Source organism: Ornithinimicrobium ciconiae (assembly GCF_007197575.1).
GTDB lineage: Bacteria > Actinomycetota > Actinomycetes > Actinomycetales > Dermatophilaceae > Ornithinicoccus > Ornithinicoccus ciconiae.
In genome coordinates this window covers 2688091-2744724 of sequence record NZ_CP041616.1, presented here as the reverse complement: position 1 = coordinate 2744724, position 56634 = coordinate 2688091, and the positions used below count along the sequence as shown (strand labels likewise).

The following is a 56634-nucleotide window of genomic DNA, read 5'->3' as shown; positions in this document are numbered from 1 at the left end:
CCGCGGCGTCGTGACCTATGTGCGGGTCGTGGACGGCAACCTCAGCCCACGGGAAAAGATCGCGATGATGTCGACGCGCGCGGCCCACGAGCTGCTTGAGATCGGTGTGAGCTCCCCGGAGCCGGTCCCGTCCAAGGGCCTGGGGGTCGGCGAGGTCGGCTATCTGATCACCGGCGTGAAGGATGTGCGCCAGTCACGGGTCGGTGACACGGTCACCACGGCCCTCAAGCCGGCCACCGCGGCGCTCGGCGGTTACAAGGACCCCAAGCCGATGGTCTTCTCCGGCCTCTATCCGATCGACGGCTCGGACTATCCGGTGCTGCGCGATGCCCTCGACAAGCTCAAGCTCAACGACGCGGCGCTGGTCTACGAGCCGGAGACGTCAGCCGCTCTCGGCTTCGGCTTCCGCGTCGGCTTCCTCGGCATGCTGCACCTTGAGATCGTCCGTGAGCGCCTGGAGCGCGAGCACGACCTGGACCTGATCTCCACCCTGCCCAACGTGGTCTATCAGGTCGGGATGGATGACGGCACCGAGATCGAGGTGACCAACCCCAGCGAGTTCCCCGGGGGCAAGGTCGCCACGATCACCGAGCCGGTGGTGCGCGCCACGATCCTGGCTCCCAGTGAGTTCATCGGCAGCATCATGGAGCTGTGCCAGTCACGCCGCGGCACCCTGCGTGGGATGGACTACCTGTCCCCGGAGCGGGTCGAGATGCGCTACACCCTCCCGCTGGCCGAGATCGTCTTCGACTTCTTCGACGCCCTGAAGTCCCGCACCAAGGGCTATGCCTCCCTGGACTACGAGCCCGACGGGGAGCAGGAGGCCGACCTGGTCAAGGTCGACATCCTGCTGCAGGGCGATGCCGTCGACGCGTTCAGTTCGATCGTGCACCGCGACAAGTCCTATGCCTATGGCGTGATGATGGCCGGCAAGCTCAAGGAACTCATCCCGCGCCAGCAGTTCGAGGTGCCGATCCAGGCCGCCATCGGTGCCCGGATCATCGCCCGGGAAAACATCCGCGCGATCCGCAAGGACGTGCTCGCCAAGTGCTATGGCGGTGACATCAGCCGCAAGCGCAAGCTGCTGGAGAAGCAGAAGGAAGGCAAGAAGCGGATGAAGATGGTCGGCTCGGTGGAGGTGCCCCAGGAGGCCTTCATTGCAGCGCTGTCGCAGGACGGCGGGGCGGCCGAGAAGGCCAAGAAGTGAGCTCTGTCGACCACCCCTATCGCACCCGGATCCGCTCGTTCACCCGCCGTGGTGGTCGGATGCCCCCACGGCACCAGGTGGCCTATGACGCGCTGGCCCCGACCTACGTGATCGACGTCCCCCGGGACGGTGGCTCGACAACGGTCGACCCGGCATACTCCCTGGACGTCGCGGACGTCTTTGGGCGGCAGGCGCCGCTGATCGTGGAGGTTGGCCCCGGCTCCGGTGACGCCCTGATTGCGGGGGCAAAGGCTTTGCCGGACACCGACTTTTTGGCTCTTGAGGTGTGGCAACCGGGGATCGGTCAGTGTCTGTCCCGGTTGGTCGAGGACCCGCTGCCCAACCTCCGTTTCGTCGAGGCCGACGCCGAGGTCGCGCTGGCCACGATGCTGCCCGCTGGGTCGGTCGCCGAGGTCTGGACCTATTTTCCTGACCCGTGGCCCAAGCGACGGCAGCAGCACCGCAGGATCGTGCGCCCCGAGTTCGCCGACACAGTGTGCCGGGTGCTCGCCCCGGGCGGGATGTGGCGGCTGGCGACCGACATCGAGGGGTATGCCGCTCATATGCGGGCGTTGCTCGACCATCACGACAGTCTGGAGTTCGTCTCGACCGATCGGGCGCCGCTGCGACCGGTCACCCGGTTTGAGCGCCGGGGCGTCGCGGTGGGCAGGGACATCGCGGACCTGAACTACCGGCGCCGAGCCTGACCGTCCCGCGCCTGATCGCGCTGGTCCGACAGCCTCGGTCCGGCCTGCTCGAGCGTGAGCCCCTGCGTCGGTCCCCGCGACCGGCGGAGCCGTCTGAGGTAGCCCCGACCTGCGCCGACGTGCCATCTGAGGTAGAAGCGCCGGGCGGGTTAGGGAGTTCCCCCGATGTGCGGGTCTACCTCAGCAGCCGACTCTGGATATACCGGGTTCATCCGGACCCGAACTCACAGAATCGGAGCACGAGATGTTTTCTGTTACTCCCCAGTCCCTGACCAACGAGGCGGACTACCGCCGCGAGGAGCTGCGCCGCTCCTGGGGCACCTCAACCCGGCGCCATCACAAGGCGGTCAAGCCCGCGACCCCGGGCTCTGGGCGCGTCGCCCTTGCGCGCTGACCCCCGGGGCCAGCGATGATGGAGTGCGTGGCCACATCCCAGACCAAGACCCCGCTCGTTGGGCGGGCTCGCGAGATAGATCACCTGACGGCAGCAGCCGGCATCGGGACCGACCCGGTGTCGGCTGCTGTGGTGTTGGGAGGCGACGCGGGCGTCGGCAAGACCCGCCTGCTCTCTGAGTTGGGGCAGCGGGCCACTGACGCGGGCTGGACCGTCCTGGTCGGGCACTGTCTCGACTTCGGCGACAGCGGCCTGCCCTACCTGCCGTTCAGCGAGATCTTTGGTCGGTTGGCCACGGCCGTCCCGGAGCGCGCCAGTGCGCTGGCCGACGCTCGCCCCGCGATCACTCGGCTGCAGCCAGGGCGTCGGTTGCGCAGCGGGAGTATGCCGGGGGGCCAGACAGCAGGCGTGGGAGCGGACGGTGCGGGGACCGGTGGGGACGCTGGCGCCACAGGAGTCGAGGGCCGTGGGGGCGGGGGGAGCAGTCGAGCCTGGGGGTTCGGGGGCCCGGGCGGCGATGACGGCATGGCGCGGGGCGAGCTCTTTGAGGCCGTGCACGGTGCGCTGCAGGACCTGGGGGAGCAGGGGCCGCTGCTGGTGGTGATCGAGGATGCTCACTGGGCCGACCGATCGACCCGCGACATGATCTCCTTCTTGTTCGGGCGCGGGTTCGGCACGCCGGTCAGCCTGGTCGTCTCCTTCCGCAGCGATGACTTGCACCGGCGCCACCCGCTGCGAGGGGTGGTGACCGAGTGGGGCCGGATCCCCGGGGTGGACCGGCTGCACCTGGGGGCACTGCAGGACGCGGACGTGCGCCGCCTCGTGCACACCCTCCACGACGCCCAGGCTCCCGGGACCGAGCTGGACGAGACCCGGGTCCACGAGATCGTGCGCCGGGCCGAGGGCAACGCCTTCTTTGCCGAGGAACTTCTCGAGGCCAGCGAGCTCGGCCGCGACGCGCTGCCGGCCGACCTGGCTGACCTGCTCCTGCTGCGTCTGGACCGGTTGGACGAGTCTGCTCAGGCCATGGTCCGCACGGCCTCGGCCGCGGGGCGCCGGGTGAGTCATGAGCTGCTCGCCGCCGTCGTGGACCTGACGGACGCCGAGCTCGACGCAGCGCTGCGCACGGCGGTGGAGACCAACGTCCTGGTGCCCGACGGGGGGTCCTACGCCTTCCGTCACGCACTGCTGGCCGAGGCGGTCTATGACGACCTGCTGCCCGGTGAGCGCACCCGCCTGCACCGCGCCTATGTGCGGGCCATCTCCGGCGGAGCCCGCGGCGCCTCCGCCGAGCTGGCTCGGCACGCCCGGGCGGCCCACGACCTGACGACGGCCGTCACCGCGAGCGTGGAGGCCGGGGACGATGCGATGCAGGTCGGTGGGCCTGACGAGGCCGCCGAGCACTACCAGTTGGCACTGCAGCTGCTGGAGGACCCCGCGGTCGCGACCGGGACGGAGGTCAACCGGATCCGGCTGACGCTGGGGGCGGGTGAGGCCCTCATCGATGCTGGTCACGCGGGACGGGCCTTCGCCCTGCTCCGGTCCGCCCTCGACGCTCCGCAGGCGCCTGCGGCAGGCGATGACCGGGCCCGGCTCCTCCTCGGGCAGGCACGAGCCGGACTGCTCAGCGAGACCGAGCCGGGCATCTCGCTGGCGGCCACGACAGAGGCGCTGAGCCTGATCTCGCCGGACTCGCCACGGCTGCGGGCCACCGCCCTGGCGGTGCACGCGCGTGCCCACATCGACGTCGACCGCTTCCAGGACGCGGTCCGGGTTGCCCAGGGGGCACTGGACCTGGCCGACCAGCTCGACCTGCCGGGCACCGCCGTGGACGCCTCGACCACCCTGGCCAGACTGCAGGAGTTCCTCGGCGACCCGGAGGCCTCGGTGGAGGCGCTGACCGACGTGGTCGCCCGAGCCAGGGAGCGGGGAGAGCCGGCGGCCCTGGTGCGGGGACTCCACCAGCTCGGTGGCGCCCTGATGGAGCTCGGTGAGCTCGAACGCGCGCGGCAGGCCTACTCCGACAGTGCCGATCTGGCACGCTCGACAGGACGGGTCTGGGCACCCTATGGCTTCGATGCCCGGCTGCTGTCCGGCATCACGGCCTACATGGTGGGGGACTGGGTCGCCGCCGAGTCCGTGGCCGACTCTGCGGACCCGCATCCACCGCCGGCGCCAGGGGCGCTGCTGGAGTCACTCCGGCTGATCGTTGCTGCCGGCCGCGGTGATCCCGCAGCCGAGAGCCTCGTGGACCGGTCCCGCGGGACGTGGTCCGAGGATGGCTGGAACGCGATCCTCGCCGGGGGAGCTGCCATCGACGTCTACGGTGACGACGGGCGGCTGGACCGCGCCGAACAGACCTATGACGAGGTCATCGCCGTGGTCTCCAGGGTCTGGGCGGTGCCCTGGTTCTTTGGGCAGGTGCGGCTGGCGGGTCTGCTGCTCGGGCAGATGGCGCAGAATATCGCCTCCGTGCCGCACGCCGACCGCGCCGACCTGGTGCAGCGGGCGATCGCGATCAGCGACATCGGGGAGCAGACGTTGGAGGCGCGGGCCCAGACGAGCCGCCCGATGGGACCGGAGGGTCGGGCCTGGAGTCTGCGCGTGGCTGCCGAGCTGCTGCGGGTCAAGTGGCTGACCGGTATCGACCCGGCAGGCGAGGCAGAGCTGCGCACGGCGTGGGAGCAGACCGTGGAGGCGTTCGCCTCGTTGGGGCACCCCTTCGAGGAGGCCCGCTCCCGGAGTCGACTCGCCGCGGTGCTGCGAGCACAGGGAGACACCGCCGGGGCGCGGGAGCAGACCGTGCTCGCGCGTGAGACAGCCACCCGGCTCGGGGCGCTGCCGCTGCTGGCTGAGCTGGCGCTCGTGGACCCCAGTGCCGGGAGCACCCGCGTTGGGGGCCGATCGTCTGAGGCCGGCGCCGCTGGAAACGGCGCGGGCCGCAGCGCCGAGTCCGGTCCCGCTGCTCCAGAGCTCACCCCGCGCGAGCGGGAGGTCCTGGTCCTGGTGGCCCAGGGCCGCACCAATGGCCAGATCGGCAAGCAGCTGTTCATCGCGACCAAGACGGTGAGCGTTCACGTGTCCAACATCCTGGCGAAGCTGGGTGCGGCCGGCCGGACCGAGGCCGCAGCGCTGGCCCGCGACCGGGGCCTGCTCTAGCCGCCACCCCGCACCCGGCGTGAAGCACCCACGCAACTGCATGGATCCTTCACGTCGGGTGGGGCCCGTCGGGTGAGTGATCGGTGCAACTGCATGGATCCTTCACGTGCGGACCCGCCCGGCTCAGACCTCCCAGCGGAAGGTGCGGGCCGCGATCACGAACATGCCCACCGTCCAGGCGGCCATGACGACCAGCTGGACCCACGGCATACCCGTGCCGAACCAGGCCTCGTTCATCGCCTGGGACGCGGCGCCCACCGGGCTGTAGGTCGCGACGCGCTCGACAGCGTCGGGCATCATCGGGCCGGGGGTCCACATGCCGGCGAGGAAGAGCATCGGGAAGTAGATGAGCGTGCCGATACTCGAGGCCGTGGCGCCCTTGGGTGCGAGGCCGCCGATGACCACGCCGATGCTGAAGCAGGCGGCGGTGGCCAGCACAAAGGTGACCAGTGCCAGGACCGGATTGCCCGGCAGCGGAATGTCGAAGGCCAACACGGCCACCGCCAGCGCCAGGGCGGCACCGACGACGACGCCGGCCAGTTGCACCGCGCCCTGCGCCGCCAGCACACCCTGTGGGCGCATGGGTGTCGTGGACATGCGGCGCAGCACCCCGGTCTCGCGATAGCTGGCGAGATAGGACGGGACCGTGATCAGGCCAGCGGTGGCTGCCGCGATGCAGAGACTCAGCGGGGCGAACAGGTCGATCGCGCGCAGTCCCAGCCACGGCTCGGGCGCCTCGGTGATGGTGTCGCGGATGCCGGGATAGGCCAGGCCCAGCCCGACGAGCAGGACGGTCGGAAAGGCGACGGTGAAGAAGACGCTGCCGGGGTCGCGCAGGAACAGTCGCAGCTCGGTGGCGATCAGGGTGGACAGGCCGCGGGTGCCGGTGTGGCTGCGCGGGGTGAGGGTCGCGGTGCTCATGATGAGACTTTCTCGGACGGATGGCCCACGAGGGCGACGAAGGCGTCCTCCAGGCTCGGGGTGATGGTCTGCACCTCGGCGGGCACGATGCCGCGCGAGTGCAGCGCGATGATGACGTCGGGCAGCACGGTCGCCCCTCCAGTGACCTCCAGCTGGGTCCCGGAGTCCGTCTGCCGCTGACCCGCGGACACTGTCGTGGTGGCGTCGGCGCTGGTCAGGTGGGTGACGCTTGGCAGGGCGCGCAGCATCGCGACGTCCTTCAGGGGCTCCTGCAGCGTCAGCCGGAAGGTGACTCCGGTGCGGCCCTGGCGAGCCAGCCCGCTGGGTGTGCCCTGGGCGATGACCCGGCCGTCGTCGATGACGATCACCCGGTCGCACAGGCGCTGGGCCTCGTCCATGAAGTGCGTGACGAGCAGGATCGTGACCCCGCTGTCACGCACGGCCTCAATCAGGTCCCAGGTCTCTCGGCGGGCCTGCGGGTCCAGCCCGGTCGTCAGCTCGTCAAGGATCGCGATCTGCGGGTTGCCCACCAGGGCCAGGGCGATCGAGAGGCGCTGCTTCTGCCCACCGGACAGGTTCTCGTATGCCGTGTCCCGCGTGTCCTGCAGGCCCAACAGGGTGATCAGCTCCTCGGGGTCTTTCGGCGCCGTGTAGAACGAGGCATAGAGGCGCAGTGCCTCCCTGACCCGCAGCTTGGCGGGCAGTCGGGACTCCTGGAGCTGGACCCCGAGGACCTCGCGGACCGGGGCCGGATCTGACTGCGGGTCCAGGCCGAGGACCGACACCGAGCCCGCGTCGGCGGTGCGCAGCCCCGCCAGGGCCTCCACGGTGGTGGTCTTGCCGGCGCCGTTCTGGCCGAGGATGCCCAGGATCTCGCCGCGGCCAACCTCGAACGAGACGTCCGCGACGGCGACCTTGTCGCCATAGGTCTTGCGCAGTCCGCTGACCCGGACCACCGGTTCGGTGGCAGGGGAGGAGGTGGCAGGGGAGGAGGTGGTGGCGGGCTGCAGGCTGGCAGGTGAGGAGGTGGCGGGTGAGGAGGTGGCGGGCCTCGGCATACGGGTGGGGGGAGTGGTGCTCACGATCAGTCCTTGCTGTCGATGGGGACGTCGCGGACCAGGAGGTGGAACGCTCCGGCAGCGACGATGAGGGTGACGAGGGCCACGACCGTGCCCCAGGGGGCGATGTCGGCCGTCCAGCTCCACGGGCTCCACTGCACGCCCTTGCCGAGCCCCAACAGTCCGACGGCACCGAGCGGGAGCAGGCAGAGCGGGAGCGCGAGGGTGCCGATCCATCCGCCGAGGCGGTAGTAGGTGACCCCGATCAGGGATCCGCTGAGCAGGCCGGCCACGAAGAGCAATGCCAGACCCAGCGCATAGACCAGGACGCCACCGTCGAAGATCGGGATGCCCGAGCCGTCGTTGCCGCCGTGCACCCAGCCGAGGGCGTCATAGATCTCGCGCTCGACCAGCAGAGCAGTGGTGGCGATGGTGGCGTTGAGGACCCCGACGATGACATTGACCGCCAGGGCGGCCTTGGTGAAGGAGCGCCGGGTCATCCCGTTGGCCACGTGGATCGGCAGGTAGGTGACCGAGAGGATGATGGCGATGCTGAACGGGAACCACAGGGCACCGTGGTGGGTGAACGCCACCCCGGAAGCAGTCACCTGGTCAACGTTCTGGCCGACCACGAACATGATGATCGCCACGGCCGGCAGCGCGATGGCCCAGAACCAGAGCGTGAGCATGTAGACGTAGCCCGAAAGCAGGTAAGTGAGTGCGCTCAGCCACTGCGGAGTGCTCCGGCTGGTGCTGCGGGCGGCGGTGATGCTGGTCATGACCCCTCCTGGGTCTGCATGTCGGTCAGGTGGATGAACAGGTCCTGCAGCGGGACAGCGCCGACCTGCAGCCCGGCCTGCTCAGCAGCGGAGAGGGCCCCCTCGTCCAGGTCGCCGAAGACGGTGACCTGTCGCGTCGGGCCCAGGTTCCTGGTGCCGACGACCTGCAGGCCGCTCAGGTGCTGGTTCACCGTGCTTGCCGGACCGGTGAGAGTGGCTCCGCGAGAGTGCAGCTCGTCGGCCTCGCCGGTGAGCAGCAGCCGCCCCTCGTGCAGGATCGTCACCGTCTCGAGCATGTGCTCGATCTCGCTGATCAGGTGGCTGGAGAGCACGATTGTGCGGGGGTGCTCCGCGAAGTCCTTGAGCAACTCGTCGTAGAACCGCTGCCGGGACGGCGCGTCCATCCCCAGGTGCACCTCGTCGAACATGGTCAGGGGCGCGCGGGTGGCCAGCCCGACGATGGCGCCGAAGGCCGAGGCCTGGCCCCGGGAGAGCGCCTGCGGCTTCTTCTTCGGCGGGAGCCGGAAGGCCTCCATCAGCGACTCGGCATACGGTCGGTCGAAGTGCGGGCGGGCACCGGACAGGAAGGTCAGGTTGGTGGTGAGTTTCTCGTCGGTGAGCAGGTCGCCGCTCTCCCGGATGAGGCAGACGTTCTCCATCACGGACTCGTTCTCGAAGGGGTCCTGCCCATTGATCCGGACCGTCCCCTTTGTGGCGTGACGCAACGACGCGAGGACGGACATAAGGGTCGTCTTGCCCGCGCCGTTGCGACCCAGCAGACCGTGGATCCGATCCTGGGTCAGGTCCAGCGAGATGCCGGCCAGAGCTGGGGTCTTGTCATAGTTCAGGCTGAGTTGCTCGGCATGGACTGCATAGCCGGTCATCGCCCCTCCTCCGTGATGCGGTCGGTCGTCGAAATGGTGTCGTCGGTGTGGGTTGTCAGGTATGCCGTGAGGTCCGCGGTGCTGAGCCCGAGGAGTCGCGCCTCGCGGATCACCGGGTCGAGGCGCTCGCTGAAGAACGCCTTGCGCCGCTCCGCCCGGAGCCGGTCCGGGGCGCCGGGGGAGACGAACATGCCGACGCCCCGCCTCTTGTAGAGAACCTCCTCGTCCACCAGTTGCGCAAACGCTTTTGCGGCGGTGGCCGGGTTGATGCGGTATGTCGTGGCGTACTGCGTGGTCGACATGACCTGGTCATCCTCCTTGAGGGCGCCGGAGAGGATCTCGCCACGGATCGCCTCGGCGATCTGGTGGTAGATCGGCTCCCTGCCGTCAAACATGTGGGCTCCTCACTGGTTCATTACTCGACTAGTGAACCATAGAAGCAATGAGGGCTGCAAACTGTTTTAGGCGGAGCGGCTGGAGGCGAAGAGGCCGCGGGGCGTGCGGGTGCGAAGAGGCCGTGGGGCGGGGGGCGAAGGGCCGCGGGGCGTGCGGGGGCGAAGAGGCCGCGGGGCGCGGGGGTGCGGCCGACCCGCGCCGGGCTCAGTCTCCGATCGCGAAGCGCGCGCGCTTGACCAGCAACGGGTCGGGCGGGAGGACGACGCTGTCGTCCTTGCCCTCATAGTCGAACTGTCCGAGGAAGGCCCGCATCGCGTTGAGTCGGGAGCGCTTCTTGTCGTTACTCTTGATGGTGGTCCACGGCGCGTGATCGGAGTCGGTGCGCCGGAACATTTCTTCCTTGGCCTCGGTGTAGGCCTCCCACTTGTCGAGGGACTCCAGGTCCATCGGCGAGAGCTTCCAGCGACGCACCGGGTCGAGTTGGCGGATGGCGAAGCGGGTGCGCTGCTCGGACTGAGTCACGGAGAACCAGAACTTGGTCAGGTCGGTCCCGCTGTCGGTGATCATCTCCTCGAACGCCGGAGCCTGCTTCATGAAGAGCTCGTACTCCTGGCCCGTGCAGAAGTCCATGACCCGCTCCACCCCTGCGCGGTTGTACCAGGAGCGGTCGAACAGAACGATCTCCCCAGCAGTGGGCAGGTGCTTGACATAGCGCTGGAAGTACCACTGGCCCAGCTCCTTCTCGCTGGGTTTGCTGAGCGCGACCACGCGCGCCCCGCGCGGGTTCAGGTGCTCGATGAAGCGCTTGATGGAGCCACCCTTGCCAGCCGCGTCCCGCCCCTCAAAGATGATGACGGCCCGCCGACCGGTGTCCTTGAGCCAGTACTGGAACTTGAGCAGCTCCACCTGCAGCAGCCACTTCTCGACCTCGTAGTAGCTGCGGGAGAGTCGGGTGTCGTAGGGGTAGTCCTCACGCCAGGTGTCGACCGCGCGCCCGTCCGGGGTGATCAGGTCGGGGTCGGAGCCGTGATCGTCGCGCACCGTGTAGCCCTCGGCGCGAAGCTTGTCGATGTATTCCCGCAGCTGCTGTTGCACCGTCGCAGACTAGGGGATTTGGGTGAACGGTGGGCGAACACGTTTGTCGACTCACCGCCGGTGACCTCCCTGCCGGATCCGACTGGGGCTGGTCGATGTCGTCGCGGGGCGGTCGGACTGAGACACTGGGGGTATGCCGTCAGTCCTGCCCGTGGGCGACCCCGTGCCCGCGGATGGTCGGCTGCCACAGGATGCAACGGCCGCACTGGGAGAACTGCCGTTCGGTATCTACGTGCACGTCCCGTTCTGTCGCGTCCGGTGCGGATACTGCGACTTCAACACCTACACCGTCCCCGAGCTGGGCGGGCACGGCGCGACCATCGACACCTATGCGGAGGCGGCGCTGGCCGAGCTGGAGCTGGCCCAGCGCGTCCTTGCTGACGCCGACCAGGAGGTGCCGTCCGTGCAGACCGTCTTCGTCGGCGGCGGCACCCCGACGATGCTCCCGCCGCACGACCTGGTGAAGGTGCTGGACGGCATACGGCACCGGTGGGGGCTGGCACCCGGGGCCGAGGTGACGACCGAGGCCAACCCGGACACGATCACCCCCGAGGTGGCGGAGACGCTGGCTGCGGGCGGCTTCACCCGGGTGAGCCTGGGGATGCAGTCGTCGGTGCCGCACGTGCTGGCGACGCTGGAGCGGACCCATGACCCGGCCAATGTCGACACGGCCGTCGCGGCGGTGCGTGCAGCGGGGATGCAGGTCAGCCTGGACCTCATCTATGGCACGCCCGGAGAGTCGCTGCAGGACTGGCGGACCAGCCTGGAGACCGTGATCGGACTCGAGCCGGATCACGTGTCGGCCTACGCGCTGGTCGTCGAGGAGGGCACCAAGCTGGCCGCCCAGGTGCGTCGGGGGCAGGTCACGATGCCCGATGACGACGACGAGGCTGACAAGTACGAGATGGCCGAGGAGATCCTGTCCGGTGCTGGCTATGGCTGGTATGAGATCAGCAACTGGGCTCGGGCAGAACAGAACCGGTGCCTGCACAACGTCAACTACTGGCGGGGCGCGAACTGGTGGGGGATCGGCCCCGGTGCGCACAGCCATGTCGGCGGGGTGCGCTGGTGGAACGTCAAACACCCTGCGCCGTATGCCGATCGCCTCGCCTCGGGTGTCTCCCCGGGAGCAGGGCGCGAGGTGCTCACGGGCACCCAGCGTCACGACGAGGAGGTGCTGCTCGGCATCCGGTTGGTGGAGGGGCTGGACCTGACGCTGGTTGAGGGAGCTGGACGCGCGGCAGTTGCCGGGCTGATCGCCGATGGGCTGATCGACGGTCGGGGTGCACTGCGGGGCAGGGCGGTGCTCACCGTCCGGGGCAGGCTGCTGGCCGACACCGTCGTGCACCGCCTGCTCACCACCTAACCCCTTTTCGTAGGGGTTTTGCCGGCCGAGCACGGATTTTCGTAGAGGTTTGCCGGCCGCGAGCACGGCTTGGGGCCTCGAGGCACCCGATCAGGCCAGCTCAGATCAGTTCAGGACCTTGAGCTGGAACGGATAGATGTAGGTCTCGCCGCGCGCCGCCCGCATGGCGCCCTTGATGTGCACATAGGCAGCAACCAGGAAGAGCACGATCCAGAACGGGATCACCAGCAGGAAACCCAGCGTCAGCGTGAGGATGCCGACCACCCAGCCGAGCAGATAGAGGATCCAGAACGTCAGGTTGAAGTTGAAGGCGCCGGAGGCGGCCGTGCGCACCGCCTGGCTGTCGTCCTTGCGGAGGAACCAGATCAGCAGGGGGCCCAGGATGCTCAAGGTGCCAAAACTGACGATGAACGCGATCGGCGCGGACAGGTGAGCCAGGAGCATCCAGGTGCGCTCGTCGGACTCGGCCGGGCGAGGACCCTGCCCGCCCTGCATGGGTTGGCCCTGCCAGCCACCCTGTTGGGGCTGGCTCTGCCACTGGCCGTGCTGCGGGTGCCCCTGCTGAGACTGCCCGTGCGGAGGCAGCCCCTGCTGGGGCAGCCCCTGCTGGGGCAGCCCCTGGGGGCTCGCGCCCTCGGGGCCTGGGCCCTGAGGCTGACCGGCAGGCCCGGGCTGCTGCGGGTTAGGGGACTGCGGGTTGTGGGGCGGCGGCGGGGTCTGGCCCGGCTGCCAGTCCTGCGGGTTGTCGGTCATGTCAGTCCTCCTGGGGGACGGTGACGAAGTCGATGAGTTCCTCGACGCTCGCGAGCAGCGTGGGCTCAAGGTCACTGTAGGAACGCACGGTGCCGAGGATCTGCTTCCATCCTCTCGCAACATCGGCCTGGGTGTCATGTGCCCAGCCCAACTCGGCCAGCACCGACTGCTTCCAGGGGCGTCCGCGCTCGATGATCGGCCAGGCGGTCAGATCAAGGCGTGCTGGCCGCACGGACTGCCAGACGTCGACGTAGGGGTGGCCGAGCACCTTCACCCAGCGCGACTCGGGAAGCTTCTCGGCGGCGCGGACGATCCGGTCCTCCTTGGTGCCCGGCACGAGGTGGTCGACGAGCACGCCCATCCGGCGCTCGGCGCTCGGCGCGAAGTCCCGGATCACCGCCGAGAGGTCGTCGACCCCCTCGAGCAGCTCCACCACCACACCCTCGACGCGCAGGTCGTCTCCCCAGATCTTCTCCACGAGCTCGGCGTCGTGGCGGCCCTCGACGAAGAGCCGCGAGCCGGCCGCGACCTTGGCTGGAGCGTGGGCCACCGCGCGAGAGCCGCTGGCGGTGCGTGCGCTCTGGGCGCGGGCGGCGGCCAGAGCCGCGTGGGACTCCGCTGTCGGGACTGTGAGGACGACCGGCTTGCCGTCGAGCAGGAAACCGGGACCGAGCGGGAAGCCGCGTCGACGTCCACGGCGGTCCTCCAGGTGCACGACCTGCATGCCACCGGCCTTCTCCACGCTTACGATCGCCCCGACATACCCGGTCTGCACGTCCTCCACCACCAGTCCGGTCTCGGCCTCCGTGGCCACGGCCCGCCCCCCACGGGGGACGCGCCAGTCGCCGGACAGGACATCGGTGCCATATCGATCGCTCACCGCCCCAGCGTAGGGAGGCAGTGCACTGGGTGCCGCCAGACCCGCCGGGTCGGAGGTGGATGGGCGGGAAGTCGGGCGGGGAAGGCGGGCGGGGAAGGCGGGCGGGGAAGGCGGGCGGGGAGGAGCTCGGGTGAGTTGGCTGCGCTCGTCCGGAAGGGGAGGGGCTGGGAAAGGCGAGACGTCACCGACGCATACAAGGAGCTCATATTTCGGCGCGACACGCCGAGGAGCAGAAGATTTCTGCAACTCTTTGGCATCAACCCCTTGTGCTCGTCACCGATCAGGGCTACAACTGTCCTACGCACCTCGGAGACGAGGTGCTGACCGCAAGGCTTCGTCGCGGATTCGCGATCCGGGTTCGTCCTGGTGACCACCACCTGTGATGGGGTGGCGCGAGCCATCGACTCCTTGGCTGGTCGTTCGGAGCATCACCCCGAACACACCGTGGGCCCCTCGCAAACTCATACTTTGCGAGGGGCCCACACCTTCATCTGTGACGGCTCTGGACAAGCCGGGGTCCCTGCAGGCTCATACCAGGCAGGGCGACCACATCATTTGTAGCGGCATGGCCGCCCCCGAGGCCAACCTCAGGGGCGGTGTGTCGCGAAATTCACATGCCAGGGCCACCGCACCTCACAGCCCCGCGGGCACACCACGGCGAGCGAGTAGACTGGCACTCGGCCCGAGTGAGTGCCAGAGTGCGAGGCGGAGGTGGACCCTGGTGAGTAGCGACGAACGACGCCTGCAGGTGCTGCGTGCCATCGTGCAGGACTACGTCCGCACCTCGGAGCCGGTGGGCTCCAAGGCGCTGCTAGAGCGGCACCACCTGGGAGTCTCAGCCGCCACGGTGCGCAACGACATGGCGCTCCTGGAGGATGAGGGACTCATCGCGGCGCCGCACACCAGCGCCGGGCGCATCCCGACCGACGCCGGCTATCGGTTGTTCGTGGACAAGTTGGCGGCCATCAAGCCGATGTCGCGGGCGGAACGCACCGCGATCGAGGAGTTCCTCGGGGGAGCGGTCGACCTCGACGACGTGGTGGGACGCTCGGTCCGGCTGCTGGCCTCCCTGACGCAGCAGGTCGCGGTGATGCAGTATCCCTCGCTGAGTCGCTCGACGGTGCGACATATTGAGCTGGTCCCGGTCGGTGGGCCCCGCCTGATGGTGGTCCTCATCGTCAACACCGGACGGGTGGAGCAGCGGGTCGTCGATGTGGGGCGATCTCTGACGGGGCTCTCCGGGGAGCAGACCATCCAGACGGTGCGCGCGATGCTCAATGCTGAGGCGGGCGGTCTGCCCCTGCCCGAGGCTCCGGTGCGGCTCAAGGCGGCCCTGGTGGGAATTTCTGCCGAGGACCGCCCTGTTGCCGAGGTCGTCGTCGATTCGTTGCAGGACGCCCTGTTGGCGCAGACTGAGGAGCGGGTTGTCCTCGCGGGAACAGCAAACCTGGCCCGTGTGGTCACCGACTTCCCCAGCTCTATCGGGCCCGTCCTCGAGGCCCTGGAGGAGCATGTGGTGCTGCTGAAGCTGATGTCCAGCATGAGCACCCTGCTGGATGAGGACTCGGTGGCGGTGAGCATCGGCGCGGAGAACCCCTACGAGGGATTCCAGTCGACGTCGGTGATCACGACGACCTACGGCAGCGCCGGTGGTCTGGGTGTGGTCGGACCGACCCGTATGGACTACCCGACGACGATGGCGTCCGTGCGGGCGGTCGCACACTACGTGTCCGAGATCCTGGACAACTAGAGAGGTTTGATGAACGACTACTACGGTGACCTTGGTGTGCCCCGTCAGGCGACGCAGCAGGAGATCAAGAGCGCCTATCGCAAGATGGCCCGCAAGCTGCACCCGGACGTCAACCCCGGCCCGGAGGCCGAGGCAGAGTTCAAAAAGGTGAGCCAGGCCTACGACGTGCTTTCCGATGCCACCAAGCGCGCGGCCTACGACCGCGGCCAGGATCCGTACGCCGGGGCCTCCCAGAACTTTGGCCAGGGCTTCAGCTTCACCGACATCATGGACGCCTTCTTCGGTGGCTCAGGTGCCGGGTCCCGGGGCCCGCGCTCGCGCACCCAGCGAGGCCAGGACGCCCTCGTCCGCCTCGACATCGACCTGAAGACCGCTGTCTTTGGTGGCCAGGAGACCCTGGTCATCGACACCGCCACGCGCTGCTCCACCTGCACCGGCTCGGGGAGCCAGCCCGGCACCGGGACGCGGACCTGCTCCACGTGCGCCGGCCGCGGTGAGATCCAGTCCGTGCAGCGCTCCTTCCTCGGCCAGGTCATGACGACCCGTCCGTGCCCGGAGTGCCGCGGTTATGGCGAGCTCATCGAGCAGCCGTGCGTCGACTGTGCCGGCGAGGGTCGGGTGCGCTCCCGTCGTGACCTGACGCTCAAGGTGCCCGGTGGCGTCGACTCCGGCACCCGGATCCAGCTCGGCGGGGAGGGCGAGGTCGGCTCCGGCGGCGGCCCGGCCGGAGACCTCTATGTCGAGATCGCCGTGCGCCCGCACGAGACCTATCGGCGCCGCGGAGACGACCTGCACTGCTCGGTGCAGGTGCCGATGACCGCTGCCGCGCTCGGGGCGTCCTTGACCGTGGAGACCTTTGACGGGCCCACCGAGGTGGACCTCAAGTCCGGCACGCAGCCGCAGGACACGCTCACCCTGCCGGGCCAGGGGGTCACCCACCTGCGTGGCACCGGCCGGGGAGACCTGGTGGTGCACTTTGACGTGCGCGTGCCGACCAAACTGGATGACCGGCAGCGTGAGCTCCTCGGTCAGCTCGCCGAGGCCCGTGAGGAGTCCCGGCCCGAGGGCCGGATGACGCCGGCGAGCAACGGACTATTCGGCAAACTCAAGGAAGCCTTCTCCGCACGGTGAGCGCGCCGCTCTTCTTCGTCGGGGCCGGCCGCCTCGACGCGGTCGCGCCCGGCGATGTGGTGCACCTGGACGGACCGGAGGGCTGGCACGCCGCGGCCGTGACCAGATTGACGACCGGTGAGCAGCTGGTCGTCGCCGACGGCTCCGGGCGGCTGGCGCGCGGCCGGGTGATCAGTGTCGGCAGGGGTGAGCTCGACCTGAGCGTGGACGACGTGAGTCACTCCCCGGAACCGGCACCGCGCTTCACCCTCGTCCAGGCACTCGCCAAGGGCGACCGGGACCTGCTCGCGATCGAGGTCGCCACCGAGCTGGGTGTCGACGACGTGGTGCCGTGGGCCGCGTCGCGCAGCATCGTGGCGTGGCGCGGGGACCGGGCTGTCAAGGCCCACGCGAAGTGGGAGCGGACCGTGCTGGCCGCCGCGAAGCAGGCCCGTCGGGCCCGGGTCCCGGTCGTCACCGACCTTGCTGACCGGGATGCCGTCGTGCGCCGCATCGCTGCCTCCGACCTGGCACTCGTCCTGCACGAGGAGGCCACCGAGCCGCTGGTAGGGGCGGGGCTGCCCGGCCAGGGCGAGGTGCTGCTGATCGTCGGTCCAGAGGGCGGGATCAGCCCGGAGGAGACGGCGGCCTTCGTGGCAGCCGGGGCCCGCACAGTGCGGTTGGGGGACACCGTGCTGCGCACCTCGACCGCAGGTTCGGCGGCCATCGCCCTGCTCAGCGGCCGGTCCCGATGGGCGTGAGCCTGTCCGACGGACCGGCGACGAGCGACTCCCCACGGCCCTCCCTGCTGGATCCGGCACACCGGCCGGTCTCCCTCGGCACGACGGCCCTCATCTCGTTGTTCGCGGTCGAGTACATCGCGGTGGGCACCGCCATGCCCACCGTTGCGCGGGCCCTCGACGGCCTCGGCCTCTACGCCCTGGCGTTCAGCGCCACGATCGCCGCCAGCGTCATCGGGATGATCCTGGGCGGGTGGTGGTCGGACAAGTCCGGGCCGCGCGCCGTCCTGGTCGTCGGTGCCACCGTCTTTGCCGGCGGTCTGCTCGGGGCCGGGCTGAGCACCAGCATGGAGCTCTTCGTCGCCGCGCGAGCACTGCAGGGGCTGGGCAGCGGCATGGCCATCGTGGCGATCTATGTCGTGATCGCCCAGGGCATCCCCGATCTGCTCCGACCCCGGATGTTCTCGCTGTTGGCGGCGGCGTGGGTGGTGCCCGGGCTGGTGGGCCCGGTGCTCACCGGGTTCCTGGTTGACCAGGTCGGCTGGCGCTGGGTCTTCCTGGGCGTCATCCCCCTGGTGGTGGTCAGCATGGCTGTGCTGCTGCCGGCGCTGGGGCGCACCGAGCCCAGTGAGGACGCTCCCTACCTCGGGGTCTCCACCATCCTCTGGGCGGTGCTGGCGGCGGTCAGCGTCGGGGTGCTCAACCTCGGCGGTGAGCACATCTCTGTGCAGGATGTGCTGATCGGTCTGCCGTTCGCCGTGGCACTGGGGGTCGCCGCCTGGCGCCTGCTGCCACCGGGCACCCTCACCCTGGGCCGTGGCCTGCCGTCGGTGATCGCGGCCCGAGGAGCGATCGGCGCATCGTTCATGGCCGCGGAGGCCTATCTGCCGCTCATGCTCCAGGACCTGCACGGCTACAGCCCTACCGAGGCCGGCCTGGCCCTGGCCGTCGGCGCGGTGACCTGGGCGGGCGGATCGTGGCTGCAGGGACGGCTGCGAGACACCGTGGACCGGGTGCGGGTCATGGTGGTCGGCTGCACCATCATCACGGTGGGCACCGGGCTGCTGGTGGCGGCTATCGTCACGGACTGGCCGGGCTGGACCGTGCTGGTGATCTGGGGCATCACCCAGACCGGGGTGGGAGTGGCCTATCCGACCACCTCCCTGCAGACCATGCGGCTGTCAGCTCCCCAGGTGCTGGGCCGCAACTCCTCCTCCCTGCAGGTCAGCGAGGCACTCGCCTCCGCCGTCGTGCTCGGCGCCGTGGGCGCCGTCTTCACCGCCCTGTATGCCGCATCGATGCAGAGCGCGTTCGCCGCCGTGGCGATCGCCTCGGTGGCAGCTGCCCTGGCGGCGGTCGCCACCTCTGCCCGCTCCCGCCCGGCCTAGGGAGGCGCCACGGTCGGTCGGCACTGGAGCGCCCCGCCCGTCCGGCGTCGGTGGGTGCCACGGGAGGCACCTTGAGGCCCCGTCCGGCGCATCGGCAGCACGCGGACAGCGGTCGTCTACCGTGGGGTCATGCCGACAGACAGCGACTGCCTCTTCTGCAAGATTGTGGCCGGTGCCATCCCGGCTGACACCGTCTATGAAACCGACTCGGTCCTGGCCTTCCGGGACATCACCCCACGCGCCACGGTGCACGTGCTGGTGATCCCGAAGTCCCACGAGGACACCCTGGGTCAGATGGCCGCGGACCATCCAGCTGGCGTCGCCGACCTGTTTGCCGCCGCCCGCGAGGTGGCCCGCCTCGAGGGCATCGAGGAGAGTGGCTACCGGGTGGTCAGCAATGTCGGGGCCGACGCCGGTCAGGAGGTCTTCCACGTGCACGTCCATGTGCTGGGCGGCCAGCAGCTGGGGCCGGTCGGCCCCGGTCCCCGTTAGACTTGGGGACCTGATGACAGAGCCCGACCATCCGGGGGCGGCCGACGCCGACACCCGTGACACAGATCCCGACCTGATCACCACGCACGCGCCGACCCCTCACGATGCTGGTCCGCCGGTGCACACCGTGGTCATCCCGCCCGAGACCTCCATGGCCGCACTGCTCGGCCCCCGTGATGAGCTGCTCAAGACCATGGAGCGCTCCTTCCCCCGCGTCGATGTGATGGTGCGGGGCAATCAGTTCCGCCTCGACGGACCCTCGGAGGACGTCGCCGTCATCGAGCGTCTCATCGATGAGCTGATCGTCATCGTCGCTGCGGGACAACCGCTCAACCGGGACGCCGTCGAGCGGGCCATCAGCATGTTGCGCAGCGCCTCGGCCGAGCGCCCCGCCGACGTGCTGACGATGAACATCATCAGCAACCGGGGCCGCACCATCCGTCCCAAGACCCTGCACCAGAAGCACTACGTCGACGCGATCGACAAGCACACGATCGTTTTCGGCATCGGCCCCGCCGGCACCGGCAAGACCTACCTCGCGATGGCCAAGGCCGTCGCCGCCCTGCAGGCCAAGCAGGTCAACAGGATCATCCTGACCCGACCCGCGGTGGAGGCCGGTGAGCGCCTGGGGTTCCTGCCCGGCACGCTCAACGACAAGATCGACCCCTATCTGCGGCCGCTCTATGACGCGCTGCACGACATGGTGGACCCGGACTCGATCCCGCGCCTGATGGCCTCGGGCACGATCGAGGTCGCCCCCCTGGCCTATATGCGCGGGCGCGCACAACCACTCGACGCGCAGGTGCTGACTCCGGAGGGTTTCCGCGACATCGGATCTCTTCAGGTGGGGGACCGCGTCATCGGTTCACAGGGTGAGGCGACGGCCGTACTCGGCGTCTACGCGCAGGGGCAGCGTGAGGTCTACCGGGTCTCGACCCAGGATGGCGCGTCCACCCTGGCGTGCGGCGAGCATCTCTGGCAGGTCAGGACCCCCTCTGACAAGCGTCGCGGCCGCACTCGCGTGGTGCAGACCAGCGAGATGATCGGGCGGCTCCGTGCCGCGCATGCCCGACGGTTCGAACTTCCGATGATGGCACCGCCAGAGCTAGCACCGCGCGAGGTGCCGATGGACGCCTATGCGCTGGGGCTCCTGCTGGGAGATGGCTGCCTCACCACCTTGACAACTCCCGCTTGCAGCACCGTCGACGCCCAGTTGGCGGTGGCGCTCGAGGAAGCACTGGAGGGTGTTGAGTTGCGCGCGAACGGTGCGCACGACGACGTGCTGAGCCGCCAGGGCGGCGGTGGCGGGCGTGGAGGTGTCATCACGGCACATCCGGTCACCGCAATCGTGCGAGAGCTCGGTCTGGCCGGCACCCGTTCCCACACCACGTTCGTCCCGAAGGACTACCTGCTCAACTCTGTCGCGGTGAGGTTGGCCGTGCTCCAGGGACTCCTGGACACCGACGGCGGCACCGTCACGCAGAGAGGCCGCACTTGCCGAGTGCAGTACTGCACCACGTCGCCACAACTGCGAGACGACGTGGTTTTCCTGGTGCGCTCGCTGGGTGGCACAGCCGACTGGCGTGCGCGGCCTGCCGAAGGACGCAAACCCGGTCTGGCCAACGGGCGGCCGGTGCCCTCTCGGCACGATGCCTTCGTGCTCGACATCAGGCTGCCGGCCAGCGTGGACCCCTTCAGGAGGAAGCGCAAGCGAGACGCTTACGAGAAGCACACTGGCGGCCTACCGACGCGGTTCGTCGACCGCATCGAGCCGGTGGGGATGCGGGAGACGGTGTGCATCCAGGTGGCCGCAGCCGACTCGCTGTATGTCACTGACGACTTCCTCGTCACGCACAACACCTTGAACGACGCCTTCATCATCCTCGACGAGGCGCAGAACACCTCCGCGGAGCAGATGAAGATGTTCCTGACCAGGCTCGGGTTCGGCTCCAAGATGGTCGTCACCGGCGACGTCACCCAGGTGGATCTGCCGACCGGCACCAGCTCGGGCCTGCGGGTGGTCCGGGACATCCTGGCGGATGTCGAGGACATCCACTTCACGACGCTGACCTCGGCCGACGTCGTGCGCCACCGGCTGGTCAGCTCGATCGTCGAGGCCTACGGCAAGCACGACGAGGGCCAGCCGCAGGCCCCACGGGCCTCCCGCCGCCCCCCGGCCAAGGACCGTCAACGGCCCGCCGGTGAGGTCTCCGCAGAGGTGGGCACCCGGCATACCGAGGATGGTGAGCAGTGAGCATCGAGGTGCTCAACGAGTCGGGTGAGGTGCCGGGGCCGGTCGCCGAGCAGGAGCTGCACGACCTGGCCCGTCATGTGCTGGACCAGCTGCGCGTGCACCCGCGGGCCGAGCTCGCGATCACCCTGGTCGACGAGGAGGCGATGACCGCCCTCCACGAGCGCTGGATGGACCTGCCGGGCCCGACCGACGTGATGAGCTTTCCGATGGATGAGCTGCGCCCCGGCTCCGACAGCGAGACGCCCGAGGGGGTGCTCGGCGACGTGGTGCTCTGTCCCTCGGTGGCGCGCACCCAGGCCCGGGCCGCAGGCCACAGCGTGCAGGACGAGATCCTGCTGCTGACCACCCACGGGATCCTGCACCTGCTCGGCTTCGACCACGCCGAGCCGGCGGAAGAGCGGGAGATGTTCGACCTGCAGCGGACCCTGCTGCTGACCTTCCTGTCCCAGCGCGGGCGGACGACCACCGCCGCGCCGGACGCGCGCACCACACCCTGAGGCACTGTTGACAACCCTGATTCTCGTCGCCGTCGTGGCGGTCCTCATCGCCTTCCTCCTATCCGCCAGCGACACTGCGCTGCAGCGCATCTCGCGGCAGCGGGTAGAGGCACTCGTGGAGGAGGACTCCCGCGGCGCGCAGGCGCTGGCCCGCATTGTCGCTGACCCCGCGCCCTACCTGGCCGCGTCGGCCTTTGCCAGGGCAGTCGCCGAGGCGGTCGCCGCGGTGGCGGTCACCGTCGCGGTGGACACGCAGGTCGACAACCACTGGCAGACCGCGCTGATCGCGGTCGGGATCATGAGCGTGGTCACCTTCGTGGTGGTCGGGGTGTCCCCGCGCACGCTGGGTCGGCAGTACGTGGAGAAGGTCGCACTGCTGGCGGCCCCCATGATCCGGGCGCTGCGGGTGCTGCTGGGACCGTTGGCCAAGGCACTGGTCCTCCTGGGCAACGCGGTCACCCCGGGGCGGGGGTATGCCGAGGGGCCCTTCGCCAACGAGGCTGAACTGCGTGACCTGCTGGACCTGGCGGGTGAGAGCTCGGTCATCGAGGCCGGGGAGCGGGAGATGATCCACTCCATCTTCGAACTCGGTGACACTGTCGCCCGCGAGGTCATGGTGCCCCGGCCCGACATGGTCTCGATCCGGCAGGACCGGGCGCTGCGCCAGGCGATGTCGCTCTTCCTGCGCTCGGGCTTCAGCAGGGTGCCGGTGATCGGGGAGGGGACCGACGACGTCCTGGGCATCCTCTATTTCAAGGATGTCGTGCGGGCGGTCAATGCCAACGCCGAGAACAGCCAGGACCCGGTCAGCGACCTGATGCGTCCGGTCCAGCGGATCCCGGAGTCCAAACCTGTCGACGGTCTGCTGCGTGAGATGCAGCAGGACCGCCACCACATCGCCATGGTCATCGACGAGTACGGCGGCACTGCCGGACTGATCACCATCGAGGACATCCTGGAGGAGATCGTCGGAGAGATCACCGACGAGTACGACCGTGATGTGGTCGAGATCGAAACACTGGAGGACGGGACCGTGCGGGTGCCCGCCACCATGCCGGTCGACGACCTGGCGGAGATGTTTGACGTCGAGATCGAGTCCGAGGACGTCGACTCCGTCGGCGGGCTTTTGGGGGCCGAGATCGGCATGGTGCCCATCGTGGGCTCGTGGTGTGAGGTCGCCGGATTGCGCCTGACCGCCGAGCGGATGGCCGGTCGGCGCCGCCGAGTGGCTACTGTGCTGGTCACCCGGGTGGAGCCGGAGGAGCAGGACCACGAGGACGCCGACGACGGCGATCCCGACCAGGAGCCGGAGGGCACCCCATGAGCGAGGCCCAGCAGACCCCACCTGACCCGCGCGGGGGTGCGGTGGAGCAGCCGCCTGACCCCACGGCATACCGCGCGGGTTTTGCCTGCGTCGTGGGCCGCCCCAACGCGGGCAAGTCGACCCTGACCAACGCGCTCGTCGGACAGAAGGTCGCGATCACCTCCAGCAAGCCGCAGACCACCCGGCACGCCATCCGCGGCGTCCGCACGACCGAGGACTACCAGTTGATCCTGGTCGACACCCCCGGGCTGCACCGGCCACGCACCCTGCTCGGGCAACGGCTCAACGACCTGGTGCGCGAGACGCTCCTGGAGGTGGACGTCATCGGCTTCTGCCTGCCTGCTGACCAGCGACCCGGACCGGGTGACGCGTTCATCGCCCGGGATCTCGCGGATCTGCAGCGCGCCAAGAAGGTGCCTGTGGTCGCCCTGGCGACCAAGTCCGACGCAGTGGACAAGCAGCGCCTCGCCGAGCACCTGATCGCGATCGACCAGCTCGGGTCCTGGGACGCGATCGTGCCCTGCTCAGCCGTGCGTGGCGACCAGGTTGACGACGTCGCCCGCGTGCTGGCGTCCTATCTGCCCACCTCGCCCAAGCTCTATCCCGACGACGTGCTGACCGACGAGTCGGACGTGGTGATGATTGCCGAGCTGGTCCGCGAGGCAGCGTTGGAGGGGGTGCGTGACGAGCTCCCGCACTCGCTGGCCGTGGTCGTCGAGGAGATCGTGCCACGCGGGGACCGTCCTGAGGACCGACCGCTGACCGATGTGCGCGTCAACATCTTCGTCGAGCGCCCCAGCCAGAAAGCGATCATCATCGGGCGCGGAGGCTCGCGGTTGCGCGATGTCGGCGCGACGGCGCGTGCCGGGATCGAGAAGATCGTCGGGCACAAGGTCTTCCTCGACCTGCACGTCAAGGTGGCCAAGGACTGGCAGCGTGACCCCAAGCAGCTCCAGCGGCTGGGTTTCTGAGGAGGGGCAGGATGGATCGATCCAGGACAGTGGTGATCGCAGCGGGGATGGCGGCGGTGGCGATGGTGGCCACCGGCTGCAGCCGTGAGGTCTCGGCGGAGGACATCGAGGACAGCATCGCCGAGCAGGCCGAGGTCCAGGGCTTCCCGCTGGAGTCCGTCGACTGTCCGAGCGGCCTGCCGCCAGAGGTCGGCGCCGAGGTGATCTGTGACGTCGTGATCACGGGCCTGGTCGAGGTGACCCCCGGGCAGCCCGAGGTGGTCGACCGCTTTCAGGTCCAGGTGCGCGGGGTGGACCGTGGCGATGTCCGCTACTCGATGAGGCCGCTGGTCGCAGGCACCACCGAATAGTCAGCAGAACCCTCGCACTGCCTCTGGTGGGCGACCCCGTTGAGTGGTTGGGTAAGGGGATGAAGAAACTTATCAACGACCCCGCTGACGTCGTCATCGAGGCGCTCCGTGGCATGGCTGCCGCCCACCCTGACCGGCTGCGCGTGGACCTCGAGAACAAGGTTGTCTATCGCAAGGACCCCATCCGCTCCGGCAAGGTGGGGCTGATCTCCGGTGGCGGATCCGGACACGAGCCAATGCACGGCGGCCTGGTCGGTCTTGGCATGCTCGATGCTGCCTGCGCCGGCGAGGTGTTCACCTCGCCGGTGCCCGACCAGATGATGGCCGCGACCAAGGAGGTCGACGGTGGCGCCGGTGTGCTCCACATCGTGAAGAACTACACCGGCGACGTGATGAACTTCGAGATGGCTGCCGAGCTGGCCGCCGCCGAGGCCGGCACCGAGGTCCAGTCAGTCGTCGTCGACGATGACGTCGCGGTCCAGGACTCCCTCTACACCGCAGGGCGCCGGGGTGTTGGCACCACCGTCCTGCTGGAGAAGATCGTCGGGGCGGCGGCCGAGGAGGGCCGCTCGCTGGCGGACTGCGCCGCGCTGGCCACCAAGGTCAACGGCAACGGTCGCTCGATGGGCATGGCCCTGACCTCCTGCACCGTCCCCGCGGCCGGCAAACCCACCTTCGAGCTCGCCGAGGACGAGATCGAGGTCGGCATCGGCATCCACGGCGAGCCCGGACGCAAGCGCGTGCCGTTGGCGCCGGCCCGCGAGGTCGCGGCGATGCTGGTCGAGCCGGTCCTGGCCGACCTGGACTTCACCGGCGACTCCGGGGCGATCGTGATGATGAACGGGATGGGCGGCACGCCGCTGATCGAGCTCTACCTGATGTATCACGAGGTGGCTCAGATCCTGGAGAAGTCCGGGGTCACCATCGCCCGCTGTTTGGTCGGCAACTACATCACGAGCCTGGAGATGGCTGGCTGCTCCGTGACGGTCCTCAAGGCGGACGATGATCTCGTGGGCCTCTGGGACGCACCTGTGAACACACCGGGCCTACGCTGGGGAGTATGAGTGTGGCAAACCTGCAGTCCTTCACGGCATGGATCGAGGACTACGCGCGCGTGGTCAGCGAACAGGCCGACTACCTGACCGATCTCGACCGCGCCATCGGTGATGCCGACCACGGCAGCAACATGAAGCGGGGCATGACCAAGGCAGCGCAGCTAGCCACCGACGAGGAGTTCACCTCCGTGGACGCCTACCTGAAGAAGGTCGGCATGAGCCTGGTGAGCAACGTCGGCGGCGCCAGCGGCCCGCTCTATGGCACCTTCTTCCTGCGCATGGCCGGCGCCTTTGCCGGGGTCGAGGAGGCTGGCGTTGCAGAGATCGGGCAGGGCCTACGGGCCGGGGTCGAGGGCATCGTGGCGCGCGGCAAGGCCGAGACCGGAGACAAGACGATGTATGACGCGTGGGCGCCGGCCCTGGAGGCCTTCGACGCTGCGACGGCGTCGGGTGACCTGGCCGCTGCCCTCACGGCAGCCGCCGAGGCTGCGGCCACCGGTCGCGACGCGACCCAGGACCTGGTCGCCCGCAAGGGGCGGGCCAGTTATCTGGGCGAGCGCAGCCGAGGACACATCGACCCAGGAGCCACCAGCTCGACGATGCTGCTCGAGTCCGCCGCCCGCACGCTCGCCTGACCCCGCATTTTGGTAGTGGTTTCGCTGGTCGGGCCCGCATTTTCGTAGTGGTTTCGCTGGTCGGACCCGCGTTTTCGTCGTGGTTTCGCTGGTCGGCCCCACATCTTCGTCGTGGTTTCGCTGCTTCAATCTCAGTTGCTCTGCTGCTCTTCTGGCCCTGAGGAGGTCTGGTCATGATCGGCATCGTCGTGGTCAGCCACAGCCGTGCACTGGCCAATGCCGCCGTTGCGCTGGCTGACGAGATGACTGACCCGGGGAACCGGCCCGCCATCAAGGTGGCTGCCGGTCTGGACGAGACGACGTTCGGGACCGATGCCGCGGCTGTGGCAGAGGCCATCACCGAGGCGGACAGCGGTGACGGGGTGCTGGTGCTGCTGGATCTCGGTAGCGCCGTCCTGTCCGCGGAGATGGCGCTGGAGTTCCTGGAGCCAGAGGTCGCAGATCGAGTCTGGATCTCCAGCGCACCCCTGGTCGAGGGGCTCGTGGGAGCTGCCGTGGCCGCCGGGGCTGGAGCAAACCTCGCGGGTGCCGCTGCCGAGGCGGAGCAGGGCTTGATGGGCAAGGCCCAGCACCTCGGGTCGGGGCAGCAATCAGCAAAACCGCTACCAAAACACGGGTTGGACCAGCGAAACCACTCGGAAAATGCGGGGGAGGTGCGGCGGGTGCTGGTGGTCAACGCACCTCACGGACTGCACGCCCGGCCAGCTGCCCGCTTCGTTCGGGAGGTCGGTGCCCATCCGGGCACTCAGGTGCGGGTGCGCAACCTGACCACCGGTGGACCAGCGGTCGACGGACGCAGCCTCACCGGCATCGCCACGCTGGACGCCCGACAGGGCCATGAGGTTGAGGTGAGCGCCTCCGGTGACCTGGCGGGCGAACTGCTGGACTCCCTCGCTGGGCTGGCGGAGGTCGGTTTCGGTGACCTGGCTCCACCCACGAGCGGGCCGGACCGTGCCGCGGCCGCGGCGGTGGGAGACGGTCCCGCGACGGGGCCGGACCAGGGTGCCGGCGGAGCCGGCTCGGCGGACAACAGCGTGCCGCAGGGACCGACCTTCGGGCTGGAGGCCGCGGTGGGCAGGGTCGTGCGTGCCGATGTGACGGTCATGACGGAGGACTATCAGGGCGGTGATGTTGAGGAGGAACTGGCCGCACTGGACCGGGCTGTGATCCAGGCTCAGGCTGAGCTCAGCGACCTCGTCGGGCACACCACCCAGCGCCTGGGTGCCAGCGAGGCGGCGGTTTTCGACTCACACCTGGCCATGCTGGAGGACCCGGCCCTGCAGGGCCCGGTGCGGGACGGCATCCGAGCTGGCCAGTGGGCACCGCAGGCGGTCCAGCAGCAGACGGACCGGCTGCGGGCACAGTTCGAGGGGTTGACCGATGCCTATCAGCGCGAACGGGCGGCCGACGTGGACAGCGTCGGGCAGCGCCTGCTCCGGGCCCTGGTCGGGGTCGCGTCCACTCAGCACGACGACACCGGTGTGCTGGTGGTGCCCGAGCTGGACCCCGCGACGGCGGTGCTCCTGGACCCGACGAAGATCCTGGGGGTCGTGACGATCGGCGGGGCGGCGACGGGCCACGGTGTGCTCCTCGCCAGGGCGCGGGGACTGCCCGTGCTAACCGGCGCGGGTCCCGCAGCCGATGTGCAGGAGGGGACGCTGGTGGCCTTCGACGCTCGAGCCGCTCGTCTCGTCATCGACCCGGACCGCACCGTGCGCGAGGAGTTCGAGGCACTGTTGTCGCAGCGGGCCAGCGCCCGCACGCGCATCCTGCAGAGTGCTGGCGAACCGGCGGTGACCAAGGACGGTCATCACGTGCTGGTCAAGGCCAACCTGGCCAGTGTCACCGACGCTGCCCTCGCAGCTGCGTCAGGGGCTGACGGCTCGGGGCTGGTGCGCACCGAGGCGCTGTTCGGTGAGTGGGACGCCGCCCCGAGTGTTGCCGAGCAGGTCCAGACCTTTGAACGCATCGCCGAGCACCTGTCAGGCTCGATGATCACGATCCGGACGTGGGACGTCGGCGGTGACAAACCGCTGCCTTTCCACCCGCAGCCGGCCGAGGCCAACCCCTTCCTCGGCCAGCGCGGGCTCCGGGCCTTCCGGGACGACCCGCGACTGCTGGTGGACCAGCTCGAGGCAGTGTGCCGGGTTGCGCGGGAGACGCCGGTGCGGGTCATGTTCCCGATGATCGCCACGGTCGAGGAGGTGGAGTGGGCGCTGGCCCGGCTGGAGGAGGCCGCCGGGCGACTGCCCGACGGGCGCCCGGACTCGCTGGAGGTCGGCATCATGATCGAGGTGCCCGCCGCCGCGCTGCGCCCCGAGGCCCTGTCGACGCTCCTGGACTTCGTCAGCATCGGCAGCAACGATCTCGTGCAGTACACCCTGGCCGCTGAGCGGGGGAATCCTGCCCTTGAAGGGCTCGCTGACGCAGCGGATCCGGCTGTCCTGCAACTGATCCGGGACACCGTCCTCGGCGTGGCCGAAGGGGTCGACGTGGGCCTGTGCGGTGATGCTGCCAGCGACCCGGGCCTCGCCCTGCTGCTCGTCGGACTGGGCGTCTCCGAGCTCAGCGCGACCGCGGCGTCGGTGCCGGCGGTGAAGGACGCGCTGCGGTCGGTCGCCCTGACTGACCTGCAGGACCTCGGAGCGCGCGCACTGTCCGCGGAGTCTGCCGAGGAGGTGCGCGCCCTGCTGCGTCAGGTCAGCCCCGGCTAACGCACCCCACGCGGTCGGAACTGGATGCTGATCCGCGGTCCCACCGGCTTGGCGGTCTTGGGCACGGCGTGCTCCCACGTGCGCTGGCAGGAGCCTCCCATCACGAGCAGGTCGCCGTGCCCGATCACCCGGCGAATGGTCCGCCCTGCGCCGCCACCGTTGGGGCGCAGCAGCAGGGCCCGGGGCGCCCCGATCGAGACGATGGCCACCATGGTGTCCTGGGAGTTGCCGCGACCAAACCGGTCACCGTGCCAGGCCACGCTGTCCCGGCCGTCGCGATACAGACACATGCCGGCGGTGCGGAACGGCTCGTGCAGCTCTGGGCGGTAGTAGGCGCTGAGCTGCTCGCGCGCCTGCGTGAGCACCGGGTCGGGCAGTTGCTCGTGCTCGGCGTAGAAGCGAAGAAGTCGAGGCGTGTCGACCTCCGTCTCCCACATCACCCGTCGCTCACCGCGCCACTCGACACCGGCGGAGCCGCCGAGCGCCAGTCGGGTGAACAACTCGTCGGAGCCGGTGACCCACCCGGGTCGTGCGTCGATCCAGGCTCCGTGGCTGAGCGTCGTGCGCTGCACGGCACCAGCAAGTGGGCGCAGGCCGACGTCGTCCACCTGGTCGAGAAGTGATCCCTGCAGTGCAACGGACATGTGTTCGAGACTAGAACAACTGTCCCATTGATGCAACACGGTGCCTCCGGTCGGGGGTTGTGTCGTCGGCAGGTGGGAGACTGCAGGCATGCCGTTGTATCGGGACGCCGCGATCGTCCTTCGCACCCACAAACTGGGTGAGGCCGATCGCATCGTCATCATGCTCAGCCGCGGACGGGGCAAGGTCCGCGCCGTCGCCAAGGGAGTGCGCCGCACCCGGTCCAAGTTCGGCGCACGCCTCGAGCCGGGCATGGTCGTCGACCTGCAGTGTTATGAGGGTCGCAACCTCGACACCGTCACCCAGGCCGAGTCGCTGGCATCCTACGGCGACGCGATCGCCCGCGACTATGAGGCCTGGACCGCGGCCAACGCGATGCTTGAGACGTGCGACCGGCTGACCGAGGAGGGTGAGCCAGCAGTCCAGCAGTTCGTCCTCCTCGCTGGTGCCCTCAGCTCCCTGGCCGCGCAGAGCCACGAGCCGGGACTGGTGCTCGACTCCTACCTGCTGCGGGCCATGGCCATCGCCGGCTGGGCAGCCAGTTTCCACGACTGTGCCAAGTGCGGCGCCGAGGGACCGCACCGAGCCTTTGACGTCGCCACCGGCGGGGCCGTCTGTCCCGTATGCCGTCCGCCCGGTTGCGCAGCCCCCGCACCGCAGACCTTCACCCTGTTGGCGGCACTGCTCAGCGGGGACTGGGTCGAGGCCGACGCCAGTGAGCTGAAGCACCGCAAGGAGGCCAGCAAACTGGCCTCGGCCCACGTGCACTGGCACCTGGAGCGCGGGGTGCGCTCGCTGCGCCTGGTGGAGCGGGTCTGATGGCGTATCGGGACGGCGCCCGTGGCGCCCAGCCCGCCGCACGCACGGCTTCGCCCGCCGGACGTGGCGTCTCACCAACCGGACCCATCGCCCCCTTTCCGCACTGCAGCGGGGCCCGACCCCCCGCCATACCGGCTGAGCTGGTGCCACGGCACGTGGCCATCGTCATGGACGGCAATGGACGCTGGGCCAACCAGCGTGGCCTCAAGCGCACCCAGGGCCACGAGGCGGGGGAGGCCTCCCTGCTGGACGTGATCGCCGGCGCCATCGAGGTCGGGGTGCAGTGCATCTCCGCCTACGCCTTCTCGACCGAGAACTGGCGGCGCAGCCCCGACGAGGTCCGCTTCCTGATGGGGTTCAACCGCGACGTCATCCACCGACGGCGCGACCAGCTCGACTCGTGGGGTGTGCGGATGCTGTGGTCGGGGCGCACGCCGCGGCTGTGGAAGTCGGTGATCTCCGAGCTGGAGCAGGCCGAGCGCCAGACCCGGGGCAACGACGTGATCACCCTGAACTTCTGCGTCAACTACGGCGGCCGTGCCGAGGTTGCCGACGCCGTGCGACGCATCGGGGAGGACGTGCGCGACGGACGGCTCTCGGCCCGGGGCATCGACGAGCGCACCATCGGGCGTTATCTCTACCACCCCGAGGTCCCGGACGTGGATCTGTTCGTGCGCAGCTCGGGGGAGCAGCGCACCTCCAACTTCCTGCTCTGGCAGAGCGCCTACGCCGAGATGGTCTTCCAGGACACGCTGTGGCCCGACTATGACCGGCGCCACCTGTGGCAGGCGATCGAGACGTATGCCGCCCGCGACCGACGCTATGGCGGCGCGATCGACCGCTCGGCGGACAGCTCGCCCTGACCCCGCAGGCGGATGCCCGCCACGGTCAGTGACCGTGACGGGCATCCTGCGTGAGGCAGTGACGTGTCGTGCGCCTCAGCTGCTGGCGGAGCAGGCCTGCTCGTAACCGACCTCCTCAAAGGTCGGCCCGTGGAAGAACTCGGTGGTTGTCTCGATGCCGAGCGGGGCCTCGGCGTTGGGGGTGCCCACGATCAGACCGCTGACGGCCACGTCGGCACCCTCGCCGCCGTAGGTGATCGGTTCGGCCATCCCGTCGAAGTCGACCTCCAGCCCGTCCATCGCGGCCCGGAGCCCGGCCCGGGTCAGGTCACCGCTGTCGGCGGCCTTCTCCAGCAGGGCGTGCATTGGGTAGCTCATGACCCAGCCGATGACGTAGCCACCGTTGGGCGGCAGTTCACCGTCCATGGACGCCTTCATCGCCTCGGCGCCGGGGCTGGTGCCGTCCCACTGCTCGGTCGGGGCGAGGTGGTTGTAGAGACCGACGAGGGCAGGAGCTGCGGCGCTGTCCAGCAGGGCCGGGTTCCAGGTGGGCAGCGAGCCCAGGAAGCGTCCGGTGAAGCCGCCACCGGCGAGCTTGCCGACGATCTCCGCGTTCTCGGCGGGACCCACGGCGAGGAGGACGACATCCGGCTGGGCCGCCATCACGGCGGACACGACCGCGTCCTGGCCGCCGGTCACCTGGTTGGGACCGGTGGGTATGACGGTGACGTCCTCGATGCCGTTGGCCTCGGCCCACAGCTGGGCACCGGCGGCGGAGTCGCCACCATAGTCACCGGGATAGCCCACGGCAGCGATCGAGGTGACGTCACCGTGGTTCTCCGTGAACCAGTCCAGTCCGACGATGGCCTCGGTGCAGTAGGAGTAGCCGGTCTCCATGATCAGGCCGTGGTCGTTCTCGGAGAACGCGTAGCCAGACCACCAGGAGGCGGGCACCGCCACGATGTCGTTGGAGTCCATGTCGCCGAGCACCGACTCGGTGTTGACCGTCCCGAGACTCTGGGCGATCGCCAGGATGTTGGGCTCGATCTGCTGATAAGCCGCGGCGTGCTCGGCGGGCTGATACTTGGTGTCCCGGGTGTAGGTGTCGATGTCGACGTCGAAGCCGGCGACGCCGCCAGCCTCGTTGACCTCGGCCCAGTAGGCACGCTGCGCGTCGGTGATGGGCACCGCGAGCGCCGCGAACGGGCCCTCGGTGAGGTCGGACAGGATGCCGAGGTAGATGCAGCCGTTGTCCGCGTTGACGGCGTCGGGGCACGCCTCCTCGGTCACCCCGTCGCCGATCGTGATCTCACCCCCTGCCTCAGGGGGCTCGGTGTCGTCGGTGTCGTCGTCGGGCGCGGCGGAGTCGTCAGACTCGTCGGGCTCCGGAGACTCCTCGACGGTCTCGTCGTCGGCCGCCTCAGGATCCTCATCGACTGCGGTGCAGGCGCTGAGGATCAGTCCCGTGGCGGCGGCTGCAGCGAGCAGCCTGCGTGGTGTGGTGCTCCTGGACATGTGCACTCCTTTGTGCGGGCGGTGATGGATGGGCTAATAGCTGAAGGGCCAGGTGGTGAAGTAGGTGCGGATCCGGTGCCAGAGGCCGAACAGCCCTCGGGGCTCGAGGATGAGGAAGACGACGATGAGGGCGCCGAAGAGGATCGACTCGAGCTGGAAGACCGTGATCAGCCCGCCGCTGCCGGTCGAGACGAAGGGCAACCAGGGGGCGAGCCACTCCAGGAGTCGGGGCAACAGCACGACGAAGGCGGCACCGATGAGCGTGCCGGTGATGGTGGCGACGCCGCCGATGACCACGATCGCCAGCAGGTTGATGGCCATCAGGATGTTCCACTGCTCGGGGGCGACGCGGCCGATCAGGATCGCGAACAGGCACCCGGCCACGCCGGCATAGGCGCTGGACAGCACGAAGGCCAGGGTCTTGGTCCGCAGCAGGTTGACACCCATCACCTCGGCGGCGATGTCGCGATCCCGCACCGCGGCGAAGGCGCGACCGGTGCGGGAGCGTGCCAGGTTGCGGGCCGCGAAGGCGAGCACCACCAGCACGCCCAGGCACAGCAGGTAGAGGGAGACCGCGGGCTCGATGAGCAGCGGCCCCACGGCATACGTGCGCTCGAGGTCGGTGCCGAACAGGACGGGGACCGCGCCGGCGCGGCCCACACCGGAGCCGCCCGTCACGGCTGCCCACTGTTTGAACAGCTGCTCGCCGAGCATGAGCAGGCCCAGGGTGAGCACGGCCAGATAGAGCCCGCGCACGCGGGTGGCCAGGGGGGCCACCACGAGCCCGACGATGCCGGGGATCACTGCGGACAGGACCAGGGCGATCGACAGGTCCAGCTCCCAGCCGACGACGATCGAGCCCGGGGTCCCGGAGACGACCGCGCCGGTGTAGGCGCCGAGTGCCATGAAGAAGGGGTGACCGAGCGAGATCTGCCCGGCATAGCCGGTGAGCAGGTTCAGCCCGATGCCGGCGATCGCCATCACCATCGCCACCGACAGCAGGTGGCTCAGGTCGCGCGTCAGCCAGAAGGGCAGCACCAGTGCGATCCCCAGGGCGGCCAGGGTCCACCAGCGCTTGGCAGCACTGTTGAGCAGGGCCGAGTCCTTGGCATAGCTGGTGTAGAGCCGCGGCCGTCCCCGGGCCGCGGTGCGGAGCGCCTGGCCGCGCTCGGGGCCGGAGAGCAACAACCGGGACTGTCCGGTCAGCCGCGAGGTGGCCGAGCGCGCCACGCTGGGCTCCGGGTCGCGGGCTGCGGCGTCGTCGTGACTGATGCTGCCCCGCACGGAGGTGCGGTGGCTGTCTGGGGTGGTCGACGTCATACCCGCTGCACCTCCTTGGTGCCGAACAGTCCGTAGGGTCGGATGAGCAGGACCAGGATCATCACCAGGTAGGGGGCGACGTTCTCGAAGTTGGGACCGAGCCACGGCGCGTGGACCGGCTGATAGGTGCGGGCCAGCGCGGAGACCAGACCGATGACCAGCCCGCCGACGACCGCTCCGCGGAGCGAGTCGATGCCGCCGAGGATCAGGGCGGGCAGCGCGACCAGGGCGAACAGGGCGTCATTGGCCTGCACCACCCCACCGTTGGCGGCCAGGAGGATGCCGCCGAGGGCGGCCAGTGCCCCGCCGAGGGCCCAGGACAGCGAGAACATCCGCCCGACGTTGATGCCCTGGGCCAGTGCAGCCTCCTGGTCCAGCGAGGTCGCCCGCATGGCCAGGCCGACCCGTGAGCGGCTGAGCCACAGGCCGAGGATCCCGAGCACGACGGCGACCACGACCATCTTGCCCGCGTGGTGCTGATACAGCGTGACGGTGCACAGCACCTCGCCCTTGACCAGGCACCACTGCTCCAGCTGCCAGGGGTCGCTGATGGTGCGGGCCCGGGCGGCGAACAGTCGGAACGCCACGATGAGCAGCACGATGAAGATGCCGACGGTGACCAGTGAGGTGGCGAAGACCGGTCGGCCGATCATCGGTCGGATGGCGACCCGCTCGATGCCCATCGAGATGACCGCGACGGCCAGCATCGCCAGGGCTGCGGCGATCCAGAACGGGACTCCCCGGTCCACCGCCAGCACCGAGGTGGCATAGGTGCCCAGGATGAGCAGACCGGGCTGGGCGAAGTTAAGCACGCCTGTCGCGCGGAAGATGATGACGAAGCTGACGGCGATCAGGGCATAGACGGCGCCGTCACCCAGACCAGCCAGCAGCGCGTTGGCGACGGTGCCCATCAGCCGCTCCGTCCCAGGTCGCCGCCGGCATGCTCGGAGGTGTTGGCATACATGTCGTCCACCAGGTGCGGAACCGTGGCGGCAAAGGCCGTGCGCTTGAGTTTCTGCGTCGCGGTGAGCTCGCCGTCCTCATGGTCGAGCTCCTTGTGCAGCATCCGGAACTTGCGCACCGACTCGACCCGGGCGACCTTGCCGTTGACCTCGTGGATGACACCGGAGATCAGGGCGATGGTCTCGGGCTTGGTCGCCAGGTCCTTGTAGGTCGTGTACTCGATCCGCTCCCGGGAGGCCCAGTCGGCCACGGTGTCGTACTCGATCCCCACCAGCGCCGTCAGGTAGGGACGCTGGTCGCCGATCACGACCGCCTCGCGGATGTAGGGGGAGGCCTTCATCGCGTTCTCAAGCTCGCTGGGGGAGATGTTCTTGCCTCCGGCGGTGATGATGATGTCCTTGATGCGGTCCACGATCTTGAGGTAGTCGCCGTCCACCCACTCGCCGACGTCGCCGGTGTGCAACCAGCCGTCGCTGTCGATCACGTCGGCGGTGGCCTCCGGCTTGCCCCAGTAGCCGACGAAGGTGCCGGGGTGACGCGTGAGCACCTCCTGCGTGTCCTCGTCGAGGACGAGCTCGATGTCTGGTTGCACCTGACCAACGGTGCCGAAGCGCACCCGGCCGGGATAGCTGCAGGTCGCGACCGCGGTGTTCTCGGTCATGCCGTAGGCCTCGTGGATGAGCACTCCCATGCTGAGGAAGAACTCCAGCACCTCGGGCGCGATCGGGGCCGCCCCCGAGAGTGCGTGGCGGACCTTGGCCAGACCGAGGTGACGGCGCACCTTGCGGTGCACGAGGAGCCAGGAGAGAAAGAACAGGATGCGGGAGAACACATTGGGCCGGCCATCGGCCAGGTGTTGGCGGGCCGCCCGGGTGCCCAGCGCGTTGCCGACCGCGAAGAGCTGGCGCTTGGCCCAGGAGGCGTTGGCCATCTTGATCGACACCGTGGCCTGGATCTTCTCCCAGATGCGGGGGACCGCGAACAGGACCGTGGGCTGGACCTCTGCCAGGTCGCTGACGACCGTGTCGATGGACTCGGCAAAGTGGACGAGGCTGCGGTTGCGCACCCCGCCCCAGGTGCTGATGGCCCGCTCCACGACGTGGGAGAGCGGGAGGTAGGACACGAGCACGTCGCTCTGTCGCAGACCCTGGTCACCGAACATTCCCGGTGCCCGGGCGAAGGTCGCGGCGCCGAAGTCGACATTGCGAGCGTTGAGCATGGCCCCCTTCGGGGGCCCGGTGGTGCCCGAGGTGTAGATGACGGTCACGAGGTCCTCGGGTGTGCGGCCCTCGTCGGCGCGGACCAGCACCTCCGGGTCCTGCTCGCGCAGCTCGCGGCCCCGGGTGATCAGGTCATCGATCGTGAGCAGCCGGTCGTGGGAGTAGTCGGCCAGGCCTCGGCTGTCGAGCGAGACCACCCACTCCAGGCTCTCCATCTCATCGATCACGGCCAGGGCCTTGTCCACCTGCTCCTGGTCCTCGGAGAAGAGGACCCGGGCACCGGAGTCGGTCAGCAGGTAGCGGACCTCGGCGACCGGGTTGGTGGGGTAGAAACCCACGCTCACGGCGCGCAGCATGACACTGGCCAGGTCGGCATACAGCCACTCCGGGCGGTTCTCGGACTGGATCGCGACCCGGTCGCCGACCCCCACGCCCAACGCGGCCAGCCCATAGGCAATCGCCTCGGTGTTGCTCAGGTAGTCGGCCCAGGTGATGTCCCGCCAGAGCCCGTAGCGCTTCTCCCGCAGGGCGACGGTGTCGGGAGTCTCGGCCGCAGCGTCACGCAACTGGCGGCTCAGGTGCTGGATCTCGCTCATCGCAGATCCTCCTGGGCAGACTCGAGGACCTCGTCGGTGGCGCCCCCGAGATAGGCCGCGATGACTGCGGGGTCGCGCTGGACCTCCTGCGGGGTGCCCAGCGCGATCCGCCGACCGAAGTCGATCACCATGACCCGGTCCGCCAGATCCATGACCAGGCGCATGTCGTGCTCGACCATGATCATCGCCAGGCCGAGCTCGGTGCGGATGTCGAGGATGAACCGGGCCATGTCCTCGGTCTCCTCGGCGTTCATGCCCGCCACCGGCTCGTCGAGCAGCAGCAGCTCGGGCTGCATCGCCAGTGCTCGGCCCAACTCGACGCGCTTCTTGATGCCGTAGGGCAGGATCCCGACCGGGTGGCGGCGCACGGCGGTGAGGTCCAGGAACTCGATGAGGTACTCGATCTCCAGGCGGGCGGCCCGCTCCTCCCGCCGCGTGCCAGGCAGCCAGGCCAGCGCCTGCCACCAGGGTGAGTGCATCAGGTGGTGCCGCCCCAGGAGCAGGTTCTCCAGCACCGAGAGGTTGTCGAACAGCTCGATGTTCTGGAAGGTCCGGGCGATGCCGCGGCCAGCGATCCGGTCGGGGCGCTGCCCGAGCACGGAGCTCCCGCGGAAGGTGATCTCGCCGGCCTGGGGACGATAGACCCCTGAGATGCAGTTGAACGTCGAGGTCTTGCCGGCGCCGTTGGGACCGATGATCGCGAACAGCTCGCCGGGGCGGACCTCGAAGCTGACGTCGTCCAGGGCGACATTGCCGCCGAACCGCAGCGTGATGCCCTCGGCCGTGAGCAGGGGAGTGGTCACGACAGCCACCTCTTGCGCCGCTTGTAGTGCTTCACGTCCCGCAGCGACGTGCCCTCGGCGCCGATGCCGAGGTAGAACTCCTGGATGTCTGCGTCCGCTCGCAGCTTCTCCGCAGCGGCGTCCATGACTGTGATGCCGTTCTCCATGACATAGCCGTGGTGGGCGATCGAGAGTGCCATGGCAGCGTTCTGCTCGATCAGCAGGATGCCAGTGCCAGCCGCGTTGATCTCCACGATGAGGTCGCGGATCCGTTCCACCATCTTGGGTGCCAGACCCAGGCTGGGTTCGTCCAGGAGCAGATATTCGGGGTCGGACATCATGGCGCGACCGATCGCCAGCATCTGCTGCTCGCCACCGGAGAGGTAGCCAGCGATCGTGCTGCGGCGGTCGGCCAGCACGGGGAACATGCCGTAGATGCGGTCGAACTTCTCCTCGAGGCCCTTGGCCGCAGCGGTGTGGCCGCCGACGCGCAGGTTCTCCTCCACGGTGAACTCGACAAAGACCCGCCGGCCCTCCATCACCTGGCCGACACCGGCACGGACCACCGAGGAGGCGCTGCGGGTGTCGAGCTTGCGCCCGTCGATGCTGACCTCGCCCTGGGTGATCTTGCCGCGGTGCACGTCGAGCAGACCGGTCATGGCCCGCAGCAAACTCGTCTTGCCTGCCCCGTTGGCTCCCAGGAGGGCCACGATGCGGTCCCGGCCCACGGACAGGCTGGCGCCGCGCACGGCGAGCATCACGTCCTCGTAGACCACCTCGAGGTTGTGCACAGCGAGCATCGTTGCTCCTTGGCTGCTCCGGCCGCAGGGGGTCGGCCAGGTGTGCTGAATCTAGTTGGCGCCCAGTGTCGTTCGGGGCCCTTCACCAGACTTGTTACTGAAACGTAATAGGCCTGGTGGTCCGGACAGGCGTCATGGGCTGTCGCGCGCTCCTAGAGAGCGGCGCAGTCGGCGCAGGTGCCGAACACCTCCAGCGTGTGGGCCACGTCGCTGAAGCCGTGGTCAGCAGCGACCTGATCTGTCCAACGCTCGACGGCCGGACCCTCGATCTCCACGGTGCGCCCGCAGTCTCGGCACACCAGGTGGTGGTGGTGGCCGGTGCTGCACATCCGATAAACAGCCTCGCCCTCGTCGGTGCGCAGCACGTCCACCTCACCGGACTCAGCCATGCCGGTGAGGGTGCGGTAGACCGTGGCCAGGCCCACGGTCTCACCTGCGTCGCGCAGCCGTGCGTGCAGATCTTGGGCGGAACTAAAGTCCTGGACGTCCGCCAGCGCGGCCGCCACAGCAGCCTGCTGCCGCGTCGGGCGGCGGCGGGTGGAAGTCATGGGGGTCACCTGCTCCTAGTCAAACTGGGTCACGGCCCAACGGGGTGGTCTACGTGGTCTCGTTCTGAGTGGTCTCGTTCTGAGTGGTCGGCGTGCTCGTCGTAGTGGCCGCCGTGCGGGGCATGGCGGTGGTCGCCGTGCAGGTAGTCGACATGGTCACCGTGCGGGATGGCCTCGTGGCCGCAGCCCGGGCCGTGCTCGTGCGGGTGCCGCTCGGCGATGCGGTGCCGGTGGGCGGTGGCCCAGGCCACGACGGACACCACTGCTGCGACGACCAGGAAGAGCGCGATCGCCAGGAGCACGATCGTCCCGCCGGCCGCGGTGTCGGCATAGAAGGAGACCACGACGCCACCCACCGAGGACAGCACTCCGAAGAGCACGGCCCACAGGGTGGCCGAGCGGAAGCTGCGGGCGACCTGCTGGGAGGCGGCGTTGGGCACGATCATCAGGGCGCTGATCAGCAGGAGTCCGACCACTCGCATCGAGACCACCACGGTCACGGCTGTCAGGACCGACAGGGTGATGTTCAGGGCCATCACCGGCAGTCCGCTGGCACGGGCATACTCCTCGTCGCCGGCGGCCAGGAACAGTCGCTGACGCAGCACGACCGTCACCGCGATGATCACGGCGGACAGGGCGGCGAAGACGACAAGGTCCCCGGTGGAGGTGGTGGTGATAGCGCCGAACAGATAGCTGGTCAGGTTGGAACTCTGGCCGCCATCGACCCGGTTGATGATGACCACGCCGGCCGCGATGCCGCCATAGAACATGACGGCGAGGGCGATGTCGCCACTGGCCCGGCCCCTGGCGCGGATCACCTCCACCGCGACACCGGCGAGCACGGCCGCGATGAGAGCGGTGACGATGGGCTGGCCGTCCAGGAAGACGCCGATCGCCACTCCGGCGAGGGCGACGTGGCCCAGCCCGTCACCGATCAGGGACAGCCGACGCTGGACCAGGAAGATGCCAACCAGTGGTGCGACCGCGCCGACCAGGAGGGCGGCGAGGAGCGCGTTGCGCATGAAGTCGTAGGACAGGATCTCGGGCATCACGTCTCGTTCCCCTCAACCGGCCCGTCCATCGGCCCGGTGCCACTGAGCAGCCCGTGCTCCTCGGGCTCCTCGTCGTGGTGGTGATCGTGGTAGCCGGGGTGCGTACCGTTCGTGTCGGGCTGTCCCAGCCCGGAGTCCGCGGCGCGGGACACGGCGGCGCGGTGCTCGGCATACTCCCGCGGTGTGCCGTCAAAGCTGATGTGGCCCGCATCCATCTCCACGATGCGATCGACGATGCCGCGCAACGCGGCCAGCTCGTGGGTGACCACGACCATGGTCACGCCCATCCCGGCCAGCCGACGCAGCACGGTCGCGAGCACGGCCTGGTTGGCGACGTCGACTCCTGCCGTTGGCTCGTCCATGATGAGCACGTCGGGTCGGGAGGCCAGGGCGCGCGCGATGAGGACCCGCCGCTGCTGGCCACCGGAGAGGGTGGCGACATCGGCCTCGAGACGGTCGGCGAGGCCCACCGTGTCGGCTGCCCTCGACACGAGCTCGCGGTCCTCGACCGTCGCCCTGCGCCACCAGGAGCGGCTGGCCAGCTGGCCCGTGCTGATCACCTCGCGGACCGTGGAGCGCACGGAGTTGGACAGGGTATGCCGTTGGGGCACGTAACCGAGTCGGCTGCGGTCGCTGAGATCCTCCAGCGTGGTGCCGAGGATCTCGACCGTGCCGCTGACGTGGTCGGTCAGTCCCAGCAACCCACGGACCGTCGTGGACTTGCCAGAGCCGTTGGGACCGAGGAGGGCGACCACCTCGCCCTGGCTGATCGTGACGTTGAGGCCGTCTGTGAAGGGCCGTCCGGCATAGCCAAAGGAGGCGTGGTCGAGGCGGATGGCCGGGATGGATCTGCTATCTCCGGCCTCGGGCAGGCGAGTCGTTGTCATGCGCACCCCTGGCCCTGGCGCAGAGAGGTGAGGTTGGCCCGCATCACCTCAAGGTAGTCGGCCCCGGGCGAGTCGGCGGTGATCCCCTCGATCGGATCGAGGACCAGCACCTCGGTCCCGGTCTCGGCGGCGATGACCTCGGCCAGGTCGCCACCGAGGGAGGACTCGGCATAGATCGCGGGGACGTTGAGTGCCGCGACCTCTCGCGTGATCTCCGCCATGCGGGCGGGGGAGGCCTCCGCGCCGGAGTAGATGCCGGTGATGCCGACCTGGTGCAGGCCATAGCGCTCTGCCAGATAACCGAAGGCCTCGTGCGTGGTGACCAGGGTGTCGTGCTCGCAGTCCGCGAGGGCGGTCATGAACTCCTGGTCCAGGTCCTGGAGCTCGGCCGAGAAGTCCGCTGCGTTGGCGCGGTAGGTCTCGGCATTGTCCGGGTCCAGCGCGGCCAGGTCCTCGGCGATCGCCTCGCTGACTGTGCTGTAGCGCTGTGGATCCAGCCAGAAATGGGGGTCGAGGGGCCCGTGGTCGTGCCCCTCGTGGCCGTCGGCACCCTCGTCCTCGTGGCTGTCGGCATCCTCGTGGTCGTGGCTGTCGGCGTGCTCGTCCCCGTGGTCGTGGCCCTCGTGAGGCTCGCCGTCTGCGTCCTCGTGGTGGTCGTGGCCCTCATGACTTTCGTGGTCGTGTCCGTCGGGACCGTCGGCCGGGTCATCGTCTCCGTGCTCCACGAGGTCGGCCACCGTTGCGGCATCGAGGCTGCGGTCCGCGGCCTGCGCGGCGACCGCTTCGTCCACCGCAGGCTGCATCCTGGCGGAGTAGACCACCAGGTCTGCCTCGCTGACCGACGCCAACTGACGCGGAGTCAGCTCCAGGTCATGGGCGTCCGCCCCGGGGCTGGCCAGGGTCTCGATGCTGACCCCCTCAGCTCCGCCGACCACTCGCTGGGTGGCGAACTGGAGCGGATAGAAGGCCGTGACCACGTGGAGTCGAACCTCCTCGCCGGATGGACCGCCACTGTCGCTGCTGCCACAGGAGGCCAGTGCTGTGGCGGCGATCAGGGGCGCGGTGAATGCGAGGGGGCGTCGCGTCATGACAATGATTCTCACTCAGAGTGAGAATCATTGTCAAATGGCTCAACGCGTGACGAACTGGGTGATGACGATCGCCAGGAGCAGCGTCAGCACGGCGATGCGCATGAGCCGCAGCGAGGAGGTCAGGTGGGGCCAGCTGAGATAGAGCAGCCACAGCAGGCCCAGCAGGGCCACAACGATCAGGCTGAGCCCGACGACTCCGGCGATCCGCACGCCGCCGTCGTCCACCAGGGGCCCGCCGATGAACGCGCCCACGAGGATGAGTGCCGCTACCGCCACCATCGGCAGCCACGTGGGCAACTTGGCGAGCTTGGCGAGAGCCGGCATACTCGCCCGCTCTATCGCGGCGCGGACTCCCGTGGACTGGTAGTGAGGGTCGGCGGAGTGGATCGGATTGGACACGGGTCCGAGCCTAACCGGCGGACGGCTTAAACTCGCCGCATGGCAGCCACCTCAACCGTCGATACCGTCGTCAGTCTCTGCAAGCGCCGTGGGTTCGTGTTCCCGTGCGGCGAGATCTATGGCGGCACCAGGTCGGCCTGGGACTACGGTCCACTCGGCGTGGCGCTCAAGGACAACATCAAGCGTCAGTGGTGGCGCTCGGTCGTCCAGGGTCGCGACGACGTGGTCGGCCTCGACTCCTCGATCATTCTGCCCAAGCAGACCTGGGTCGCCTCCGGCCACGTGGGCACGTTCTCCGACCCGCTGACCGAGTGCCAGTCCTGTCACAAGCGCTTCCGTGCGGACCACCTGCAGGAGGGTGTGGCCGACAAGGCCGCCAAGAAGGGCAAGGAGATCAATCCCGACGATGTCGACCTCGCCGAGGTCAACTGCCCCAACTGTGGCACCAAGGGCGCCTGGACCACTCCGCGCGAGTTCAACATGATGCTCAAGACCTACCTGGGTGTCATCGAGGACGAGACCGGTCTGCACTACCTGCGTCCGGAGACCGCCCAGGGCATCTTCATCAACTTCGCCAACGTGATGGGTGCCGCCCGCAAGAAGCCGCCGTTCGGCATCGCCCAGGCGGGCAAGAGCTTCCGCAACGAGATCACCCCCGGCAACTTCATCTTCCGCACCCGCGAGTTCGAGCAGATGGAGATGGAGTTCTTCGTCGAGCCGTCGACCGCGGCGGAGTGGCACGAGTACTGGATCGAGGAGCGCACCAACTGGTATGTCGACCTCGGCATCAACCGCGACAACCTGCGCCACTACGAGCACCCGAAGGAGAAGCTGTCGCACTACTCGGAGCGCACCGTCGACATCGAGTACCGCTTCAACTTCGCCGGCTCGGAGTGGGGCGAGCTCGAGGGCATCGCCAACCGCACCGACTTCGACCTCAAGACGCACAGCGAGCACTCCGGGGCGGACCTGACCTACTTCGACCAGACGACGGGGGAGCGCTACACGCCTTACGTCATCGAGCCGGCGGCCGGACTGGGCCGCTCCCTGATGACCTTCCTGGTCGACGCCTACCACGAGGACGAGGCACCCAACACGAAGGGCGGGGTGGACAAGCGCACCGTGCTGCGCCTCGACCCTCGGCTGGCGCCGATCAAGGCCGCGGTGCTCCCGCTCTCGCGCAATGCCGACCTGACGCCTAAGGCGCGTGACCTGGCGGCTCAGCTGCGCAAGCACTGGATGATCGACTTCGACGACGCGGGCGCGATCGGGCGCCGCTACCGCCGCCAGGACGAGATCGGCACGCCGTTCTGCCTGACGGTCGACTTCGATACCCTCGATGACAACGCCGTCACCATCCGAGAGCGGGACTCGATGAGCCAGGAGCGGGTCTCCCTGGACCAGGTCGAGGGCTACCTCGCGCAGCGGCTGATCGGCTGCTGAGGCGCGGTGATCGAGCACTTCACCCCGCGCGAGATCGAGGCGATGCGGCCCGCGGGCCGGTTCGTCGCGGACACGCTGGCCACCCTGCGGCAGGAGGTCGGTGTCGGCACCAACCTGCTCGAGATCGACGCCCGCGCAACCGAGCTCATCGCGCAGGCCGGGGCCACGAGCTGCTATGTCGACTATCACCCCAGCTTCGGTGCCATGCCCTTCGGCAAGGTGATCTGCACGTCCGTCAACGACGGTGCGCTGCACGGGCTGCCCCACGACTATGCGCTGCGCGATGGCGACCTGCTCAGCCTGGACTTCGCGGTCTCGATCGACGGCTGGGTGGCCGACTCGGCCGTCTCCTTCGTCGTGGGTCAGGCCCGGGAGGAGGACCAGCACCTCATCGCCACCACGGAGCGGGCGCTGGCGGCCGGCATTGCCGCGCTGCGACCCGGTGGTCGCCTGTTCGACGTCTCCGCCGCGATCGGGGAGGTATGCCGTGCCGCGGGCTACCGCGTCAACACCCAGTTCGGTGGTCACGGAGTGGGCCGCACCATGCACGGTGATCCGCACGTGCCCAATGACGGTCGGGCGGGCCGCGGGCTGAAGCTGGCGCCGGGGCTGGTCATCGCGATCGAGCCGTGGCTGATGACCGGCACCGACCAGATCTACACGGATGCCGACGGCTGGACGCTGCGGAGCCGGGACGGCTCACGCGCCGCCCACAGCGAGCACACCGTCGCGCTCACGGCGGACGGGCCGCTCGTGCTCACCGCTCGCGACTGATCCACCGCCCACGACTGGCCAGCACCTGCCCGGCGGGTGGCTGACGACGGATTGAGTGAACGGGTCGGTTGACGTGCGTTGGTTGACGGCAGCCGCGGACCGGCTCTCGTGCCCAGTCCGCGGCCGCCGTCGGTCAGAGGGCCCCGGTCTTGAGTTGCTCCACCAGGAACTCCGCCTGGCGGATCGCTAGGGCGACGATGGTCAGGGTGGGGTTGGCTGCTGCTCCCGTGGTGAACAGGGAGCCGTCGGAGACGAACAGGTTGGGCACATCGTGCGCGCGGCCCCACTTGTCTGTGACCCCGTCCTCAGGGCGCTCGCTCATCCGCGAGGTGCCCAGGTTGTGGGTCGAGGGATAGGGCGGCGTGTGGTGGGTGCCGAGCGCCCCGACCGCGCCATAGACGGAGTCCGCCGCCGCATAGGCGTGGGCGCGCATCGCGACGTCATTGGCGTGGTCGTCGAAGTGCACGTCCGGCACGGGCAGACCATGCCTGTCCTGGACGGTGGAGTTGAGGGTGACCCGGTTGGTCTCCTGGGGCATGTCCTCACCAACGATCCACAGGCCGGCGGTGCGGGCATAGGCGTCCATCAGTTCGGTGAACTCCTTGCCCCAGGCTCCCGGCTCGATGAAGCTGGCCAGGAAGGCCGGACCCAGGGAGATCATCTGCATGTAGTAGCCACCCACGAAGCCACGGGAGGGGTCGTGGCGGGCCTCATCGGCGATCAGACCGGACATCGTCTCGCCGCGATACATCCGCACGTCCTTCTCAAACCGTGCATAGACACTGCCAGTGGTGTGCCGCATGTAGTTGCGCCCGACCTGGCCTGAGGAGTTGGCCAGGCCGTCGGGGAACAGCGAGGAGGCGCTCATCAGCAGCAACCGGGGAGTCTCGATGGAGTTACCCGCGACGCAGACGACCTTGGCGGACTGCTTGTGCAGGTTGCCCTCGGCGTCCAGATAGATGACGGCATCGACGTGGCCGTCCTTGCCATGGGTGATCTGCACGGCCTGGCTCTGCGCGCGCAGGTCCATCAGGCCGGTCTCCTCGGCGCGCGGGAGCTCACGGACCAGGGTGGACCACTTTGACCCCTGCTTGTCGCCCTGGAAGTTGAACCCGTCCTGCACGGTGGCCGGCCGCCCGTCATACGGCTCCGCATTGGTCGCGTAGGGACCGGTCGCGTAATGCTTGTAGCCGACCTTCTCGGCACCAGCGGCCAGAACCTTGTAGTTGTTGTTGGCCGGCAGCGGCGGGCGACCGTGCCGGTGGGTGGAGCCCATCGACTGCTCGGCCTTGTCATAGTAGGGCGCGAGCTCCTCGAGGGTGATCGGCCAGTTCAGCAGGTTCGCACCCTCGACCCGGCCGTAGGTCGAGCGGGCGCGGAACTCGTGGGCCTTGAAGCGCGGGGTCGCACCGGACCAGTGCGTGGTCGTGCCGCCGACGGCCTTGACGATCCAGGCCGGCAGGTTCGGAAAATCGGTCGCGATGCGCCAACTGCCGGAGGTGGTGCGCGGGTCCAACCAGGCCATCTGGTTGAACGCCTCCCACTCCAAGTTCATGTAGTCCTCGTTGCGCAGGTAGGGACCCGCCTCAAGTACCACGACGGGAACCCCGGCCTTGGTCAACTCATAGGCCAGGGTGCCGCCACCCGCGCCCGACCCGATGATGACAACGCTTGCCTCGTCGTGGCTGATCTGTGCCATGTCAGTTGTCCTCCGTCAGGTTCTGGTCAGCGGTCATCGGAGCCACGCCGGGGTGGGAGGCCTGCGCCGCCGTGCCGGTGGGCTGGTCCTCGCCCGGTGCCGCGCGGGAGGCCGTCGGCAGGTCGGAGACGATCTCGACGAACTCCTCACCGCTCTCCTCCACGCGTGGGTCGGGCAACCAGTCCAGGTCGTTGAAGCCGCGGTCGACGTAGCCGCCCTTGTCAAAGGAGGGGCCTTCATAGCCCAGGACCTCCCAGACCGCCTCGTCCTCATACATATTGAGGATCGTGGTGCGGCGGATGAAGCCAAAGAAGTCGGTGTGCTCGACGTGCTTGAGGACCTTGGTGGCGGCCCCGTCGTCGAGGCTGAGGAAGGAGCCGCCGGCGAGGTCGTTGAGTGTGGCCAGGCCCTGGGTCAGTTTGATCCGGAACCAGGTCGACTCGTTGGCCAGCTCGAAGATCTGATCGGCCTGCCGTTCATATGGCCCGGCGGGGAACCCCTCATGGGGAAAGGCCACCTGCAGGATCCGGATGAGGATCTGGCGGGCCGTATCCGTGAACTCCATCTCGTTGAGCTGCGGATACTTCGCCGGGTACTTCTCGGGATATCCCACATCTGCCTCCTTGCAGCGACTCACCTGGTGTGAGCCACGGTAGGGAGCGCGCCGTCGCGGCGATAGGGGTGCTTCTCACTGCGTGAGAAGGGGTATGCCGTGCGCTCGCCTCAGGAGTTCCGGTTGCCCAGGCGATAGATGCGTCCGGCACGGGAGGCGGTGGCGCGCAGCCGGTGCTCGATGTGCCGCTGTTGTCCGGCATACCAGCCGACTGGCGCCGAGACGGCGACCGAGCCGATGAGCAGACCATCGTCGGCGCGGATCGGCACCGCGGCACAGGTCGTGCCGACCTGGAACTCCTCGTGCTCCCAGGCGATGCCGTCCTCGGCGATCTGCGCCAGCGCCGACTCCAGGCCCGGCTGGTCGGTGATCGTGGCGGGGGTCAGCCGGTGCAGCTGGTGCGGCTCGAGATAATGATGCCGCTGCTCGGGGGTGTACTCGCTGAGGCCGAGCTTGCCGAAAGCCGTCGCATGCGGGGTCTCGTGGAAGCCGAACTCCATGGGCTCCAGGCGTGGGCAGGCGGGTGAGTCGGCCACGAAGACCACCACGAAGTCCGCGCCCCGGTGGATCGCCAGGTAGGCCGCCATCTTGGTGTCGGTGTGCAACCGTGCGATCTCCGCCTTGAGCTCCCGCGGGACGCCCAGATCATCGTGCAGCCGGGCGCCGAGGGTGTGCAGCTTGTAGCCGAGGGCGAACCGCTTCTCCTCGCGCAGATGGATCAGATAGCCAACCTGGACCAGCTCCTGGGCGATCCGATAGACGCTGGGCAGCGGGATGCCGGTCGCGTCGGCAAGGTCACGGGCGCTCGCCCCACCTGCCTGCGCCACGTGCTCCAGGACGGTGACGGCGCGCTGGATGAGGCTCGCGCGCTGCTCGCCCTCCGCTGTGTCCTGGCTCGACCCCGCGGTGAGGGGCGGCAGGGAGATCTGGTGCGCGTCCGACATATGGCCATCTTGGCAGTGGTCCCCGCCCTCGGGGCGGTCCCGTCTCACGCCGCCTTCTCACTGAGTGAAAAATCGACCCGTGTTCGGGTGCGCGATCGCCTGTGGTGGGCTTGGATGCGAGGACCGCCCCTGAGCGAGTCGCCCTGAAACGAAAGGACCCTCATGTATTTCATCGTCGTCAAGTTCCCCGTCAAGCCGGAGTATGCCGAGCAGTGGCCGGAGATCGTCCGGGCCTACACCGAGGCAACCGAGGCCGAGCCGGGCAACAAGTGGTTCGAGTGGTCCCGCAGCCTGAAGGACCCGAACGAGTATGTCCTCGTCGAGGCCTTCGAGGATGACGGTGCCGGCCCGCACGTGCAGTCCGAACACTTCGCACAGATGCGGCAGGACTTCCCGCAGTACCTCACGGCCACCCCCAAGATCGTCTCGCGTCAGGTAGAGGGCGATGGCTGGGACGAGATGGGTGAGCTGCAGGTCGGTTGACCGCGGACGCGAGAGCGCCTCGGGAGCCTGTGGCCCGCGGTGTCCCCACGGGACACCGCGGGGTTCCATGACGGGGAATGTATTCGGATGACCCCCTGTTGAGGAGATTGAGCAGTCAATCAAACGCCGGCGACACGGGTCGGCCCGAGGGAAGGTAACACCGATGCAGTTCGGCATCTTCAGCGTCAGCGACATCACGACTGACCCGACGACCGGCAGGACCCCGACCGACGCCGAGCGGATCCAGGACATGGTCCGGATCGCCCTCAAGACCGAAGAGGTCGGCCTGGACGTCTTCGCCACCGGCGAGCACCACAACCCGCCCTTCTTCGCGTCCTCCCCGACGACCTTCCTGGGCTATATCGCCGCGCAGACCACGACCTTGCAGCTGTCCACCGCGACCACGCTGATCACCACCAACGACCCGGTGAAGATCGCTGAGGACTACGCGATGCTGCAACACCTCTCCGGTGGCCGCGTCGACCTGATGATGGGCCGCGGCAACACCGGGCCGGTCTACCCCTGGTTCGGTCAGGACATCCGCAACGGCATCGCCCTGGCGGTCGAGAACTATCACCTGCTGCGTCGCCTGTGGCGTGAGGAGGTCGTGGACTGGGAGGGCAAGTTCCGCACCCCGCTCCAGGGCTTCACTGCCACCCCTCGCCCCCTCGATGGTGTCGCACCGTTCGTCTGGCACGGCTCCATCCGCTCGCCGGAGATCGCCGAGCAGGCGGCGTACTACGGCGACGGCTTCTTCCACAACAACATCTTCTGGACGATGGACCACACCGCCCGGATGGTCGACCTCTACCGCCGCCGCTACGAGCACTACGGCCACGGGCGCGCGGACCAGGCGATCGTCGGACTGGGCGGACAGGTCTTCATGGCCAAGAACAGCCAGGACGCCATCAAGGCGTTCCGTCCCTACTTCGACGTCGCTCCCGTCTACGGCCACGGCCCGAGCCTGGAGGAGTTCACCCGGGCCACCCCGCTGACCGTGGGCAGCCCGCAGCAGGTCATCGAGCGCACGCTCGGCTTTGCCGACGCCGTCGGCGATTACCAGCGACAGATGTTCCTGATGGACCACGCTGGTCTGCCGATCGACGTCGTCCTGGAGCAGATCGAGATCCTCGGGTCCGAGGTCGTCCCCGTGCTCCGCAAGGAGTTCGAGGCTCGCCGCCCCGCCGGCGTCCCGTCCGACCCGCCCACCCACGCCAGCCTCATCGCGGCTGGCGATGACCACGCGAACGCCGCGATGGGCCCGCGCGGCCGTGTCGAGGCAGGGAGCAACTGATGGCTCGCAAGCTCGTCGTCATCTCGGCTGGCCTGAGCGTGCCGTCCTCCACGCGGATGCTGGCCGACCGGATCAGTGGATCCGTGCAGCGTGAGGTCACGGCCCGGGGCGAGAGTCTGGAGGTCGAGGTCGTCGAGCTGCGCGGCCTGGCCCGCGAGATCGCCGACCACCTCGTCTCGGGGATGCCGCCGTCCGCGCTGCGACAGGCCCTCGCCGCGGTGTCCTCGGCCGACGCGGTGGTCGCCGTGACCCCGGTGTTCACCGCCTCCTACTCGGGACTGTTTAAGTCGTTCGTCGACCTGCTCGACAACGACGCGCTGACCGGCAAGCCGGTGCTCATCGCAGCGACCGCGGGCACCCCGCGCCACTCCCTGGTCCTCGACCATGCCCTGCGTCCGCTGTTCACCTACCTGCGCGCGGTTGTTGTGCCCACGGGCGTCTTCGCGGCGACGGAGGACTTCGGTGGTCAGGGTGGCGGCCGGGACGGCGAGGATGGCCTGGACCGTCGTGTTGCCCGCGCGGCCAGCGAGCTGGGAGCGCTCCTCGTGGCGACCTCCGGCTCGGTCCCTGGGTTCACCGCCCCCGCGGTCGACGAGGTCGGCAAGGTCGACCGCATCTCGGAGGACTCCCTGACGCCCTTCGAGCAGATGCTCGGCAGCCAGTTGCGCTGAGCCGAGCTGGCGCCCGGTCAACCCGGCTACCCGAGCAAGCCCGGCTACCCGAGCAACCCCGGCCAACCCCGGCTAACCCCGAGCGACCCCGGCCAACCGGTCCACGTGCATGGATCCTTCACACGATTTCCGCAAAACAGTGTGAAGGATCCATCACGTGCACGCTTGCCTGGGAGGATGTCCCGGTGGAGTTCGACACCAGGGTGGGCTGCTATGCGTGGATCGAGCGGGACGGGCACGTCCTCGTGGCTCACTGGTCCGGCTACACCCGGCAGCGCGATGCGCGGCACATCCGTCCGTGCTGGACACTGCCCGGCGGAGGGCTGGAGCCGCACGAGTCGTGCGAGCAGGCTGCCGTCCGGGAGGTCGCGGAGGAGAGTGGGTATGCCGTCCGCCTCACCGGACTGCTCGGGACCGGCACGTCGGTCGTCCCCACCGCCGACCGCGCCAACGAGAGCGAGCGGCCCATGCTGCTGGTGCAACTCGTCTACACCGCGGAGATCACCAGCGGGCAGCTCATGGTCGAACAGGACGGGTCCACGGACGACATCCGCTGGGTGCCGCTGGAGGAACTGGCCGGCCTGCCCTGCGCCGGGGTGATCGACCTCGCGCTCGAGCTGCAGCAACGGGATCGCCGCGACGGCCCAGTGGTGGACGACGCACCCGTTGACGAGGATGCGGTGGACCGCATCGTCGCTGCTGCCCGTGCCGCACACGCCACGGCCCAGGACTCCCACGCCACGGCCCAGGAGTCCCATGCCACGGCTCAGGACCTTCACGCCACGCGCGGGTCAGCGGGCCACGGTCTCACCGCTCACGGCGCGCAGACCGGCCCCACCATCATCGCGATCGACGGTCCCAGCGGTTCGGGCAAGACGACCCTCGCCGAGGCCGTGGCCACCGATCTAGCCTGCCCACTGCTGCACATGGACGACTTCTATCCCGGCTGGGACGGCCTTGCCGCCGCCGTCGATCTGGTGACCGACCAGGTGCTGGAGCCGCTTGCGCGAGGTGAGCGCGCGACATACCGAGTCTGGGACTGGATCCAGGGCGACTGGGGGCGGACCGCCGTGGTGCCAGCCACCGACCTGCTGGTGATCGAGGGCTGTGGCTCCAGCGTGGGGCGTGCGGGGGAGTATGCCGCGGTGCGGGTCTGGGTGGACGCCGATGAGCACGTGCGTCACCAGCGGGGCATCGAGCGCGACGGCGACACCTTTGCCCCGCACTGGGACCGGTGGGCGGCACAGGAGTGCGCCCTGTTCGGCCCCGACCGGACCGCAGAGAGGGCCGACCTCACGGTGCGGACGTAGTTGAGCGTGGTCCGGGTTACCAGTTCAGGCCACAGGCATGGAAGACGGCCGCTGCGAGGGCTGGCTCCTGGTGCTCTCGGAGCACGCCTATCTGCGGTCCCAGATCGTCCAGAGAGATGGTGTAGATCGTGTCGAGGTTGACCACTGAGTCCCGATCTAGACCGTTGGCCGGCCCCACGGGTAGCTCCACCGACAGGCCTCGGCGTGTGGAGGTGATGGCCGCCACCGTGACGGAGGACCTGGCCGTTCTCACCTCCGCTCGGGTGAGCACAAGAGCGGGCCGGACCTTGTCCAGGTGGACGGCGTGGATCGGTCTCATGAACCGAGCCCGGGATAGGTGCGACGTTCCTGCATCCACGAGTTGAGGGCGTCGAGGTCGGGATCGGGTTCACCGGACCGATAGATCTCCGCGTCCTGTTCGTAGAGGCGGAGGTTGCGTTCCCGATGGCTGGAGTCTCTCAGACGACCTACGGTAGGAAGTGACCCGACAACCCCGACCAGAAGGAGAGATCATGGCTGCGCTCGACGGCAAGAAGGTCGCATTCCTGCTCACGAACGGCTACGAGGACAGCGAGTTAACCTCGCCGTGGGAAGCGGTGACCGAAGCGGGCGCCGAGGCGACCCTGGTGTCGCCGGAGTCCGGCACGCTGACCGGCAAGAAGGGCCACGAGGCCAGCGTCGACCAGGCTGTCACAGATGCTGACGCCGGCCAGTTTGACGCCCTGATGCTGCCCGGCGGCGTCGTCAACGGCGACAAACTGCGGATGGACGAGGACGCGGTGGCCTTCACCAAGGCGTTCTTCGAGGCAGGCAAGCCGGTGGGCGTCATCTGCCACGGCGGCTGGATCCTCACCGACGCGGACGTGGTCCGCGGACGCACGCTCACGTCATACCCGAGTCTGAAGACGGACCTGCGCAACGCCGGTGCCGAGTGGGTGGACGAGGAGGTCGTTGTCGACCAGGGGCTGGTCAGCAGCCGCACCCCGGACGACCTGCCCGCGTTCAATGCCAAGCTCGTCGAGGAGATCGGCGAGGGACGGCACCAGGGCCAGACCGCCTGATCAGACCCACGTGGAGACGCCCCGGGCCCCCTGGTGCCGGGGCGTCTCTCTGCGCGGATTCCGGCTCACCCGGGCATCGGTGGGACAATCGGTGCCGACATGACTGCGACCGCGACCCCGACCCTGCCCGAGACCGCTGCCCCCACCGCGGGCGAGAGGGTGCTGCCGCCCCTGCAGATCGGGCGCCACACGATCGACTCACCGGTCGTGCTGGCGCCGATGGCCGGCATCACCAACCGGGCCTTCCGCAGGCTGTGCCGCGAGGCAGGGGCGGCCGGTCAGCCGACCAGCGGCGCGACCTCCCTCTATGTCAGCGAGATGATCACCTCCCGGGCGCTCGTTGAGCGCACCCCGGTTTCGATGAAGCTCATCGAGCACGACCCCGATGAGCAGCCTCGCTCCATCCAGCTCTATGGCGTCGACCCGGCCACCGTCGGCCGCGCGGTCGACATGCTGGTCTCCGAGGACCGCACCGACCACATCGACCTCAACTTCGGCTGCCCGGTGCCCAAGGTCACCCGCAAGGGGGGCGGCGCGGCACTGCCGTGGAAGACCGAGCTGTTCCGTGGTGTCGTCTCCGCCGCGGTGCGGGCCGCCAGCCCGTATGACGTGCCCGTCACCGTGAAGATGAGGGTCGGTATCGACGCCGACCACATCACCTTCCTCGAGGCCGGACGGATCGCCGAGGGCGAGGGTGCCGCGGCCGTCGCGCTGCACGCGCGCACGGCGAGCCAGGCCTACTCCGGCCAGGCTGACTGGTCGCGCATCGCCGAGCTCAAGGCGGCGGTCACCTCGGTGCCGGTGCTGGGCAATGGCGACATCTGGTCGGCCGAGGACGCACTGCGCATGGTCGAGGAAACTGGCTGCGACGGGGTCGTGGTCGGACGTGGCTGCCTGGGCCGTCCGTGGTTGTTCGCCGACCTGGCTGCGGCCTTCGCCGGCTCGGACCTGCGCATCACCCCGACCCTCGGCGAGGTGAGCGCCACCCTGCGCCGGCACGCGGAGTACCTCGTCGACTTCCACCAGGATGAGGGCAAGGGTTGCCGCGACATCCGCAAGCACATCGCCTGGTACTTCAAGGGCTTCCCGGTCGGTGGCGCCTTCCGCAACAAGCTCGCCCTGGTGGACTCCCTCGCGGCGCTTGACGACCTGATCGGCGGGCTCGACGGCAGTATGCCGTGGCCCGGCGACGCAGCCGAGGGACAGCGGGGCCGGGCCGGGTCCTCGCGCGTGGTGGCGCTGCCCGATGGTTGGCTGCAGTCGCAGGATCTCAACCAGGTGCAGCGCGAGACCGTGGCGCGGGCGGAGGGCACCGTCACCGACGGCGGATAGGTCATCGAGCGCAAGAGCACGCGCTCAGTGCCCCTGCGACGCCACGCGTTCGCTCGAGCCCTGCGACGCCACGCGTGCGCTCGACCCCTGGGACGCAGCGCGGCGTGCACAGTGGGATCTTCACAACTTCTGCACACGTCCTGCCCCTGCTGAGCAGGTCCTGCCTCTTACGCTCGGAGTCATGACCGAGAGCACTCCCCGCGGAGGGACCGCCGAGCACACGCTGCTCGTCGTCGAGGACGACCCGACCATCAACCAGGCGCTCAGCGACCGGTTGACCGCCGAAGGGTTCAGGGTCGTCCGGGCCGTCGACGGGCCCGGTGCGGTCGCAGCCTTCACCGAGCACCGCCCCGACCTGGTGCTGCTGGACGTGATGCTGCCGGGCTACGACGGCCTCGAGGTCTGCCGCAGGATCCAAGCTGAGCGGCCAGTGCCCGTCATGATGCTGACCGCCCGCGTCGAAGAGACCGATGTCCTGGTCGGCCTGGGCGTCGGCGCCGACGACTACGTCACCAAGCCCTTCCGGATGCGCGAGGTCGTGGCCCGCGTGCGCGCACTGCTGCGCCGCGTCGAGCGTGCGGCCGAGTTGGCCAACACGCCCGAGGCCTTGGTGAGCGTGGGTGACCTGCACCTGGACCGCGGTGCGCGCCGGGTGCGGGTCGGCTCCGACGAGGTGCACCTGACACCCCTGGAGTTCGACCTGCTCGCAGCGCTGGCGGTCGAGCCCGGAGCCGTGCGGAGTCGCGAGGAGCTGATGTCCGGGGTCTGGGGCTGGGCAGACGCCCGCGGCACCCGCACCCTGGACAGCCACGTCAAGTCGCTGCGGGCCAAGATCGGTGCGGAGCGGGTCCGGACGGTGCACGGCGTCGGCTACGCCCTGGAGGTCTGAGGGATGGCAGGCACGTCCCAGGGCGAGGCACCGAACGGCGGCACCGTGAGCGGGAACCATCGACGCGACGCAGTCAGGGGTGACCGCCCACTCGATGCGGTCGGGAGTGACCGCCCGCTCGACGCCGTCGGGTCCATCAAGGTCAAGATCGGACTGCTCGTCGCGCTCAGCATCCTGGCGGCGGCACTGGTCCTCCAGGTGGGAAACAGGTCCGGGGTGCCCGCGTGGCTGACCCTCCCGGTCACCGTCGCGGCGGCGCTGGGCGTGACCCAGTGGCTGGCCCGGGGGATGACCGCGCCTCTGCGTGAGATGACATCGGCCGCCGGTCGTATGGCGCGGGGAGACTATCGCTCCCGCGTCACCGCCACCTCGGCGGACGAGGTCGGACAGCTGGGGCGTGCCTTCAACACCATGGCGGAGGATCTCGCCACGGCGGATCAGCAGCGGCGCCAGCTCGTCGCGACGGTCTCCCACGAGTTGCGGACCCCGCTCGCCGGGCAGCGCGCTCTGCTGGAAAACCTCGTTGACGGGGTCGTGACACCCGACGACGACGCACTGCAGTCGGCGCTCGCGCAGTCCGAGCGGCTCAGCGGACTGGTCGAGGACCTACTGGACGTCAGTCGTGTCGACGGGGCAGGGGTGCGGCTGCACCTGGAGACGGTCTCCGTCGCTGATCTGCTGCGCAGCGCCGTCGAGGAGTCAGATGTCGGGGGGAGGCCGGTCCGCTATGAGGTGTCGGTGGTCCCACCACGACTGGAGGTCCGCGCCGACGAGGCTCGGCTGCACCAGGTCGTGGCCAACCTGCTCGACAACGCCTCGCGGCACAGCCCGATCGATGGCGTGATCAGTGTCCGCGCCGTCGCTCATCCGGTTGAGGAGAGCTGGTCGCTCGAGGTCGCCGACAGCGGGCCAGGCATCCCGCCGGAGCGCGCGTCGTCGCTGTTCACGCGGTTTGGCACGGCCGACTCCGCCGGAGGCGGCACCGGCCTCGGACTGGCGATCGCCAACTGGGTCTGTGAGCTCCACGGCGGCACCATCGCCGCCGTGCCACCGCCCGAGGGTCAGACAGGTGCCCTGATCAGGGCCGTGCTGCCCTGTGACCCGCAGCCCGCGCCTCGGTCCACCACTCCACGCCCAACCACCGCCCGCGCCGACCAGAAGGAATCCACCATGACCCCGACCCCTGCTTCGGCGACCCCTGCTTCGGCGACCCCTGCTTCGGCGACCCCTGCTTCGGCGACCGCTCCTTCGGCGACCGCTCCTTCGGCGGCCCCTGCTTGGGCGGCCCCGTCTTCGTCGGCCACCGGGGGGCCGGGCGGCGTGCCAGGTGACGCCTCGACGACGTCAGTTATCGCTGCGATGTTCGGCAGCTTCTGGCCGGAGCGGGCCACCCTGCGCACGGCTCCGGTTGCGCTGTTCGGCTCCCTCGCGGTGGGGCTGCTGGGGGCGCTCATCCTGCCCGACCGGCTGTTCGGGATCAGCACCTTCCTCGTGCTCGCCGCCGCCGGCGCGCTCGTCCTCCGCATGTCTGTCCACCGCTCCCGGCCCTGGGCGATCGCCTCGGCCGCACTCTGCCTGGGCCTTGGCGCCTTGGTCTTCCTCCGGGCGGCAGAGTGGCTGAGCGTGCTGGCGATCCTGGCCGCGGGCGTGCTGGTGACGACCGCAGTCACCGACGCCAGGCGGCCCTTGGCGATGCTCGCTGGCGGTGTCGCCTGGGTGCTCAGCGGTCTGCGCGGCCTGCCGCTCCTCGGCCGCACGCTGACTGC

53 protein-coding genes and 3 pseudogenes (2 of these 56 cut by a window edge) are annotated in these 56634 nt (G+C 69.1%); 32 read left to right on the top strand and 24 right to left on the bottom strand.

Going from position 1 to position 56634, the window contains the following annotated elements:
* The 4 genes from lepA to FNH13_RS19840 form a co-directional block, all read left to right on the top strand.
* Positions 1 to 1207 carry the 3' portion of a translation elongation factor 4 gene (lepA, locus tag FNH13_RS12600; RefSeq protein ID WP_143783737.1) on the top strand. Its footprint begins 650 nt before the window's first position, so only the last 1207 of its 1857 coding nucleotides appear in the window; its start codon lies beyond the left edge, outside the window; the stop codon is at positions 1205 to 1207.
* Positions 1204 to 1914, top strand: coding sequence for a tRNA (guanosine(46)-N7)-methyltransferase TrmB (gene trmB, locus FNH13_RS12595; RefSeq protein WP_143783736.1), 711 nt, complete (start codon positions 1204 to 1206; stop codon positions 1912 to 1914). Before lepA ends, trmB begins: the two co-directional genes overlap by 4 nt.
* Positions 1915 to 2158: 244 nt before the next feature.
* Positions 2159 to 2308 carry a hypothetical protein gene (locus FNH13_RS19095; RefSeq protein ID WP_165700102.1) on the top strand — a complete coding sequence of 50 codons (150 nt, stop codon included), beginning with the start codon at positions 2159 to 2161 and terminating at the stop codon, positions 2306 to 2308.
* Between the two features lie 27 nt (positions 2309 to 2335).
* On the top strand, positions 2336 to 5467 hold the full coding sequence (locus FNH13_RS19840; protein WP_321169193.1) for a helix-turn-helix transcriptional regulator: 3132 nt from the start codon (positions 2336 to 2338) through the stop codon (positions 5465 to 5467).
* A gap of 123 nt (positions 5468 to 5590) precedes the next feature.
* Here the strand turns inward: FNH13_RS19840 and FNH13_RS12585 are convergent, their stop codons facing one another.
* The 6 genes from FNH13_RS12585 to ppk2 form a co-directional block, all read right to left on the bottom strand.
* Positions 5591 to 6388, bottom strand: coding sequence for an ABC transporter permease (locus tag FNH13_RS12585; protein ID WP_143783734.1), 798 nt, complete (start codon positions 6386 to 6388; stop codon positions 5591 to 5593).
* The gene (locus tag FNH13_RS12580) at positions 6385 to 7470 is read right to left on the bottom strand and encodes an ABC transporter ATP-binding protein (RefSeq protein WP_228266386.1); all 1086 of its coding nucleotides are present in this window, start codon (positions 7468 to 7470) and stop codon (positions 6385 to 6387) included. Before FNH13_RS12580 ends, FNH13_RS12585 begins: the two co-directional genes overlap by 4 nt.
* Positions 7471 to 7472: 2 nt before the next feature.
* On the bottom strand, positions 7473 to 8225 hold the full coding sequence (locus FNH13_RS12575; protein ID WP_143783733.1) for a hypothetical protein: 753 nt from the start codon (positions 8223 to 8225) through the stop codon (positions 7473 to 7475).
* The gene (locus tag FNH13_RS12570; RefSeq protein ID WP_143783732.1) at positions 8222 to 9109 is read right to left on the bottom strand and encodes an ATP-binding cassette domain-containing protein; all 888 of its coding nucleotides are present in this window, start codon (positions 9107 to 9109) and stop codon (positions 8222 to 8224) included. Before FNH13_RS12570 ends, FNH13_RS12575 begins: the two co-directional genes overlap by 4 nt.
* Positions 9106 to 9504 carry a GntR family transcriptional regulator gene (locus FNH13_RS12565; protein WP_143783731.1) on the bottom strand — a complete coding sequence of 133 codons (399 nt, stop codon included), beginning with the start codon at positions 9502 to 9504 and terminating at the stop codon, positions 9106 to 9108. The genes FNH13_RS12570 and FNH13_RS12565 overlap by 4 nt, the downstream gene beginning before the upstream one ends.
* Before the next feature lie 205 nt (positions 9505 to 9709).
* Positions 9710 to 10600: a polyphosphate kinase 2 gene (gene ppk2 / locus FNH13_RS12560; protein WP_143783730.1), complete on the bottom strand. Its 891-nt coding sequence runs from the start codon at positions 10598 to 10600 to the stop codon at positions 9710 to 9712.
* 133 nt (positions 10601 to 10733) lie between these two features.
* Between ppk2 and hemW the strand changes: the two genes are divergently transcribed.
* The gene (gene hemW, locus FNH13_RS12555; protein ID WP_143783729.1) at positions 10734 to 11966 is read left to right on the top strand and encodes a radical SAM family heme chaperone HemW; all 1233 of its coding nucleotides are present in this window, start codon (positions 10734 to 10736) and stop codon (positions 11964 to 11966) included.
* A gap of 105 nt (positions 11967 to 12071) precedes the next feature.
* Here hemW and FNH13_RS12550 read toward each other — a convergent pair whose 3' ends face one another.
* Both FNH13_RS12550 and FNH13_RS12545 read right to left on the bottom strand, forming a co-directional pair.
* Positions 12072 to 12719 carry a DUF4870 domain-containing protein gene (locus tag FNH13_RS12550; RefSeq protein ID WP_143783728.1) on the bottom strand — a complete coding sequence of 216 codons (648 nt, stop codon included), beginning with the start codon at positions 12717 to 12719 and terminating at the stop codon, positions 12072 to 12074.
* Between the two features lies 1 nt (position 12720).
* Positions 12721 to 13599 carry a DUF3097 family protein gene (locus tag FNH13_RS12545; protein ID WP_143783727.1) on the bottom strand — a complete coding sequence of 293 codons (879 nt, stop codon included), beginning with the start codon at positions 13597 to 13599 and terminating at the stop codon, positions 12721 to 12723.
* A gap of 721 nt (positions 13600 to 14320) precedes the next feature.
* On the opposite strand from FNH13_RS12545, the gene hrcA reads away from it, so the two are divergent.
* The 15 genes and pseudogenes from hrcA (at position 14321) to ptsP (ending at position 28879) form a co-directional block, all read left to right on the top strand.
* Positions 14321 to 15349 (top strand): heat-inducible transcriptional repressor HrcA, encoded by a 1029-nt coding sequence (gene hrcA, locus FNH13_RS12540; protein ID WP_228266385.1) that lies wholly within the window; start codon positions 14321 to 14323, stop codon positions 15347 to 15349.
* Between the two features lie 9 nt (positions 15350 to 15358).
* Positions 15359 to 16480, top strand: a complete 1122-nt coding sequence (gene dnaJ / locus FNH13_RS12535; RefSeq protein ID WP_143783725.1) for a molecular chaperone DnaJ — start codon at positions 15359 to 15361, stop codon at positions 16478 to 16480.
* Positions 16477 to 17220: a 16S rRNA (uracil(1498)-N(3))-methyltransferase gene (locus FNH13_RS12530; protein WP_143783724.1), complete on the top strand. Its 744-nt coding sequence runs from the start codon at positions 16477 to 16479 to the stop codon at positions 17218 to 17220. Before dnaJ ends, FNH13_RS12530 begins: the two co-directional genes overlap by 4 nt.
* Positions 17211 to 18587, top strand: coding sequence for an MFS transporter (locus FNH13_RS12525; protein WP_143783723.1), 1377 nt, complete (start codon positions 17211 to 17213; stop codon positions 18585 to 18587). Before FNH13_RS12530 ends, FNH13_RS12525 begins: the two co-directional genes overlap by 10 nt.
* 129 nt (positions 18588 to 18716) lie before the next feature.
* Complete coding sequence (locus tag FNH13_RS12520) at positions 18717 to 19079, top strand: histidine triad nucleotide-binding protein (RefSeq protein ID WP_143783722.1); 363 nt, start codon at positions 18717 to 18719, stop codon at positions 19077 to 19079.
* 13 nt (positions 19080 to 19092) lie between these two features.
* Positions 19093 to 19863 (top strand): annotated as a pseudogene (locus FNH13_RS19305) (PhoH family protein); the annotation flags it as partial.
* A pseudogene (locus FNH13_RS19835) lies at positions 19849 to 20661 on the top strand (LAGLIDADG family homing endonuclease); the annotation flags it as partial. The pseudogenes FNH13_RS19305 and FNH13_RS19835, both read left to right, overlap by 15 nt.
* A 276-nt stretch (positions 20662 to 20937) precedes the next feature.
* Positions 20938 to 21333, top strand: a pseudogene (locus FNH13_RS19295) (PhoH family protein); the annotation flags it as partial.
* Positions 21330 to 21830, top strand: a complete 501-nt coding sequence (gene ybeY / locus FNH13_RS12510) for an rRNA maturation RNase YbeY (RefSeq protein WP_143783721.1) — start codon at positions 21330 to 21332, stop codon at positions 21828 to 21830. The pseudogene FNH13_RS19295 and the gene ybeY, both read left to right, overlap by 4 nt.
* Before the next feature lie 7 nt (positions 21831 to 21837).
* Complete coding sequence (locus tag FNH13_RS12505; RefSeq protein WP_143783720.1) at positions 21838 to 23154, top strand: hemolysin family protein; 1317 nt, start codon at positions 21838 to 21840, stop codon at positions 23152 to 23154.
* The gene (gene era, locus FNH13_RS12500; RefSeq protein ID WP_143783719.1) at positions 23151 to 24125 is read left to right on the top strand and encodes a GTPase Era; all 975 of its coding nucleotides are present in this window, start codon (positions 23151 to 23153) and stop codon (positions 24123 to 24125) included. The genes FNH13_RS12505 and era overlap by 4 nt, the downstream gene beginning before the upstream one ends.
* 11 nt (positions 24126 to 24136) lie before the next feature.
* The gene (locus tag FNH13_RS12495; RefSeq protein WP_143783718.1) at positions 24137 to 24475 is read left to right on the top strand and encodes a DUF4333 domain-containing protein; all 339 of its coding nucleotides are present in this window, start codon (positions 24137 to 24139) and stop codon (positions 24473 to 24475) included.
* Between the two features lie 59 nt (positions 24476 to 24534).
* The gene (gene dhaK / locus FNH13_RS12490; RefSeq protein ID WP_143783717.1) at positions 24535 to 25539 is read left to right on the top strand and encodes a dihydroxyacetone kinase subunit DhaK; all 1005 of its coding nucleotides are present in this window, start codon (positions 24535 to 24537) and stop codon (positions 25537 to 25539) included.
* The gene (gene dhaL, locus FNH13_RS12485; RefSeq protein ID WP_143783716.1) at positions 25536 to 26165 is read left to right on the top strand and encodes a dihydroxyacetone kinase subunit DhaL; all 630 of its coding nucleotides are present in this window, start codon (positions 25536 to 25538) and stop codon (positions 26163 to 26165) included. Before dhaK ends, dhaL begins: the two co-directional genes overlap by 4 nt.
* Before the next feature lie 173 nt (positions 26166 to 26338).
* Positions 26339 to 28879, top strand: a complete 2541-nt coding sequence (ptsP, locus tag FNH13_RS12480; RefSeq protein WP_143783715.1) for a phosphoenolpyruvate--protein phosphotransferase — start codon at positions 26339 to 26341, stop codon at positions 28877 to 28879.
* On the opposite strand, the gene FNH13_RS12475 is transcribed toward ptsP, so the two are convergent.
* Entirely contained in the window at positions 28876 to 29523 is a 648-nt protein-coding gene (locus FNH13_RS12475) for an alpha-ketoglutarate-dependent dioxygenase AlkB (protein WP_143783714.1), read from the bottom strand. The two genes, ptsP and FNH13_RS12475, sit on opposite strands and share 4 nt — an antisense overlap.
* 88 nt (positions 29524 to 29611) lie before the next feature.
* Between FNH13_RS12475 and recO the strand changes: the two genes are divergently transcribed.
* Both recO and FNH13_RS12465 read left to right on the top strand, forming a co-directional pair.
* Positions 29612 to 30340 (top strand): DNA repair protein RecO, encoded by a 729-nt coding sequence (gene recO / locus FNH13_RS12470; protein ID WP_143783713.1) that lies wholly within the window; start codon positions 29612 to 29614, stop codon positions 30338 to 30340.
* Positions 30340 to 31203 carry an isoprenyl transferase gene (locus FNH13_RS12465; RefSeq protein ID WP_143783712.1) on the top strand — a complete coding sequence of 288 codons (864 nt, stop codon included), beginning with the start codon at positions 30340 to 30342 and terminating at the stop codon, positions 31201 to 31203. Before recO ends, FNH13_RS12465 begins: the two co-directional genes overlap by 1 nt.
* Positions 31204 to 31278: 75 nt before the next feature.
* Here FNH13_RS12465 and FNH13_RS12460 read toward each other — a convergent pair whose 3' ends face one another.
* The 11 genes from FNH13_RS12460 to FNH13_RS12410 form a co-directional block, all read right to left on the bottom strand.
* A complete protein-coding gene (locus FNH13_RS12460) occupies positions 31279 to 32697 on the bottom strand; it encodes an ABC transporter substrate-binding protein (protein WP_143783711.1) in 1419 nt (472 codons plus the stop codon).
* A gap of 33 nt (positions 32698 to 32730) precedes the next feature.
* Positions 32731 to 34017, bottom strand: a complete 1287-nt coding sequence (locus FNH13_RS12455; protein WP_143783710.1) for a branched-chain amino acid ABC transporter permease — start codon at positions 34015 to 34017, stop codon at positions 32731 to 32733.
* Positions 34014 to 34928: a branched-chain amino acid ABC transporter permease gene (locus tag FNH13_RS12450; RefSeq protein ID WP_143783709.1), complete on the bottom strand. Its 915-nt coding sequence runs from the start codon at positions 34926 to 34928 to the stop codon at positions 34014 to 34016. The genes FNH13_RS12455 and FNH13_RS12450 overlap by 4 nt, the downstream gene beginning before the upstream one ends.
* Entirely contained in the window at positions 34928 to 36796 is a 1869-nt protein-coding gene (locus tag FNH13_RS12445; protein ID WP_143783708.1) for an AMP-dependent synthetase/ligase, read from the bottom strand. Before FNH13_RS12445 ends, FNH13_RS12450 begins: the two co-directional genes overlap by 1 nt.
* Positions 36793 to 37599, bottom strand: a complete 807-nt coding sequence (locus tag FNH13_RS12440; protein WP_228266384.1) for an ABC transporter ATP-binding protein — start codon at positions 37597 to 37599, stop codon at positions 36793 to 36795. The genes FNH13_RS12445 and FNH13_RS12440 overlap by 4 nt, the downstream gene beginning before the upstream one ends.
* Positions 37596 to 38378 (bottom strand): ABC transporter ATP-binding protein, encoded by a 783-nt coding sequence (locus FNH13_RS12435; RefSeq protein WP_143783706.1) that lies wholly within the window; start codon positions 38376 to 38378, stop codon positions 37596 to 37598. Before FNH13_RS12435 ends, FNH13_RS12440 begins: the two co-directional genes overlap by 4 nt.
* Before the next feature lie 152 nt (positions 38379 to 38530).
* Positions 38531 to 38926, bottom strand: coding sequence for a Fur family transcriptional regulator (locus FNH13_RS12430; protein ID WP_143783705.1), 396 nt, complete (start codon positions 38924 to 38926; stop codon positions 38531 to 38533).
* 29 nt (positions 38927 to 38955) lie between these two features.
* On the bottom strand, positions 38956 to 39975 hold the full coding sequence (locus FNH13_RS12425) for a metal ABC transporter permease (RefSeq protein WP_143783704.1): 1020 nt from the start codon (positions 39973 to 39975) through the stop codon (positions 38956 to 38958).
* Complete coding sequence (locus FNH13_RS12420) at positions 39975 to 40865, bottom strand: metal ABC transporter ATP-binding protein (RefSeq protein ID WP_143783703.1); 891 nt, start codon at positions 40863 to 40865, stop codon at positions 39975 to 39977. The genes FNH13_RS12425 and FNH13_RS12420 overlap by 1 nt, the downstream gene beginning before the upstream one ends.
* Complete coding sequence (locus FNH13_RS12415) at positions 40862 to 41953, bottom strand: metal ABC transporter substrate-binding protein (protein ID WP_143783702.1); 1092 nt, start codon at positions 41951 to 41953, stop codon at positions 40862 to 40864. The genes FNH13_RS12420 and FNH13_RS12415 overlap by 4 nt, the downstream gene beginning before the upstream one ends.
* 42 nt (positions 41954 to 41995) lie before the next feature.
* Positions 41996 to 42355: a DUF6703 family protein gene (locus tag FNH13_RS12410; RefSeq protein ID WP_143783701.1), complete on the bottom strand. Its 360-nt coding sequence runs from the start codon at positions 42353 to 42355 to the stop codon at positions 41996 to 41998.
* 39 nt (positions 42356 to 42394) lie between these two features.
* Between FNH13_RS12410 and FNH13_RS12405 the strand changes: the two genes are divergently transcribed.
* Together FNH13_RS12405 and map are read left to right on the top strand one after the other, a co-directional pair.
* On the top strand, positions 42395 to 43798 hold the full coding sequence (locus FNH13_RS12405; protein ID WP_143783700.1) for a glycine--tRNA ligase: 1404 nt from the start codon (positions 42395 to 42397) through the stop codon (positions 43796 to 43798).
* Positions 43799 to 43804: 6 nt separating this feature from the next.
* Positions 43805 to 44572 carry a type I methionyl aminopeptidase gene (gene map, locus FNH13_RS12400; protein ID WP_143783699.1) on the top strand — a complete coding sequence of 256 codons (768 nt, stop codon included), beginning with the start codon at positions 43805 to 43807 and terminating at the stop codon, positions 44570 to 44572.
* A gap of 133 nt (positions 44573 to 44705) precedes the next feature.
* Here map and FNH13_RS12395 read toward each other — a convergent pair whose 3' ends face one another.
* The 3 genes from FNH13_RS12395 to FNH13_RS12385 all read right to left on the bottom strand — a co-directional run bounded on the left by FNH13_RS12395 (position 44706) and on the right by FNH13_RS12385 (position 47828).
* Positions 44706 to 46271, bottom strand: a complete 1566-nt coding sequence (locus FNH13_RS12395) for a GMC family oxidoreductase (RefSeq protein WP_143783698.1) — start codon at positions 46269 to 46271, stop codon at positions 44706 to 44708.
* A gap of 1 nt (position 46272) precedes the next feature.
* Positions 46273 to 46884 carry a hypothetical protein gene (locus FNH13_RS12390; RefSeq protein ID WP_202878774.1) on the bottom strand — a complete coding sequence of 204 codons (612 nt, stop codon included), beginning with the start codon at positions 46882 to 46884 and terminating at the stop codon, positions 46273 to 46275.
* Positions 46885 to 46994: 110 nt separating this feature from the next.
* Complete coding sequence (locus FNH13_RS12385; RefSeq protein ID WP_143783697.1) at positions 46995 to 47828, bottom strand: IclR family transcriptional regulator; 834 nt, start codon at positions 47826 to 47828, stop codon at positions 46995 to 46997.
* A 162-nt stretch (positions 47829 to 47990) separates the two neighbouring features.
* Here FNH13_RS12385 and FNH13_RS12380 point away from each other — a divergent pair, with 162 nt between their 5' ends.
* The 4 genes from FNH13_RS12380 to FNH13_RS12365 all read left to right on the top strand — a co-directional run bounded on the left by FNH13_RS12380 (position 47991) and on the right by FNH13_RS12365 (position 51586).
* Complete coding sequence (locus FNH13_RS12380; RefSeq protein ID WP_143783696.1) at positions 47991 to 48311, top strand: putative quinol monooxygenase; 321 nt, start codon at positions 47991 to 47993, stop codon at positions 48309 to 48311.
* Between the two features lie 163 nt (positions 48312 to 48474).
* Complete coding sequence (locus FNH13_RS12375) at positions 48475 to 49605, top strand: LLM class flavin-dependent oxidoreductase (RefSeq protein WP_143783695.1); 1131 nt, start codon at positions 48475 to 48477, stop codon at positions 49603 to 49605.
* Positions 49605 to 50276: a CE1759 family FMN reductase gene (locus FNH13_RS12370; protein ID WP_143783694.1), complete on the top strand. Its 672-nt coding sequence runs from the start codon at positions 49605 to 49607 to the stop codon at positions 50274 to 50276. The genes FNH13_RS12375 and FNH13_RS12370 overlap by 1 nt, the downstream gene beginning before the upstream one ends.
* 185 nt (positions 50277 to 50461) lie before the next feature.
* A complete protein-coding gene (locus tag FNH13_RS12365; protein WP_228266383.1) occupies positions 50462 to 51586 on the top strand; it encodes an NUDIX domain-containing protein in 1125 nt (374 codons plus the stop codon).
* A gap of 16 nt (positions 51587 to 51602) precedes the next feature.
* Here FNH13_RS12365 and FNH13_RS12360 read toward each other — a convergent pair whose 3' ends face one another.
* Entirely contained in the window at positions 51603 to 51905 is a 303-nt protein-coding gene (locus FNH13_RS12360; protein WP_143783693.1) for a type II toxin-antitoxin system PemK/MazF family toxin, read from the bottom strand.
* A 193-nt stretch (positions 51906 to 52098) separates the two neighbouring features.
* Here FNH13_RS12360 and FNH13_RS12355 point away from each other — a divergent pair, with 193 nt between their 5' ends.
* From FNH13_RS12355 to FNH13_RS12340, 4 genes are all read left to right on the top strand, one after another.
* Positions 52099 to 52647, top strand: a complete 549-nt coding sequence (locus tag FNH13_RS12355; RefSeq protein ID WP_143783692.1) for a type 1 glutamine amidotransferase domain-containing protein — start codon at positions 52099 to 52101, stop codon at positions 52645 to 52647.
* 99 nt (positions 52648 to 52746) lie between these two features.
* Positions 52747 to 53979, top strand: coding sequence for a tRNA dihydrouridine synthase DusB (gene dusB, locus FNH13_RS12350; protein ID WP_143783691.1), 1233 nt, complete (start codon positions 52747 to 52749; stop codon positions 53977 to 53979).
* Between the two features lie 181 nt (positions 53980 to 54160).
* Entirely contained in the window at positions 54161 to 54868 is a 708-nt protein-coding gene (locus tag FNH13_RS12345) for a response regulator transcription factor (RefSeq protein ID WP_143783690.1), read from the top strand.
* 3 nt (positions 54869 to 54871) lie between these two features.
* Positions 54872 to 56634, top strand: partial view of a DUF4153 domain-containing protein gene (locus FNH13_RS12340; protein WP_143783689.1) — the 5' portion only. It continues 1051 nt past the right edge of the window; only the first 1763 of its 2814 coding nucleotides appear in the window; the start codon lies at positions 54872 to 54874; its stop codon lies off the right edge, out of view.

Bases quoted from the DNA above. Each gene is read 5' to 3' on its own strand.
- FNH13_RS19095 (WP_165700102.1), top strand. From the start codon at position 2,159: ATGTTTTCTGTTACTCCCCAGTCCCTGACCAACGAGGCGGACTACCGC.
- FNH13_RS12585 (WP_143783734.1), bottom strand. From the start codon at position 6,388: ATGAGCACCGCGACCCTCACCCCGCGCAGCCACACCGGCACCCGCGGC.
- FNH13_RS12575 (WP_143783733.1), bottom strand. From the start codon at position 8,225: ATGACCAGCATCACCGCCGCCCGCAGCACCAGCCGGAGCACTCCGCAG.
- FNH13_RS12570 (WP_143783732.1), bottom strand. From the start codon at position 9,109: ATGACCGGCTATGCAGTCCATGCCGAGCAACTCAGCCTGAACTATGAC.
- FNH13_RS12565 (WP_143783731.1), bottom strand. From the start codon at position 9,504: ATGTTTGACGGCAGGGAGCCGATCTACCACCAGATCGCCGAGGCGATC.
- hemW (WP_143783729.1), top strand. From the start codon at position 10,734: ATGCCGTCAGTCCTGCCCGTGGGCGACCCCGTGCCCGCGGATGGTCGG.
- FNH13_RS12550 (WP_143783728.1), bottom strand. From the start codon at position 12,719: ATGACCGACAACCCGCAGGACTGGCAGCCGGGCCAGACCCCGCCGCCG.
- dnaJ (WP_143783725.1), top strand. From the start codon at position 15,359: ATGAACGACTACTACGGTGACCTTGGTGTGCCCCGTCAGGCGACGCAG.
- FNH13_RS12525 (WP_143783723.1), top strand. From the start codon at position 17,211: ATGGGCGTGAGCCTGTCCGACGGACCGGCGACGAGCGACTCCCCACGG.
- FNH13_RS12520 (WP_143783722.1), top strand. From the start codon at position 18,717: ATGCCGACAGACAGCGACTGCCTCTTCTGCAAGATTGTGGCCGGTGCC.
- era (WP_143783719.1), top strand. From the start codon at position 23,151: ATGAGCGAGGCCCAGCAGACCCCACCTGACCCGCGCGGGGGTGCGGTG.
- FNH13_RS12495 (WP_143783718.1), top strand. From the start codon at position 24,137: ATGGATCGATCCAGGACAGTGGTGATCGCAGCGGGGATGGCGGCGGTG.
- dhaK (WP_143783717.1), top strand. From the start codon at position 24,535: ATGAAGAAACTTATCAACGACCCCGCTGACGTCGTCATCGAGGCGCTC.
- dhaL (WP_143783716.1), top strand. From the start codon at position 25,536: ATGAGTGTGGCAAACCTGCAGTCCTTCACGGCATGGATCGAGGACTAC.
- ptsP (WP_143783715.1), top strand. From the start codon at position 26,339: ATGATCGGCATCGTCGTGGTCAGCCACAGCCGTGCACTGGCCAATGCC.
- FNH13_RS12475 (WP_143783714.1), bottom strand. From the start codon at position 29,523: ATGTCCGTTGCACTGCAGGGATCACTTCTCGACCAGGTGGACGACGTC.
- recO (WP_143783713.1), top strand. From the start codon at position 29,612: ATGCCGTTGTATCGGGACGCCGCGATCGTCCTTCGCACCCACAAACTG.
- FNH13_RS12465 (WP_143783712.1), top strand. From the start codon at position 30,340: ATGGCGTATCGGGACGGCGCCCGTGGCGCCCAGCCCGCCGCACGCACG.
- FNH13_RS12460 (WP_143783711.1), bottom strand. From the start codon at position 32,697: ATGTCCAGGAGCACCACACCACGCAGGCTGCTCGCTGCAGCCGCCGCC.
- FNH13_RS12455 (WP_143783710.1), bottom strand. From the start codon at position 34,017: ATGACGTCGACCACCCCAGACAGCCACCGCACCTCCGTGCGGGGCAGC.
- FNH13_RS12450 (WP_143783709.1), bottom strand. From the start codon at position 34,928: ATGGGCACCGTCGCCAACGCGCTGCTGGCTGGTCTGGGTGACGGCGCC.
- FNH13_RS12445 (WP_143783708.1), bottom strand. From the start codon at position 36,796: ATGAGCGAGATCCAGCACCTGAGCCGCCAGTTGCGTGACGCTGCGGCC.
- FNH13_RS12435 (WP_143783706.1), bottom strand. From the start codon at position 38,378: ATGCTCGCTGTGCACAACCTCGAGGTGGTCTACGAGGACGTGATGCTC.
- FNH13_RS12430 (WP_143783705.1), bottom strand. From the start codon at position 38,926: ATGACTTCCACCCGCCGCCGCCCGACGCGGCAGCAGGCTGCTGTGGCG.
- FNH13_RS12425 (WP_143783704.1), bottom strand. From the start codon at position 39,975: ATGCCCGAGATCCTGTCCTACGACTTCATGCGCAACGCGCTCCTCGCC.
- FNH13_RS12420 (WP_143783703.1), bottom strand. From the start codon at position 40,865: ATGACAACGACTCGCCTGCCCGAGGCCGGAGATAGCAGATCCATCCCG.
- FNH13_RS12415 (WP_143783702.1), bottom strand. From the start codon at position 41,953: ATGACGCGACGCCCCCTCGCATTCACCGCGCCCCTGATCGCCGCCACA.
- FNH13_RS12405 (WP_143783700.1), top strand. From the start codon at position 42,395: ATGGCAGCCACCTCAACCGTCGATACCGTCGTCAGTCTCTGCAAGCGC.
- FNH13_RS12395 (WP_143783698.1), bottom strand. From the start codon at position 46,271: ATGGCACAGATCAGCCACGACGAGGCAAGCGTTGTCATCATCGGGTCG.
- FNH13_RS12385 (WP_143783697.1), bottom strand. From the start codon at position 47,828: ATGTCGGACGCGCACCAGATCTCCCTGCCGCCCCTCACCGCGGGGTCG.
- FNH13_RS12380 (WP_143783696.1), top strand. From the start codon at position 47,991: ATGTATTTCATCGTCGTCAAGTTCCCCGTCAAGCCGGAGTATGCCGAG.
- FNH13_RS12375 (WP_143783695.1), top strand. From the start codon at position 48,475: ATGCAGTTCGGCATCTTCAGCGTCAGCGACATCACGACTGACCCGACG.
- FNH13_RS12370 (WP_143783694.1), top strand. From the start codon at position 49,605: ATGGCTCGCAAGCTCGTCGTCATCTCGGCTGGCCTGAGCGTGCCGTCC.
- FNH13_RS12360 (WP_143783693.1), bottom strand. From the start codon at position 51,905: ATGAGACCGATCCACGCCGTCCACCTGGACAAGGTCCGGCCCGCTCTT.
- FNH13_RS12355 (WP_143783692.1), top strand. From the start codon at position 52,099: ATGGCTGCGCTCGACGGCAAGAAGGTCGCATTCCTGCTCACGAACGGC.
- dusB (WP_143783691.1), top strand. From the start codon at position 52,747: ATGACTGCGACCGCGACCCCGACCCTGCCCGAGACCGCTGCCCCCACC.
- FNH13_RS12345 (WP_143783690.1), top strand. From the start codon at position 54,161: ATGACCGAGAGCACTCCCCGCGGAGGGACCGCCGAGCACACGCTGCTC.